Annotated in this window: 59 protein-coding genes and 2 pseudogenes; 45 read left to right on the plus strand and 16 right to left on the minus strand. The window is 68.6% G+C overall.

Features of this window, described 5'->3' with window-relative positions; translation table 11 throughout:
* The first annotated feature begins 104 nt into the window (after window positions 1-104).
* Complete coding sequence (hemL, locus tag AB0K21_RS15620; protein WP_364150398.1) at window positions 105-1,403, plus strand: glutamate-1-semialdehyde 2,1-aminomutase; 1,299 nt, start codon at window positions 105-107, stop codon at window positions 1,401-1,403.
* A 633-nt stretch (window positions 1,404-2,036) separates the two neighbouring features.
* On the opposite strand, the gene AB0K21_RS15625 is transcribed toward hemL, so the two are convergent.
* The gene (locus tag AB0K21_RS15625) at window positions 2,037-2,576 is read right to left on the minus strand and encodes an ATP-binding protein (RefSeq protein WP_364150401.1); all 540 of its coding nucleotides are present in this window, start codon (window positions 2,574-2,576) and stop codon (window positions 2,037-2,039) included.
* Here AB0K21_RS15625 and AB0K21_RS15630 point away from each other — a divergent pair.
* Window positions 2,486-2,707, plus strand: a complete 222-nt coding sequence (locus AB0K21_RS15630) for a DUF397 domain-containing protein (protein ID WP_364150404.1) — start codon at window positions 2,486-2,488, stop codon at window positions 2,705-2,707. The genes AB0K21_RS15625 and AB0K21_RS15630 overlap by 91 nt on opposite strands.
* A gap of 8 nt (window positions 2,708-2,715) precedes the next feature.
* Here the strand turns inward: AB0K21_RS15630 and AB0K21_RS15635 are convergent, their stop codons facing one another.
* Together AB0K21_RS15635 and AB0K21_RS15640 are read right to left on the minus strand one after the other, a co-directional pair.
* Window positions 2,716-3,309 carry a Uma2 family endonuclease gene (locus tag AB0K21_RS15635; protein WP_364150407.1) on the minus strand — a complete coding sequence of 198 codons (594 nt, stop codon included), beginning with the start codon at window positions 3,307-3,309 and terminating at the stop codon, window positions 2,716-2,718.
* A 296-nt stretch (window positions 3,310-3,605) separates the two neighbouring features.
* Window positions 3,606-5,201 (minus strand): tetratricopeptide repeat protein, encoded by a 1,596-nt coding sequence (locus tag AB0K21_RS15640; protein WP_364150410.1) that lies wholly within the window; start codon window positions 5,199-5,201, stop codon window positions 3,606-3,608.
* A gap of 361 nt (window positions 5,202-5,562) precedes the next feature.
* On the opposite strand from AB0K21_RS15640, the gene AB0K21_RS15645 reads away from it, so the two are divergent.
* Both AB0K21_RS15645 and AB0K21_RS15650 read left to right on the plus strand, forming a co-directional pair.
* The gene (locus AB0K21_RS15645; RefSeq protein ID WP_364150413.1) at window positions 5,563-7,632 is read left to right on the plus strand and encodes a sensor histidine kinase; all 2,070 of its coding nucleotides are present in this window, start codon (window positions 5,563-5,565) and stop codon (window positions 7,630-7,632) included.
* A 244-nt stretch (window positions 7,633-7,876) separates the two neighbouring features.
* Window positions 7,877-8,206, plus strand: a pseudogene (locus tag AB0K21_RS15650) (DUF3592 domain-containing protein); the annotation flags it as partial.
* On the opposite strand, the gene AB0K21_RS15655 reads toward AB0K21_RS15650, so the two are convergent.
* Complete coding sequence (locus tag AB0K21_RS15655; RefSeq protein WP_364150416.1) at window positions 8,161-9,174, minus strand: EamA family transporter; 1,014 nt, start codon at window positions 9,172-9,174, stop codon at window positions 8,161-8,163. The pseudogene AB0K21_RS15650 and the gene AB0K21_RS15655 overlap by 46 nt on opposite strands.
* 74 nt (window positions 9,175-9,248) lie before the next feature.
* On the opposite strand from AB0K21_RS15655, the gene AB0K21_RS15660 reads away from it, so the two are divergent.
* Window positions 9,249-10,220 (plus strand): LysR family transcriptional regulator, encoded by a 972-nt coding sequence (locus AB0K21_RS15660; protein ID WP_343981036.1) that lies wholly within the window; start codon window positions 9,249-9,251, stop codon window positions 10,218-10,220.
* A gap of 125 nt (window positions 10,221-10,345) precedes the next feature.
* Here AB0K21_RS15660 and AB0K21_RS15665 read toward each other — a convergent pair whose 3' ends face one another.
* Window positions 10,346-11,212 (minus strand): DMT family transporter, encoded by an 867-nt coding sequence (locus AB0K21_RS15665; RefSeq protein WP_364150420.1) that lies wholly within the window; start codon window positions 11,210-11,212, stop codon window positions 10,346-10,348.
* A 135-nt stretch (window positions 11,213-11,347) separates the two neighbouring features.
* Here AB0K21_RS15665 and AB0K21_RS15670 point away from each other — a divergent pair, with 135 nt between their 5' ends.
* From AB0K21_RS15670 to ccsA, 5 genes are read left to right on the plus strand one after another with little or no spacing between them, the layout of a single operon-like run.
* A complete protein-coding gene (locus AB0K21_RS15670) occupies window positions 11,348-11,986 on the plus strand; it encodes a histidine phosphatase family protein (protein ID WP_343981041.1) in 639 nt (212 codons plus the stop codon).
* Between the two features lie 56 nt (window positions 11,987-12,042).
* On the plus strand, window positions 12,043-12,612 hold the full coding sequence (locus AB0K21_RS15675) for a TlpA disulfide reductase family protein (RefSeq protein ID WP_364150423.1): 570 nt from the start codon (window positions 12,043-12,045) through the stop codon (window positions 12,610-12,612).
* A gap of 12 nt (window positions 12,613-12,624) precedes the next feature.
* Window positions 12,625-13,359 (plus strand): cytochrome c biogenesis protein CcdA, encoded by a 735-nt coding sequence (locus AB0K21_RS15680; RefSeq protein WP_364150426.1) that lies wholly within the window; start codon window positions 12,625-12,627, stop codon window positions 13,357-13,359.
* On the plus strand, window positions 13,359-15,005 hold the full coding sequence (locus AB0K21_RS15685; protein WP_364150429.1) for a cytochrome c biogenesis protein ResB: 1,647 nt from the start codon (window positions 13,359-13,361) through the stop codon (window positions 15,003-15,005). Before AB0K21_RS15680 ends, AB0K21_RS15685 begins: the two co-directional genes overlap by 1 nt.
* Entirely contained in the window at window positions 14,995-15,966 is a 972-nt protein-coding gene (gene ccsA, locus AB0K21_RS15690; protein ID WP_364150432.1) for a cytochrome c biogenesis protein CcsA, read from the plus strand. The genes AB0K21_RS15685 and ccsA overlap by 11 nt, the downstream gene beginning before the upstream one ends.
* A 59-nt stretch (window positions 15,967-16,025) precedes the next feature.
* Here the strand turns inward: ccsA and AB0K21_RS15695 are convergent, their stop codons facing one another.
* Entirely contained in the window at window positions 16,026-16,325 is a 300-nt protein-coding gene (locus tag AB0K21_RS15695) for a PLDc N-terminal domain-containing protein (protein WP_343981059.1), read from the minus strand.
* A 224-nt stretch (window positions 16,326-16,549) separates the two neighbouring features.
* On the opposite strand from AB0K21_RS15695, the gene AB0K21_RS15700 reads away from it, so the two are divergent.
* Complete coding sequence (locus AB0K21_RS15700; RefSeq protein ID WP_343981063.1) at window positions 16,550-17,287, plus strand: hypothetical protein; 738 nt, start codon at window positions 16,550-16,552, stop codon at window positions 17,285-17,287.
* Between the two features lie 10 nt (window positions 17,288-17,297).
* Window positions 17,298-17,537, plus strand: a complete 240-nt coding sequence (locus AB0K21_RS15705) for a hypothetical protein (protein ID WP_343981066.1) — start codon at window positions 17,298-17,300, stop codon at window positions 17,535-17,537.
* A 122-nt stretch (window positions 17,538-17,659) separates the two neighbouring features.
* On the opposite strand, the gene AB0K21_RS15710 is transcribed toward AB0K21_RS15705, so the two are convergent.
* On the minus strand, window positions 17,660-17,899 hold the full coding sequence (locus AB0K21_RS15710) for a BldC family transcriptional regulator (RefSeq protein ID WP_012887349.1): 240 nt from the start codon (window positions 17,897-17,899) through the stop codon (window positions 17,660-17,662).
* Window positions 17,900-18,164: 265 nt separating this feature from the next.
* Between AB0K21_RS15710 and AB0K21_RS15715 the strand changes: the two genes are divergently transcribed.
* Entirely contained in the window at window positions 18,165-18,362 is a 198-nt protein-coding gene (locus AB0K21_RS15715; protein ID WP_343981075.1) for a DUF4229 domain-containing protein, read from the plus strand.
* Here AB0K21_RS15715 and AB0K21_RS15720 read toward each other — a convergent pair.
* Entirely contained in the window at window positions 18,346-19,611 is a 1,266-nt protein-coding gene (locus AB0K21_RS15720; RefSeq protein ID WP_364150437.1) for a delta-60 repeat domain-containing protein, read from the minus strand. The genes AB0K21_RS15715 and AB0K21_RS15720 overlap by 17 nt on opposite strands.
* 78 nt (window positions 19,612-19,689) lie before the next feature.
* On the opposite strand from AB0K21_RS15720, the gene AB0K21_RS15725 reads away from it, so the two are divergent.
* The 19 genes from AB0K21_RS15725 (at window position 19,690) to AB0K21_RS15815 (ending at window position 39,110) form a co-directional block, all read left to right on the plus strand.
* On the plus strand, window positions 19,690-20,415 hold the full coding sequence (locus tag AB0K21_RS15725) for a demethylmenaquinone methyltransferase (RefSeq protein ID WP_364150440.1): 726 nt from the start codon (window positions 19,690-19,692) through the stop codon (window positions 20,413-20,415).
* Between the two features lie 150 nt (window positions 20,416-20,565).
* On the plus strand, window positions 20,566-21,843 hold the full coding sequence (locus AB0K21_RS15730; protein WP_364150443.1) for a geranylgeranyl reductase family protein: 1,278 nt from the start codon (window positions 20,566-20,568) through the stop codon (window positions 21,841-21,843).
* The gene (locus AB0K21_RS15735; RefSeq protein WP_343981087.1) at window positions 21,840-21,962 is read left to right on the plus strand and encodes a hypothetical protein; all 123 of its coding nucleotides are present in this window, start codon (window positions 21,840-21,842) and stop codon (window positions 21,960-21,962) included. The genes AB0K21_RS15730 and AB0K21_RS15735 overlap by 4 nt, the downstream gene beginning before the upstream one ends.
* Before the next feature lie 2 nt (window positions 21,963-21,964).
* Complete coding sequence (locus AB0K21_RS15740) at window positions 21,965-22,324, plus strand: NADH-quinone oxidoreductase subunit A (protein ID WP_343981091.1); 360 nt, start codon at window positions 21,965-21,967, stop codon at window positions 22,322-22,324.
* 2 nt (window positions 22,325-22,326) lie between these two features.
* Window positions 22,327-22,878, plus strand: a complete 552-nt coding sequence (locus AB0K21_RS15745; RefSeq protein ID WP_030916695.1) for an NADH-quinone oxidoreductase subunit B — start codon at window positions 22,327-22,329, stop codon at window positions 22,876-22,878.
* A 62-nt stretch (window positions 22,879-22,940) separates the two neighbouring features.
* Window positions 22,941-23,618, plus strand: a complete 678-nt coding sequence (locus AB0K21_RS15750; protein ID WP_030916692.1) for an NADH-quinone oxidoreductase subunit C — start codon at window positions 22,941-22,943, stop codon at window positions 23,616-23,618.
* A 65-nt stretch (window positions 23,619-23,683) separates the two neighbouring features.
* On the plus strand, window positions 23,684-24,940 hold the full coding sequence (locus AB0K21_RS15755; RefSeq protein ID WP_343981182.1) for an NADH-quinone oxidoreductase subunit D: 1,257 nt from the start codon (window positions 23,684-23,686) through the stop codon (window positions 24,938-24,940).
* A complete protein-coding gene (gene nuoE, locus AB0K21_RS15760) occupies window positions 24,937-25,665 on the plus strand; it encodes an NADH-quinone oxidoreductase subunit NuoE (RefSeq protein WP_343981096.1) in 729 nt (242 codons plus the stop codon). The genes AB0K21_RS15755 and nuoE overlap by 4 nt, the downstream gene beginning before the upstream one ends.
* Before the next feature lie 67 nt (window positions 25,666-25,732).
* On the plus strand, window positions 25,733-27,019 hold the full coding sequence (gene nuoF / locus AB0K21_RS15765; RefSeq protein ID WP_343981099.1) for an NADH-quinone oxidoreductase subunit NuoF: 1,287 nt from the start codon (window positions 25,733-25,735) through the stop codon (window positions 27,017-27,019).
* Window positions 27,020-27,086: 67 nt separating this feature from the next.
* On the plus strand, window positions 27,087-29,570 hold the full coding sequence (locus tag AB0K21_RS15770) for an NADH-quinone oxidoreductase subunit G (protein ID WP_364150450.1): 2,484 nt from the start codon (window positions 27,087-27,089) through the stop codon (window positions 29,568-29,570).
* Window positions 29,570-30,919: an NADH-quinone oxidoreductase subunit NuoH gene (nuoH, locus tag AB0K21_RS15775; protein WP_343981104.1), complete on the plus strand. Its 1,350-nt coding sequence runs from the start codon at window positions 29,570-29,572 to the stop codon at window positions 30,917-30,919. Before AB0K21_RS15770 ends, nuoH begins: the two co-directional genes overlap by 1 nt.
* On the plus strand, window positions 30,906-31,421 hold the full coding sequence (gene nuoI, locus AB0K21_RS15780) for an NADH-quinone oxidoreductase subunit NuoI (protein ID WP_343981107.1): 516 nt from the start codon (window positions 30,906-30,908) through the stop codon (window positions 31,419-31,421). Before nuoH ends, nuoI begins: the two co-directional genes overlap by 14 nt.
* Window positions 31,414-32,250: an NADH-quinone oxidoreductase subunit J gene (locus tag AB0K21_RS15785; RefSeq protein WP_343981110.1), complete on the plus strand. Its 837-nt coding sequence runs from the start codon at window positions 31,414-31,416 to the stop codon at window positions 32,248-32,250. Before nuoI ends, AB0K21_RS15785 begins: the two co-directional genes overlap by 8 nt.
* Entirely contained in the window at window positions 32,247-32,543 is a 297-nt protein-coding gene (gene nuoK, locus AB0K21_RS15790) for an NADH-quinone oxidoreductase subunit NuoK (protein ID WP_030916671.1), read from the plus strand. The genes AB0K21_RS15785 and nuoK overlap by 4 nt, the downstream gene beginning before the upstream one ends.
* Window positions 32,544-32,609: 66 nt before the next feature.
* The gene (nuoL, locus tag AB0K21_RS15795; protein ID WP_364150829.1) at window positions 32,610-34,472 is read left to right on the plus strand and encodes an NADH-quinone oxidoreductase subunit L; all 1,863 of its coding nucleotides are present in this window, start codon (window positions 32,610-32,612) and stop codon (window positions 34,470-34,472) included.
* Complete coding sequence (locus AB0K21_RS15800) at window positions 34,472-36,001, plus strand: NADH-quinone oxidoreductase subunit M (RefSeq protein ID WP_343981116.1); 1,530 nt, start codon at window positions 34,472-34,474, stop codon at window positions 35,999-36,001. Before nuoL ends, AB0K21_RS15800 begins: the two co-directional genes overlap by 1 nt.
* Window positions 35,998-37,548 (plus strand): NADH-quinone oxidoreductase subunit NuoN, encoded by a 1,551-nt coding sequence (gene nuoN / locus AB0K21_RS15805; protein ID WP_343981118.1) that lies wholly within the window; start codon window positions 35,998-36,000, stop codon window positions 37,546-37,548. The genes AB0K21_RS15800 and nuoN overlap by 4 nt, the downstream gene beginning before the upstream one ends.
* 14 nt (window positions 37,549-37,562) lie before the next feature.
* Window positions 37,563-38,558 (plus strand): polyprenyl synthetase family protein, encoded by a 996-nt coding sequence (locus AB0K21_RS15810; RefSeq protein WP_343981122.1) that lies wholly within the window; start codon window positions 37,563-37,565, stop codon window positions 38,556-38,558.
* Window positions 38,559-38,708: 150 nt separating this feature from the next.
* Window positions 38,709-39,110, plus strand: a complete 402-nt coding sequence (locus AB0K21_RS15815; RefSeq protein WP_343981125.1) for a MarR family transcriptional regulator — start codon at window positions 38,709-38,711, stop codon at window positions 39,108-39,110.
* 4 nt (window positions 39,111-39,114) lie between these two features.
* Here the strand turns inward: AB0K21_RS15815 and rarD are convergent, their stop codons facing one another.
* Window positions 39,115-40,035: an EamA family transporter RarD gene (gene rarD, locus AB0K21_RS15820; RefSeq protein ID WP_343981128.1), complete on the minus strand. Its 921-nt coding sequence runs from the start codon at window positions 40,033-40,035 to the stop codon at window positions 39,115-39,117.
* Window positions 40,036-40,171: 136 nt separating this feature from the next.
* Here rarD and msrA point away from each other — a divergent pair, with 136 nt between their 5' ends.
* Together msrA and AB0K21_RS15830 are read left to right on the plus strand one after the other, a co-directional pair.
* A complete protein-coding gene (gene msrA / locus AB0K21_RS15825) occupies window positions 40,172-40,861 on the plus strand; it encodes a peptide-methionine (S)-S-oxide reductase MsrA (RefSeq protein WP_364150460.1) in 690 nt (229 codons plus the stop codon).
* A 361-nt stretch (window positions 40,862-41,222) separates the two neighbouring features.
* A complete protein-coding gene (locus tag AB0K21_RS15830; RefSeq protein WP_364150463.1) occupies window positions 41,223-42,044 on the plus strand; it encodes a Fic family protein in 822 nt (273 codons plus the stop codon).
* 327 nt (window positions 42,045-42,371) lie between these two features.
* On the opposite strand, the gene AB0K21_RS15835 is transcribed toward AB0K21_RS15830, so the two are convergent.
* On the minus strand, window positions 42,372-42,677 hold the full coding sequence (locus AB0K21_RS15835) for a hypothetical protein (RefSeq protein WP_343981137.1): 306 nt from the start codon (window positions 42,675-42,677) through the stop codon (window positions 42,372-42,374).
* Window positions 42,678-43,516: 839 nt separating this feature from the next.
* Between AB0K21_RS15835 and AB0K21_RS15840 the strand changes: the two genes are divergently transcribed.
* Together AB0K21_RS15840 and AB0K21_RS15845 are read left to right on the plus strand one after the other, a co-directional pair.
* Entirely contained in the window at window positions 43,517-43,987 is a 471-nt protein-coding gene (locus AB0K21_RS15840) for a hypothetical protein (protein ID WP_343981140.1), read from the plus strand.
* Window positions 43,984-44,340: a hypothetical protein gene (locus AB0K21_RS15845; RefSeq protein ID WP_343981143.1), complete on the plus strand. Its 357-nt coding sequence runs from the start codon at window positions 43,984-43,986 to the stop codon at window positions 44,338-44,340. The genes AB0K21_RS15840 and AB0K21_RS15845 overlap by 4 nt, the downstream gene beginning before the upstream one ends.
* A 204-nt stretch (window positions 44,341-44,544) precedes the next feature.
* Here the strand turns inward: AB0K21_RS15845 and AB0K21_RS15850 are convergent, their stop codons facing one another.
* Both AB0K21_RS15850 and AB0K21_RS15855 read right to left on the minus strand, forming a co-directional pair.
* Window positions 44,545-46,320, minus strand: coding sequence for an ATP-binding protein (locus tag AB0K21_RS15850; protein WP_343981146.1), 1,776 nt, complete (start codon window positions 46,318-46,320; stop codon window positions 44,545-44,547).
* Window positions 46,317-47,003: a response regulator transcription factor gene (locus AB0K21_RS15855; protein WP_343981149.1), complete on the minus strand. Its 687-nt coding sequence runs from the start codon at window positions 47,001-47,003 to the stop codon at window positions 46,317-46,319. The genes AB0K21_RS15850 and AB0K21_RS15855 overlap by 4 nt, the downstream gene beginning before the upstream one ends.
* A gap of 90 nt (window positions 47,004-47,093) precedes the next feature.
* On the opposite strand from AB0K21_RS15855, the gene AB0K21_RS15860 reads away from it, so the two are divergent.
* A complete protein-coding gene (locus AB0K21_RS15860) occupies window positions 47,094-47,825 on the plus strand; it encodes a L,D-transpeptidase (protein WP_343981152.1) in 732 nt (243 codons plus the stop codon).
* 30 nt (window positions 47,826-47,855) lie between these two features.
* Window positions 47,856-48,062, plus strand: a complete 207-nt coding sequence (locus AB0K21_RS15865; protein ID WP_343981155.1) for a hypothetical protein — start codon at window positions 47,856-47,858, stop codon at window positions 48,060-48,062.
* Window positions 48,063-48,371: 309 nt separating this feature from the next.
* Here AB0K21_RS15865 and AB0K21_RS15870 read toward each other — a convergent pair whose 3' ends face one another.
* On the minus strand, window positions 48,372-48,560 hold the full coding sequence (locus AB0K21_RS15870) for a hypothetical protein (RefSeq protein WP_343981158.1): 189 nt from the start codon (window positions 48,558-48,560) through the stop codon (window positions 48,372-48,374).
* Between the two features lie 25 nt (window positions 48,561-48,585).
* Between AB0K21_RS15870 and AB0K21_RS15875 the strand changes: the two genes are divergently transcribed.
* From AB0K21_RS15875 to AB0K21_RS15895, 5 genes are all read left to right on the plus strand, one after another.
* Window positions 48,586-49,128, plus strand: a complete 543-nt coding sequence (locus AB0K21_RS15875) for a CGNR zinc finger domain-containing protein (RefSeq protein WP_343981160.1) — start codon at window positions 48,586-48,588, stop codon at window positions 49,126-49,128.
* A gap of 482 nt (window positions 49,129-49,610) precedes the next feature.
* Window positions 49,611-50,150 (plus strand): sigma-70 family RNA polymerase sigma factor, encoded by a 540-nt coding sequence (locus tag AB0K21_RS15880; RefSeq protein WP_343981163.1) that lies wholly within the window; start codon window positions 49,611-49,613, stop codon window positions 50,148-50,150.
* Window positions 50,147-51,073, plus strand: a complete 927-nt coding sequence (locus tag AB0K21_RS15885; protein ID WP_343981166.1) for an AzlD domain-containing protein — start codon at window positions 50,147-50,149, stop codon at window positions 51,071-51,073. Before AB0K21_RS15880 ends, AB0K21_RS15885 begins: the two co-directional genes overlap by 4 nt.
* A 488-nt stretch (window positions 51,074-51,561) precedes the next feature.
* Window positions 51,562-51,765, plus strand: coding sequence for a hypothetical protein (locus AB0K21_RS15890; RefSeq protein WP_364150472.1), 204 nt, complete (start codon window positions 51,562-51,564; stop codon window positions 51,763-51,765).
* 56 nt (window positions 51,766-51,821) lie between these two features.
* On the plus strand, window positions 51,822-52,196 hold the full coding sequence (locus tag AB0K21_RS15895) for a YciI family protein (protein ID WP_364150475.1): 375 nt from the start codon (window positions 51,822-51,824) through the stop codon (window positions 52,194-52,196).
* Here the strand turns inward: AB0K21_RS15895 and AB0K21_RS15900 are convergent.
* Complete coding sequence (locus AB0K21_RS15900; RefSeq protein ID WP_364150478.1) at window positions 52,121-52,999, minus strand: MerR family transcriptional regulator; 879 nt, start codon at window positions 52,997-52,999, stop codon at window positions 52,121-52,123. The two genes, AB0K21_RS15895 and AB0K21_RS15900, sit on opposite strands and share 76 nt — an antisense overlap.
* Before the next feature lie 62 nt (window positions 53,000-53,061).
* Between AB0K21_RS15900 and AB0K21_RS15905 the strand changes: the two genes are divergently transcribed.
* Together AB0K21_RS15905 and AB0K21_RS15910 are read left to right on the plus strand one after the other, a co-directional pair.
* Complete coding sequence (locus tag AB0K21_RS15905; RefSeq protein WP_364150481.1) at window positions 53,062-53,724, plus strand: hypothetical protein; 663 nt, start codon at window positions 53,062-53,064, stop codon at window positions 53,722-53,724.
* Window positions 53,725-53,797: 73 nt separating this feature from the next.
* Window positions 53,798-53,896: pseudogene (locus tag AB0K21_RS15910) on the plus strand (transposase); the annotation flags it as partial.
* Between the two features lie 199 nt (window positions 53,897-54,095).
* On the opposite strand, the gene AB0K21_RS15915 reads toward AB0K21_RS15910, so the two are convergent.
* Window positions 54,096-54,593: an SRPBCC family protein gene (locus AB0K21_RS15915; RefSeq protein ID WP_343983796.1), complete on the minus strand. Its 498-nt coding sequence runs from the start codon at window positions 54,591-54,593 to the stop codon at window positions 54,096-54,098.
* The gene (locus AB0K21_RS15920; RefSeq protein WP_364150484.1) at window positions 54,590-54,952 is read right to left on the minus strand and encodes a metalloregulator ArsR/SmtB family transcription factor; all 363 of its coding nucleotides are present in this window, start codon (window positions 54,950-54,952) and stop codon (window positions 54,590-54,592) included. The genes AB0K21_RS15915 and AB0K21_RS15920 overlap by 4 nt, the downstream gene beginning before the upstream one ends.
* Between the last annotated feature and the right edge of the window lie 9 nt (window positions 54,953-54,961).

The raw sequence follows: 54,961 nt of genomic DNA on the forward strand, positions 1-54,961 counted from the left end.
GAATGAATTTTCTGGGTCTCATGGGCCCTGTCTCCAGGGGAGAGGCGGACGTGCGGGCGGCCTTTCTGTGGGGAGCGCCGCGGGCGCTGACTACCCTGGTGGGCGTGAGCCGTACTGAGAACTCCGAGGACCTGTTCGCCCGCGCACGTGAGATCGTCCCGGGAGGTGTCAACTCCCCGGTCCGCGCCTTCGGAGCCGTCGGCGGCACGCCGCGCTTCATGGCTTCGGGTCAGGGGCCCTACATCACCGACGTGGACGGCAACCGTTACGTCGACCTGGTCTGCTCGTGGGGGCCGATGATCCTCGGTCACCGGCATCCCGCCGTGATCGAGGCCCTCCAGGAGGCGCTGCACGACGGCACCTCGTTCGGTACGGCGACGGCCGGCGAGGTCGAGCTCGCCGAGGAGATCGTCGCCCGGGTCGACCCGGTGGAGAAGATCCGCCTGGTCAGCTCCGGCACCGAGGCCACCATGTCCGCGGTACGGCTGGCGCGCGGTTTCACCGGCCGATCCAAGATCATTAAGTTCGCCGGTTGCTACCACGGCCATGTCGACGCCCTGCTCGCCTCGGCCGGTTCCGGCCTGGTGACCTTCGGCCTGCCCGACACCCCCGGCGTGACCGGCGCCTCGGCCGCCGACACCGTGGTGCTGCCCTACAACTCGATCGAGGCGGTCACCGAGGCGTTCCAGGCGTTCGGCGCCGAGATCGCCTGTGTGATCACCGAGGCGTGCCCGGCCAACATGGGCGTCGTCCCGCCGATGGACGGGTTCAACGCCAGGCTGCGGGAGCTGTGCACCGCGCACGGCGCCCTGCTGATCATCGACGAGGTGCTCACCGGCTTCCGGGTCTCGGAGGCGGGCTGGTACGGGCTCGACCCGGTCGACGCCGACCTGATGACCTTCGGCAAGGTCATGGGCGGTGGCCTGCCCGCCGCCGCGTTCGGCGGTCGCGCCGACGTGATGGCCCATCTCGCTCCCGAGGGGCCGGTCTACCAGGCGGGCACCCTGTCCGGAAACCCGCTGGCCTGCGCCGCCGGTCTGGCCACCCTGCGTGCCTGTGACGAGGGCGTCTACGACCGGGTGGACGCCGCGGCCCTGGTCATCGGCCGTGCCGCCGCCGACGCGCTGGCCGCCGCCGGGGTGCCGCACCGCCTGCAGCGTGCCGGGAGCCTGTTCTCCGTCTTCTTCACGGACGAGCGGGTGGTCGACTTCGACACCGCCCAGAGGCAGAACACCGCCGCTTATCGGGCGTTCTTCCATTCGATGCTTGATCAGGGTGTTTACCTGCCGCCGTCGGCGTACGAGGCGTGGTTCCTGTCCGCGGCCCACGACGACGAGGCGCTCTCCCGGATCGCCGAGGCGCTTCCCGCCGCCGCCAAGGCCGCCGCTTCCGCTTCCGTTTAGCGGGGCGGTCTGTTCGGGGTCCGGGCGGTCAGGGTTCTTTTGCGGGGGCGTGTTCTTTTGCGGGGGCGTGTTCGCGCTCCGGTGGGTGGGTGCTCCGGGCGGCCGTCGTTGGTGGCGGGTCTGGGGGGTCAGGCCTCCGGCCTGGCGGGCGCGGTGGTTGCGGATTCTTATAAGCCGCCCGGAGCACCCACCCACCTCCGCGCACCCGCTGTCTCGCCGTACGGCCTGTGGGCCGTAGTCGCTTCCTCGCGGGCAGCCCATCGGGCTCTTGGACGCTGAAGCGATCCGTACGTGGGCGTTCTGGGTCCGTCGCCGTAGCTGAAGCGCCGGTGCGGGAAGGAGCGCAGGGGGCTCGCCGTATTTCGTCGGGCCCGTCGTGACCTGCCGGCCGTTGGTCGGCTTTTCGCGGCTTGCTGCGGCTTGTCGTTGCCGGTCACGACTTGGCTCGGGGGCGAGTGTGATCGCCTGATGGGACACACCGCGACTCGAACCGCGACTGTGACCGGTGGGTGCCTCGCTCCACTCCTCTGCCGTGGTCCAGTCGGACGGGCACACCGCGATCCGGACCGTCACTGTGACCGGAGGGAGGGGTACGCCTCGGGTGAGGGACTTCGGTCAGGTGGTTCAGGTGGGTCAGGTGGAGAGAGGGCCGGGTCCGTCAGGTTCGTCGGTTCTGTTGGCTCCGTTGGCTCGGTCGGTGCTGGTGGTCTCGTTGGTTGGGAGGTGGAACCAGACGGCGGTGCCTGCTTCGGGGTCGTGGTGGGTGCCCCAGGCGGTGGCCATGGTCTCGACCAGGAGCAGGCCGCGTCCGCCGTCGCTGTCGAAGTCGGCCGCGCGGACGAAGGGGAGGCTGGTCGCCGAGCCGTCGTCGATGACCTCGGCGTGGATCATGCCGCCGCCCAGGCCCAGGCAGACCGTGATCGATCCTGCTGTCGTCCGTCCGGAGTCGGAGTGGACGACGGAGTTCGTCACGATCTCGCTGAGCAGCAGCACCACGTCGTCGAGGGCGGAGACGTCGATTCTTCCGGTGAGCAGGTCTCGTGCCCAGGCGCGGACCGTCGCGACCGAGTAGGTGAGAGCCGATGGGGAACCAGCCTGTGGATCTGTCCCATGCGGAGTGGCGCAAGAGTTCGCGCAGTGACGGCAACGGTGGAGCGTGTGTCGAGGTGGCACGCAATCTGACCGGGGTCGTGGCTGTTCGGGACAGCAAAGACACCAACGGGTCGGCGCTTGTCTTCCCCTCTGAGAGGTGGCGGGTCTTTGTCGGTGGGGTCAAGGGTGGGGAGTTCGATGGTCTGGGCTGAGTTGGGTGTCAGCGGGGCAGGTCGTCGAGATCGATGGTGATGGGGAAGGGGACCGGGACGATCAGACGGTCGTGGTGGATACCGGTCAGGCCGTAGGCGCCGGTGGCGGGGTCGAGTTCGTAGACATAGACGACGGGGGAGCCATCGTTGTTCTCCACCCGCCAGAAGTGCGGGATGCCCGCCTCGGCGTAGCGGAACGGTTTGGTCTTGCGGTCACGGTCCTCGGACTCGGGTGAGACCACCTCGACGGCGAGGTGCACCTCGCCGGGGGTGTAGAACGTCCGGTCGTCGTCATCGGCGGCCTCCGCGTCGACGACCACGATGTCGGGGCAGGGACGCATCCGGTGGCCGAGCTTGACGTCCATCCGGTTCACGGCCGCGAGGTGTCCGGGGGTACGGGCTTTCAGGCCGACTGCCAGACCGGCGAGGACGCGCTGGTGGAAGCGTGTCTGGGGAGCGGCGAAGACGAGGGCTCCGTCGATCAGCTCGGCACGCTCGAAGAAACCGGGTTCACCGTTGGGGCCCTCGGACAGACGGTCGAGGTCGTCGGCCTTCCAACCCTCCGGGGGTGGAGCGGGCCAGTGGTCGAGTGCGGCACCCATGCGGGGCACTGTAATTCCGGGCCTGTGGTGACCGGACCGCTTCAGGAAGTTTTCACCTCGGCTCGGATGGTGGAAGGGGGGTGCGGCGGTCGCGCGGGGTGATCCCCTATCGGGAACCTGATCAGTCGACCAGGCAGGCGTACCAGGTCGACTTGCCGTAGATCGAGCAGTTCCAGGCATCTCGGCCCCACCCGGCCGCCGCGAGCCCGGTGACGGTGTCGCCGCCGGAGGCCACAGCGTCGAGCCGGATGACCTGGCCACCGCTCCAAGCAGGCCGGGGTTCACCTCACGTCGTACTACTGCGGATTCCCCAGCAGTTGAGCGGCCTCGTCGTGCCTGCCGACCTTGGCCAGGCAGGCGGCGAGGTGACGGCGCGCATTCAGATAGCCGTCCATGTGATCCGATGGCCGACGGAGGAACAGCTGCTCATGTGCCCAGAGGGCCTCGTTCATCACGAGCACGGCGTCACCGGGCCGGCCCAGCCCGTCGTACGTCAAGCCGAGGTTGGACAGGCAGCGGGCCAGTCCGGGGAGGAAATGCTCTTTGTCTACCTTGATGAGTTCCCGGTGGACGGTGACGGCCTCCTCCTGGACGGACAGGAGATCCGCGGAACGCTCCAGCCGCACGTGGGCCACCTCCAGACGGCCCAGGGCGTTGGCGAGGTCGGGCAGGAAACGCTCCGGAGCGGCCTGGGCCAGTTGCCGGCACAGGTTGACGGCCTCCTGCCCGATGGTCGCGGCGTCGTCGGGCCGCCCCGCGTTCGTGAGCCCCATACCGAAGCCGACCAGGGAGCGGGCGTAGTCCGGCATGAAGCGTCCGGGATCGAGCTCGGCCAGCTCCTGGCGGAGGCGGGCGGCCTCCTGGAGCTGGGGCAGAGCGTCGTCGTGCCGGCCCTGCCCGGAAAACGCGTGGCCGAGGTTGATCAAAGAGCGGGTGTAACCAGGCACGTAGCGTTCGGGGTCGTACCCGACCAGCACCCGGTGGAAGGCGACGGCCAGCTCCAGCGGGGGCACGGCCTCGTCCAGCCGCCCCATGCGGGTCAACGTCAGCCCCAGGTTGGTCAGCGTCGTCGCTTTCCCCTCATGGATGGCGCCGATCTGCGGGCTGTACGGATCGCGCTGGTCGGCCATTACCTTGTCGTAGAAGGCGACGGCCTCCTCGAGCAAAGGCACGGCCTCGTCGAGGCGGCCCACCTCCATGAGCGTCACACCCAGCTCGCCCACGGCGATGGCCAGTTCCAAAGTGGGTCGGCCTGATCCGGCGTCGGCCAGCCGCCGGTGGACGGCGACGAGTTCCTCGATCACGGGCAGTGCCTCGCCGGGCCGGCCCAGGTCCGACAGCACCGTCCTGAGCCCGTCCAGGGCGCGGGCCAGGTCGAGCAGGTGCTCCTCGGGGTCGGTGGCGACCAGTCCGCGCCGGACGTCGGCGGCCTCCCTCAGCGCGGCTACGGCCTCCTCGTACCGGCCCAGACCATTCAGCGCCGACCCCAGCTCGCACAGTGCCGAGCCCAGGGCGTCCGGAATCGGAGACCCGGGATCGTCCCGGTAGTCGGGTACGACAGCCAGTTCCCGGTAGAGATTGACGGCCTCCTCCCACGCCGGTACGGCCTCGTCGGGCCGGCCCAGGGCGGACAGCAACGCGCCCAGGTCGGTCAGGGCGGGGGCGAGCTCAAGGGCGTGCAGGCCGCGGTCCGTGCCGATCAGCCGCCGGAGAGCGGCGACGGCCTCCTCGAAGGAGGGCAGGGCCTCGTCGAACCGCTGCAGCTCTATCAGCGCCCTGCCCAGGTCGGATAGGGAGTGGGCCAGGGGCGGCAGGTGGTTTTCGGGATCGGCCTCGGCCAGCCCCCGGTGGACGGCGACCGCTTCCCGATACCTGCCGAGCTGCTCTTCCAACTTCCGTTCCTCCATAACTCTCCGCGCGGCGGGGGCGGACCGGCCGTCCTCGGGCCACATCGCGTCTTCTCCTCGCGGTCGGGGCTTATTGCACCGGATACGAGGGTTGGTGACGAAGCTAGAGATCGTTACTTGGAAGCGGCTTGTAGATCACTCAAGGAGACTTAGGAGAAGCCGGGCCAAAGGAGTCTTCACAGGTCGGGGGCACCATCGTTGGATTCATGGCCATTACCCGGACGTCCCGCAACCGGGTTCCCGGTTGGTAACCCTTTCGCCACGATGGCGGTGAATCGCATCTTTTGTGCCGTTTCGCAGGCACGCTAAGGTCAAGCAGGAACGGGAGCCGGAAAGCAGGGGCGGGATGGCGTGGGCAGCCCGGGCGGTCGCCGTCGTCCTGGCTGTGCTGTCTCCGGCGCTCGTGGTCGCGGCCATGCTGATCTTCGCGGGACTTCCGGAGGAGTGGCTGCCGCCGGTGACGGTCACGCCGCTGACGGCGGCGGGGGTGACCTTTCCCGTGGTCAGCGCGTTTCTCATCGCGCATCGGCCTCAGCTCAAGCTGGCATGGTTGATGTGCGCGGGCGGGCTCGGCGGTGCCGTCTACGACTTCTGCCAGGCGATGATGCTGGCGTCCGCGGCACGCGGGGATCTCGCGCTGGCGGGGCTCATGAGGTTCCCGGCGCAGGTGGGCTGGGCAGTGTGCGGGCTCGTGCTGGAGATGCTGCTGCCGCTGTACTCCCCGGACGGCAGGTTGCCCTCGCCGCGCTGGCGAGCGGTGGTGCTGCTGGGTGTGGTGTCCATCGGTGCCGAGACCGCGCGCCAGTTCGTGCGGCCGGATCCGCCGCTTGAGGGCTACCTGTTCCCCGCCGTCATCCACAACCCGCTGCAGATCCCCGCTCTGGCGCCGTACCACTCGGCGATAGGGGTGCTGACCTGGACGGGGATCTTGGTGACGCTGCCGTTGGCGGCGCTGTCCCTGCTGCTGCGTCTTCGCCGGGCAGACCCGGTGGGCAGGCGGCAGATCGGCTGGCCGCTGTTGGCGTTCGCCGGGTACATCGTGTTCATGCTCGTGGGCATCGTCGTGCCGGAGCTGTACTGGCTGTCGACCCTGTGGGCGATGCTCGTCCCCGTCGCGATGGTGTTCTCGGTGATGCGCTACCGGCTGTACGGCATCGACACCGTCATCAGCCGGACCTTCGTCGCCGCGGGGCTGCTGGCCGTGGTCGGCGGGGTCTACTTCGGTGTGGCCGCGCTGTCGAGCCTGATGGTGTCCGGGTACGACCAGATCGCCGGGCTCGCCGCCGCCCTGTTCACGGGCGCGTTCTTCCAGCCGTTGCGCCGGATGCTGCAACGTGCCGTCGACCGTCTGCTCTACGGCCCGGTCGGCGATCCACGCGTGCTCGCCGAGCGGCTGGTCCAGGAGATGCGCCGGGGAGATCCGGCGCAAGCGCTGGCGTCGGTGATCGGGGTGCTGCGCGAGGGCCTGGCGGTACAGGGGGTCGCGGTGGAGGTGACCGGCGGCGAGCCGGGGGACCAGGTCAGCGTGGCAAGCATGATGAGCGGGCAGGTCGGCGACTCCCCGCGCGAGGTACCACTGGTCTGGCACGGCGAGCAGGTGGGGCGGCTGCTGGTCGGCCCGCCCACCCCGCGCCGCTTCCCCGCCGCACACGACGAGCGGGTGCTGGAAACGTTGGTCCCGTACGCGGCCGACGTGGCGCACGCGCTGCGGATGGCGGCCGACCTGCAGGGTTCCCGGGAGCGCATCCTGACCGCCCGGGAGGAGGAGCGTCGGCGGCTGCGCCGCGACCTGCACGACGGCCTGGGTCAGACGCTCAGCAGGATGGCCATGACCATCAACATTGCCCGCCTCAGCCTGAAGGCCTCCCCGGAGGCGGCGGACGAACTGCTGCGCGAGTTGCGCTCCGGCATGGACGCGGTCACGGGCGACATCCGGCAGATCGTCTACGGCCTGCGCCCGCCCGTCTTGGACGATCTGGGCCTGGCCGCCGCCGTACAGGCGCTGGCCGGGCCGGCCGACCCCGAAGGCCCCGCCACGGAGGTGAGCGCCGAGGGCGACCTGGCCGGCCTGCCCGCCGCCGTCGAGGTGGCCGTCTACCGGATCGCGCAGGAGGCGCTGACCAACGTCCGGCGGCACGCGCGTGCCACTCGCGTCCGTGTCGAGCTGCGTCGCGAGCCCGAGGCGCTGCGCCTGCTGATCGCCGACGACGGCGTGGGCCTGTCGCCGGAGCGCCGCTCGGGCGTCGGCCTGGCCTCCATGCGCGAGCGCACCGCGGAGCTGGGCGGACTCTGCCTCATCAACGGCGAGCCTGGGGAGGGCACCACGGTGGAGGTGATGTTCCCCGTTCCCGCGACCGACGCGTCGCCGGTACGGCAACACCGGACGGCTTCCGTCGGCAGGCGGTCGGCCCCCTGAGTCCGGAGATCACGAAGATCGCGGGAGTTCCGCACGTGGCGAACCCGAGAACCGCCGTCCTCAAGGACCTGCCCATCTCCTCGTCCGGGCGCGGCGTCCCAATGATCTACAAGTCGCTCTCCACTGCCGGCCTCTAGCCTCATCCGCGGTCCTGCTGAGCCGGAGCGACCCGGCGCGGTGCATGCCCTCGAACGGGACTGCGACAGCGGTCCTTGAACGAGATGAGAAGGAGGCGGTGGTGGCCATGAGCATCGTGCCGTTGTTTGGCATCGTGCCGTTGTTCGGAATCGTGCTCGGAGCGGTGTTCGTCGGGGCCGGCATCCGGGTGATGATTGTCGATCACCGGCTGCGGCGGCACGGGGTGCGGGTGCCGGGCGTCGTCGTGGGACTGCGCAGGTCCAGAGGCGGCAACCGCCTGTACTATCCCACGCTGCGGTTCCAGACGGTGCAGGGCTCCGTGGTGGAGGCCGCGTCGGATCTGGGCTCCAACCCGCCGCAGGCCCGTCCGGGCCAGCAGGTCATGGTGGTCTACGACCCTGAGCGCCCCCAGCGCGCCCGCCTGGACGGGGTGAGCGGCGGCGTGCTCCTCGGCGTGCTGTTCATGACCGTCGGGGCGGTCGTCCTGGTGCTCTCCCTGGTCTTCGCGGTCGGCTTCGGGGTCATCTTCTGGTCGTGAGGGCGGGGGCGGACTCGCGCGGCGGTCGTACGGGCTCGGGTGCTCGCGTAGAGGACGCCGGAGATGATCAGGGCGGCGGCGGCGAGTTTGAGCGGGGAGATGGGCTCGCCGGTGAACAGGGCGGCCGAGGACATGCCGAAGACCGGGACGAGCAGGGCGGAGGGCGCGACCACCGAGGCGTCGTAGCGCTGGAGCAGGAAGCCCCAGATGCCGAAACCGCCGAGGGTGGAGATCAGCGCCACGTAGAGCACGGACAGGCTTCCCTCCACCGAGAACTCCAGCCGGGGAACCCCCTCCACCAGCAGGGACAGGCCCAGCATGGGCAGGGCCGCGACCGCGCTGATCCAGACCATGAAGCGGAACGAGTTGGGCGGCGCGGCGCTCCTGACCGTGATGTTGCCCACGCTCCAGAAGAACGCCGAGCCGACGACCAGCAGGAACGCGCCGAAGGGGCCACCGGTGCCCAGGTCGGCGGCGATCAGCACCAGCCCGGCGAGCGCGACGGCCATGCCGGTGATCCGCCGCGCGGTGAGCCGCTCTCCCAGCAGGGCGACGGCCAGGACGGCGGTGAAGACCGCCTGAACCTGGACGACGAGCGAGGTCAGCCCGGCGGGCATGCCCGCCCGCATGCCGATCAGCAGCAGGGTGTACTGGCCGATGCCGAGGGTGGTGCCGGTGAGGAGCACCTTTCGCCAGGGCACCCCGGGGCCGCCGACGAACAGCAGCGCGGGGAAGGCGGCCAGGATGAAGCGCAGCGCCACGTAGAACAGCGGTGGAAAGTGCCGGAGCCCGACCTCCATGACGACGAAGTTGAAGCCCCAGAGGGCGGCGAGGCCGACGGCGAGGAGGAAGTGCCGGGTATGCATGCATTCATCCTCGTTTTCGACGATATTTCAGCACAAGCGAGAATTTCTGATCCCTGTCGTTTAGTGTTGCTTACATGTTGGATCTCAACCGGCTCAAGGCACTGCACGCGGTCTCCGTCTACGGATCGGTGGGCGCGGCGGCCGAGGCGCTCATGGTCACCCCCTCCGCGGTCTCCCAGCAGCTCGCCAAGCTGGAGCGGGAGACCGGCGCGACCCTGCTGGAGCGCAACGGGCGCGGGGTGCGGCTGACCGACGCGGCAGGGCTGCTCGCCGACCACGCCGGACGCATCCTCGCGCTGGTCGAGACGGCGGAGGCCGACTTCGAGGCACTGCGCGGGCAGGTCGTGGGGCGGCTGGGCATCGGCGCCTTCCCCACGGCGGCCAGGGGACTGATGCCGGCCGCGCTGGCCCTGCTGCGCACCCGCCACCCCGACCTGCGGCTCCAGCTCATGGAACGCGAGCCCTCGCGGCAGATCCGCGAGGTGGCCAGGGGCGAACTCGACCTCGCGGTGATCCAGGACTGGATGAACCGCCCACTGGCCATCTCCGAAGGGCTGTCCCGGGCGACGCTCTTCGACGACATCGCCGACGCGATCCTGCCCGCGGCCCACCCCCTGGCGGGCCGTGCCGAGATCGAGCTGGCCGAGCTGTCCGGGGAGCAGTGGATCAGTTCCTCGCCGGGCACCGTCTGCCACGACTGGCTGGTCTACACGCTGCGCTCGGCCGAGCTGGAGCCGGACATCACCTGCATGGCGGATGAGTACCCCACCCAGATGGCCCTCGTCTCGGCCGGGCAGGGATGCGCGATCATTCCCCGGCTGGGCCGCGACTTCGTCCCCTCCGGGGTGCGGGTCGTCCCGATCAGGTCGCGCCCGACCCGCAGGCTCTACGCGCTCTGGCGCAGTGACGCCGCCCGCCGCCCGGCGATCCGCGCCGCGGTCGAGGCGCTGAAGGCCGTCTCCGCCGATTTCCACATCCCCATCTCCGAGTCCGCCGGATCGGTGCCGTCCACCGTCCTGGCCGGGGGCGTTCGCCCGGTCGAGTGAGGAGGCGCGGCCACCGTGCCAGGTGCGCTCTCCCGTGAGGCCGGGCGCCGCCTCGCGAGGACGGCGACGTGCCGTCCGGGCGACCGCGGCGGGCAGCGGATCGATGGACGTCCGGAGCGCGGGGCTCAGCTGAGAGCGATCGTCACCACACCGCCGACGATGACGCCTGCGGCCAGCAGCCGCCTGGTCAGGTCGCCCTCGGCCAGCAGCCTGCCGCCGAGCAGCACCGCGACGAGCACGCTGACCTCCCGTACCGGGGCCACCGCGCTGATCGGCGAGAAGGCGAACGCGGTCAGCGCCAGCAGGTAGGAGAGCGGCATCAGCACCGCCGCGCCCAGCACCCGCGTCCGGTGCTCGCGCCAGACGGGCAGGACCAGGCCCCGGCGGTGGCCGCCGAGCACCGGTGCGGTCAGTACGAGGGTGCGGCCGAGGTCGCCGAAGTAGTTGAGCAGGATCGGCGCGACCGCGAAGGCGCTCACCACCTGCTTGTCCCAGACGGTGTACGCCGCGATGAACACTCCGGTGGCCAGCCCGAACCCGATGCCGCTCAGATCCTGGCGGCTGGGCCTGCGAGCCATGCTGAGCAGGAAGACGCCCACCCCGATCAGGCCGATCCCCGCGATGCCCGCCAGGCCGGGTCGCTCGCCCAGGAACAGCACGGCGACCAGGCTGGCCAGCAGCGGTCCGGTGCCTCGGGCGATCGGGTAGACCATCGACAGGTCGCCGTGCCGGTAGCCACGCTGGAGGAACATGAAGTAGCCCAGGTGCAGCGTGGTGCTCGCGGTGATCACCCCGAGGTCGGCCCAGGAGAGGCCGGTGCCGCCGAGGAGGAGATAGCCGAGCGCGACCGGGGTCCAGACCGCCGTGGACGCGGCGGCCACCATCCAGACGAAGACGACGCCGTCGGTGTCGGCCGCCTGCTTGCTCAGCAGGTTCCAGCAGGCGTGGGCGACGGCCGAGGTGAGGATGAGGGCGAGGGCGAACAGGCTCACGGGGGACCTTTCCGGACCGCCGGACCGCGGAACCTTGGCCACAAACGCCCCAGACCCTACTCGCCTTCGCCACGCGCTCCCAGTGGTCCACCTGATCGGCTACGGGCCCGTAGCTGTGGGTAGGCTGGCGGAACCATGGCTGAGACCACCGTCGTTCACCTCCTGCGCCACGGTGAGGTGCACAATCCCGCTAACGTCCTGTACGGCAGACTTCCCGACTACCACCTCTCCGAGAACGGCGTCCAGATGGCCGAGACGGTGGCCAAGGCGGTCGCCGGCCGCGACGTCGTCGCGCTGTTCTCCTCCCCGCTGGAGCGCGCCCAGGAGACCGCCGCCCCGCTCGCCGCGACCTTCCACCTGGACGTCACGCTCGACGAGCGGCTGATCGAGGCCGAGAACATCTTCGAGGGCCTCTCCGTCGGCGGAGGCGACGGCGTCTTCCGCAACCCGCGTTTCTACCGCTACCTGTGGAACCCGCTCCGTCCCTCCTGGGGAGAGCGCTACAGCCACCTGGTCAACCGGATGAGCGGCGCGATCAACGCCGCTCGCAGGGCGGCGCGCGGCCATGAGGCGATCATGGTGAGCCACCAGCTCCCGATCTGGATCATCCGGCTCGCCGCCGAGGGCAGGCGCCTGCCGCACGACCCGCGCCGCAGGCAGTGCGCCCTGGCCAGCCTCACCAGCTTCGCCTTCGAGGGGGACCGGCTGATCAGCGTGGGATACAGCGAGCCCGCGGCGGCGCTCGTCAAACGCCCCACTGTGCCGGGCGCCTGACACCGCCGGTACAGTGATTGCTCTACCGGTTGTAGTACAGGGAGCCTCCGTCACCCATGCGCGCACAATCCTTCGCCGCCGTCGCGCTGCTCGTCGTCGTGGCCGGATGCGCCGGAAACCAGGGGGCGCAGCCGCAGACCGGCGACACCCGCTTCATCGCGGGCGATGGCAAGATCACCCTGTTCCAGGCCGCCGACCGCAAGGTCGCGCCGCCGGTCGAGGGGGAGACCCTCGACGGGGGCACCGCGACGCTCGCCGCGCACAAGGGCAAGGTCGTGGTGCTCAACTTCTGGGCCTCCTGGTGCGCGCCCTGCCGGGCCGAGGCGCCGGTGCTCAAGGACATCTCCGCCAAGACGAAAGCGGACGGAGTGGAGTTCCTCGGCATCGACTTCAAGGACCGTAAGGCCGACGCGCTCGCCTTCGAGCGGAGCCACAAGTCCGGCTACCCGAGCATCTTCGACCAGCCGGGCAAGGTCGCGCTCTCCTTCCAGGGCACGGTCCCGCCCGCGGCCATCCCCTCCACGCTGATCATCGACCGCCAGGGCAGGATCGCCGCCAGGGCACTCGGTGCGGTCAAGTACAACGACCTCCTCGACGCCGTGACCAAGGTCGGTAATGAGAGATGAGCTGGGCCCGCGATGAGCGCTGACCTCGCGAGCACCGTCGCGAGCGGTTCGCTGGCGCTGGCGCTGCCGATAGCGGTCGCGGCCGGACTGGTGTCGTTCCTGTCGCCGTGCGTGCTGCCGCTCGTGCCCGGCTACCTGTCGTACGTGACCGGCATGAGCGCCGATCCCAGGCGGGGGCGCATGGTCGCGGGCATCGTGCTGTTCGTCCTCGGGTTCGCCGTCGTGTTCGTGGCCGGAGGGGCGCTCTTCGGCGGGCTCGGCGCGATGCTGTTCGGCAACGCGGGGATCATCACGCGGGTGCTGGGCGCCCTCACGATCGTGCTCGGCCTGGCCTTCATGGGAGTCATCCCCGGCCTGCAGCGTGACTTCCGCATCCACCGGCTTCCGGCCGCGGGCCTGGCGGGGGCGCCCCTGCTCGGCCTGGTGTTCGGCCTGGGCTGGACCCCCTGCATCGGCCCCACCCTCGGGGTCGTGCTCACCCTCGGCCTGAACGAGGGCAGCGCCGGTCGCGGTGCGATACTCGCCTTCGCGTACGCACTCGGCCTCGGCCTGCCGTTCGTGGTGGCCGGGCTGGCGTACAGCAGGGCCCTGAAGACCTTCAAGGCGGTACGCCGCCACTCACAGCTGATCACGCGGGCGGGCGGCGTCATGCTGGTCGTCGTCGGCGTCCTGCTCGTCACCGGGCTCTGGGAGCAGCTCGTCGCGACGATCCAGGGCTGGGTCGGCGGATTCGAGCCGGTGATCTGATGGGGCACATCGACCCTGGGGCGGGAGAGCGAGCGGTGGCCGAGCCGCAGACGAAGACGGTGGCCGCGAGCGGTCCCGAGGCAGGCGGGAAGAACAAGGAACGGCCCGTGGGAATCGGGTTCGTGGGCTGGGCGCGCTGGTTCTGGCGGACGCTCACCTCGATGCGGACCGCGCTGATCCTGTTGTTCCTGTTCGCCCTGGCGTCCATTCCCGGCTCGATCTGGCCGCAGCGCGGCGTCTCGGACGCCAAGGTCTTCCAGTACTTCGAGGACAGCCCCCGGCTCGCCGAGTGGCTGGACAGGTTCTGGCTGTTCGACGTGTTCAGGGCGCCCTGGTTCGCCGCGATCTACCTTCTGCTCTTCCTGTCCCTGATCGGCTGCGTGCTTCCCCGGACCATGACCCACCTGCGCGAGGCGCGCAGGAAGCCGCCCGCGGCGCCGCGCAACCTGGGCAGGCTGCCGCAGCACGCCTCCTTCGAGGCTCCGCTGACCGTCGAGGAGGCCGCCGCCAGGCTGCGCGCCAAGCGGTTCCGGGTGACCACGGGACCCGGCTGGGTCGCCGCGGAGAAGGGCTACCTGCGTGAGACCGGCAACCTGCTGTTCCACGTGGCACTGCTCGGCCTGCTGCTCGCGGTCGGGATCGGCACGCTCTACGGCTACCGGGGAAACGTGCTGGTCGTGGAGGGCGAGGGGTTCGCCAACACGGTCGCGGCCTACGACCGCTACATGCCGGGGCCGCAGGTGAACGCCGAGTCGCTGGAGCCGTTCTCCTTCACGGTCGAGGACTTCCAGGCGAGCTACATCGCGAAGGGCGAGAAGACCGGGCAGCCCCTCGACTTCGAGGCCAGGCTCAAGGTCGAGGACGCCCCCGGCGCCCCCGTGCGCGACTACGTCCTCAAGGTCAACGAGCCGCTGAACGTCAACGGCACGCAGAGCTACCTGATCGACCACGGGTACGCGCCGACCTTCAGGATCGTCGACGGCAAGGGTCAGGTCGCCTTCGACGGGCCGGTGCCCTGCCTGGTCGTCCAGCCCGCCAACTTCACCTCCGAGTGCGTGATCAAGGTCCCGGACGCGCAGCCGGAGCAGCTCGGCATCCTGATCGGTTTCCTGCCGACGACGGTCCCGGTGGGCTCGGAGTGGGTGTCGGTCTTCCCCGGCGCCGCCAACCCCACGGCCCAGGTCTACGGTGCCTTCGCCGGTGACCTGGGCCTGAAGGACGGCCGGCCGCAGTCGGTCTACGAGCTCGACCCCGACAGCCTGAAGAAGATGAAGCCGCTGGTCATGAAGGCGGACCCGCTGGCGGTCAACGAGAAGCTCGCGCTCCCGGACGGTATGGGCTCCATCGAGTTCACCGGCGTCAGGGAGTGGATCGCCCTGCAGATCACCCACGATCCCGGCCGGATGCCGGCGTTCGTCGCCTCGGTCCTCGCCGTGGCTGGCCTGGTGCTGACCCTGACCGTCCGCCGCCGCAGGGTGTGGGTACGGGTCCACGGCGAGGCCGGTCAGCCCGAGGGCGAGAGCCGGCGGGTCGAGGTGGGCGGCCTCACACGTACCGAGGGTGGAGATTTCGGCGAGGAGTTCACCGAGATCGTCTCCGCTTTGAACCCAGGAATCCCCAACCCAGGAGTTAAGGATGCCCGTTGAGGTCGATGCCGGCCTCGCCACCCTGAGCGATCAGCTCATCTTGGCGACGGTGCTGCTCTACGTCTTCGCAATGATCGCCTATGCCTGTGACCTGGCCTTCAGCCGGTCGGCGGGGGGGAAGGCGCGTACCGAGGCACAGCCCGTCCTCGCCACCGTCGGGGCCGGCACCGGCGCGTCACAGGACGCACCGGAATCCGCCCCCGCGAAGGATGAGGCTCCGGCAGAAGCGCCCCCGACCTGGGTGATGTGGGTGGGGCGGGTGGCCGTCGGACTGGGCTGGCTCGGCTGGCTCGCCAACTTCGCCTCCCTGGTCACCCGTGGCCTGGCGGTGAACCGGTGGCCGTGGGGCAACATGTACGAGTTCGTGGTCGCGATGTGCCTGGCGGTGGTGGGCACGTTCCTGTTCATGCAGCTCCGCTACCGGGTCCGTTTCCTGGGCGCGTTCGTCACGCTGGCCGCCGCGCTGGGACTCGGTTTCGCCGTACGGTACCTGCACGTCCAGGCCGGTCCCGTGGTGCCGGCGCTGAACTCGTACTGGCTCGTGATCCACGTGTCGGCGGCGATCGTCGCCAGCGGGCTGTTCTTCGTGGCCGCCGTCTCGGGCATCCTCTACCTGGTCAGGAAGGACACTGCGGTCCGCCTGCCGTCCCGGCAGGACCTGGAGCGGGTCGCGCACCGGGCCATCGTGATCGGCTTCCCGATCTGGACCTTCGCCGTCATCGCCGGGGCGCTCTGGGCGGACAAGGCCTGGGGCCGCTACTGGGGCTGGGACCCCAAGGAGGTCTGGGCGTTCATCACCTGGATCGTCTACGCCGCCTACCTGCACGCCAGGGCCACCGCGGGCTGGAAGGGCAAGGCCGCCATGATCGTGCAGCTCGTCGCCTGCGCCTGCCTGCTGTTCAACCTGGTCGGGGTGAACATCTTCCTCGGGGGCCTGCACTCCTACGCCGAGGTTCCCTGAGTCCGGCGCCGAGCCCACGCTGACCGGCCGCATCGGCCGGTCGGTCGTCGCCCGTCCGGTCAGTCCTCGTCCCGCAGGCGGCGGTCGAGGTCCTTGAGGAAGTCGGGGTCGTCGTCGGGACCCTTCGGGGCCTCGGGGCGCTGTGGCATGTCCTCCGCCAGGAGCGAGCGGGGCGCCCTGGGGCCGTACGGCCGGCCGAGCAGCAGCCAGAAGAGCCCTCCGACGGGCAGCAGCAGCACCACGATGAGCACCCAGAGGAGCTTGGGCAGATTTCTGGACTCCTCGTCCGGCGTGGTGATGACGTCGAACAGGCAGTAGAGCCAGAAGGCGGATATCGCCAGACCGACAAGCAGGGGCATGCCCGAACTGTAAGCCATTGTGAGACCCGTTGCTGTCAGCCCTCCGTTACGGATGACTGGCGAGGGCCCACCCGGTTAACGTGGAACCCGTTGACACTTCCCCAGGGGGTGCGATGGCACAGTCGGGCGACAAGGGCCGTCATCGACGGCGGTGGTGGCAGCGGGGTCCGGCCGCGCGTACGGAGAGTGCTGTCAGAGAAGCTCCGCGTGATGTCTCCCGCGAGGTGTCCCGCGAAGCGGAGCGCCGGGTCGGGGCGGTCACGGCCCCGGTGGTCGACCGCCCGCAGTACACCTGGAAGGACTTCGAGCTCGACGACGAGCGTCCCAGGGCACAGCCCAACTCCCCGGACACCCCGGATCTGGGTGACGGCCTGCGCCACTGCGGGCGCCTGGAGCGCATTCTGCACCGTCAGTGGGATTCGCGGTGGGAGATCCCGCCCCCGGAGGTCGTACGGGCGGTGGAGAGCCTGGCCAGGCTGCCCGACCTGCTGAAGGACAAGCTGGCCGACGGTCTCGACGGCATCTACGTCGGCGCGGGCGGGGTGCCCGACCTGGACGACATGGGGTACCTGCGCGGTGCGCCGCTGCCCTCGGGCCGGGCGACCTGGGACGTCTGCGCGGGAGCGTACGGCGACCGCAAGATCGTGGTGGGAGATCGCCCCTCGCCCACCCCCGACGTGATGATGCACGAGGTCGGGCACGCCCTGGACGATGTGGACGCCCCCAACGGCGACTGGGTCTCCGACTGCCCGGAGTTCGCCGCCCTCTACGCCCAGTGCGTTCCCGTGCTGGCCTCGGGGTTCCATCTCCAGCCGGGCGACCTGGGCCGCAAGGAGTTCTTCGCCGACGCCTTCGCCGCGATCGTCTCCCGGCAGCGCCCCGCGCTGGTCGACATGCTGGGCGGCGACACGCGAATGGCGCTCAACGTCATGTTGTTCTTCAACCGGCGCTACGGAATCTAGGTGATCTGGGATGTACGTCGTCAGGCTCGCTGACGGTACTCTGCGCGTTCCGCAGACCCTGGCCGGCGATGACGGGCGTCTGATCGGCAACGCCTATGTCGAGGTGTCCCCCGGGGATCCCGACTACGACCGCTGGCTGGCCGAGTCGTTGACCGAGGAGGAGTGGGCCGAGCGGCGGCGGCGCTGGTCGGCGGAGAACGACGACCTGGAGCGGGAGTTCCTGGCTTTCAAGGCCGAGCAGGAGACCTAGGCCGATTCGGGTACGGGTGTGGTCACCGTCCGGGTCGTGTGACACTTCACACGACTCCACGGTGACCCTGCGGCTTCCGGGTAAGGCGCGCAGGATCACCGATGGTGTGACGTCCTAAGTCGTCAGACGCGCGGGGACTCGCCTGCAGGCCGTTCGGCCGTCAAGACGTCCTCTCCACGCAGAAGGGCGTGCACTTCCGACTCGCGGAAACGCCGGTGCCCTCCGGGGGTACGGATGCTGCTGATGCGGCCTGCCGCGGCCCAGCGTGTAACCGTCTTTGGGTCGACCCGGAAGAGGGCGGCAACCTCTCCAGGCGTCAGCAGACGCTCGCTGCTACTCTCCACAATCTCTCCCCCTCGCATCCCGCTTCCTGCCAGCGGGCGGACAGGTAACCAGTGTGCCGAGCGAAGCCTGATTTATCCGTGGTTTTCAACAAAGATCACGGGTTGTTATCTACTGCCTGCCCGATTGTTATATGATAGAGCCTCTTTGGGACTCTCGTGGGTGTTTCTTTACGAAACTGGTCTGTTGTGAACACTAGCAGCGCTCGCAGTCAATGCGAAGAGTGCTCCCGTGACCACCACGGTCATGCTTGGACGATGAGCGGAGTGACGTAGCCTCGACGTTGTGCATCCCGTCATCGTTTACACCGCGTCCCGGGTCGGTCTACTCGCCGTGAGCCTGGGAGTGCTCTATATCCTCGGCCTGCGTCAGCCCCTGATCCTGCTCGTCACCGCGTTCCTGGTCAGTGGTGTGGCCAGTTACGTCCTGCTCTCAAAGCAGCGGGACGCGGTAAGCGAGCGAATCACTAAGAATCAGGAGTGATCGGCGAGGGGAACATACCGACTCGGGCATGGTACTCGTGACCAAGCCGGGTTGTGTCACTACCAACGAGTAATCCGCCGGGATGCGCCAGGAATGCCTTGACTCCGATTCCGCGATCCCGGGTGGGGTTCCATGTTAGGGCCTTGCCGGTGCGGGGATGGATCGCTCCGATTCCCGGACGCGCCACCGCTCCGGGTCCCGCCGAGTCGTGGCCGGACGGGTTGTCCAGCCAACGCTGGTGCCCGCCGACGTAGACCGCCGCCCCCGTCGCCGCCACCGCGTACAACGAGTCGCCCCCGGTGTGGTTCACCCAGGTCGGTCGCACCTCGCCGCGGGCGCGGGTCTCGAAGCGCGCGGCGGTGTCGCACATCCTGTCCGGCCCCCCGGGGCCGCCGGTCGTGACGACGGTGAGATAGCTCCCGTCGGGGGCGAAGTCCAGGCCCCGCACGTAGCCGGGAAAATCGGCCATGCACCTGCCCCGGTAGGCGCCGGTCCGCCAGGGTGCGACCTTGGCCGGTGACGTGGCGACGTCGATCAGGCCGAGTTGCGGGCGCGACAGGCCGTCGAGGGTGGCGAAGTCGCCGCCGACCGCCAGCCTGCCGTGGCTCAGGGAGAGCGCGTGGACCCTGGTCCTGCCACCCCTGGGCTCGTCCGGCCTGATCGCGAAGGTCGGGTCGACCGAGCCGGTGACGGCGTCCAGCCTGGCCAGTGCGGTGAGGGCGACGGGACCGATACGGGTGAAGTCGCCGCCGACGTAGAGGTGGCGGCCCAGCCTGGCCAGGCTGGTGACCGTTCCGCCGCGGACCTGGGCGCCGAAGTGGGCGACCGGGGATCCGTCGGACAGCCGGAGCAGGGCCAGGCCCCGCGTCCGCGTCCCGCCGGTCGTGGTGAACCGGCCGCCCGCGTAGACGGTGCCGCGCACCCCCGCCGCCAGGGCCTGGACCGGGCGGTCGAGGCGTGGTGCGAAGCCCGGCAGCACCCGCCCGGTGGCCAGGTCGTAGGCGAAGAGGTTGTCGCGCGACAGCACCCTCGTGCTCCGGGCCTCGCGTACCTCGCTGAACGAGCCTCCGACCACCACCGTGCCGCCCACCAGCGCGATGGCGTTGACGATCCCGTCGAGCACGTGGGGAGTGGTGTTCACCGGATCGGTCAGGACGACCCTGCTGTGCTCCGTGGTGCCGGCGGCGGCGGTCCCGGGGAGCGTCAGGATCAGGGCCGCGGCCAGCGGGTAAGCGGTTCTGGCAAACATTCGACAATTTTTAGCATGCTCTGGGTAGTCGAATAACTACTTTCCGTGGATTGTCAGGCCGGGCCTAGGCTTGATGGCATGACGCGCGCTTCTCTGGACAAGCAGCCGCATGAGGTCGCCGCGATGTTCGATCGCACGGCCCGGCGGTACGACCTTGTCAACGACGTTATCTCTCTGGGCCAGGTCCGGCTGTGGCGTAAGGCGGCCGCCGCGGCCGTCGACGCGGGCCCCGGCGAACTGGTCCTCGACCTCGGCGCGGGCACCGGCACGTCCACCGACACGTTCACCTCGCTGGGTGCCCGCGCGATCGCCTCCGACTTCTCGCTCGGCATGCTGAGCACCGGGGTCAGGCGCAGGGGCGGCTCGGGCGTCTCCGGCGGGGGAGTGCGGGGTGTCAGCTTCATCGCGGGCGACGCGCTGCGGCTGCCCTTCGCCGACGGCGTGTTCGACGCGGTGACGATCTCCACGGCGTTGCGCAACGTGCAGGACACCGGCCAGGCGCTGCGCGAGATGTACCGGGTGGCCAAGCCGGGCGGGCGCCTGGTGATCCTGGAGTTCTCGCACCCGACGCCGAGGTCCTTCGACCTCGTATACTCGCAGTACCTGATGAAGCTGATGCCGCAGGCAGCCAGGCTCTTCGGTTCCAACGACGACTCCTACGAGTACCTGGCGGAGTCGATCAGGGCCTGGCCGGACCAGGCGGGGCTGGCGAGGATCATTCAGGAAGCGGGCTGGGAACGGGTCGCCTGGCGCAATCTCACGCTGGGCATCGTGGCCCTCCACCGCGGATATAAGCCCGCATAGAAGATTGGCAGGCGATAGCAGTACCCACCTGACACTTTCCCCCGCAAAGGCGTTAGACTTCGGGCCGACAAGTTTGTGAAGACCTTCACAAAGGACGAAAGGCCCCTTACCCCGAGGCCCCCTAAGACCTTGTAGGACAGGACAGGTCCCGTGACCGTGCCAGCCGCCATACAGCGGAATGTCGCTGAGGCTGACGCCGACGTCATCGTCGTCGGCGCCGGGCCCGCCGGTTCGACAACCGCTTTTCATCTCGCGCAGGCCGGACTTGACGTCCTGCTGCTTGAGAAGACCACCTTCCCCCGCGAGAAAGTCTGCGGCGACGGGCTGACGCCCCGAGCGGTCAAGCAACTCATCGCCATGGGGATCGACATCGACGCCCCCGGCTGGGTCCGCAACAAGGGCCTGCGCGTGGTCGGCGGCGGAATGCGCTTCGAGCTCGACTGGCCCGAGCTGGCGAGTTACCCCGACTTCGGGCTGGTCCGGACCCGCCAGGACTTCGACGAGATCCTGGCCGGCAACGCGGTCAGGGCGGGCGTCCGCCTGCTGCAGGGGGTCAACGTCACGGCCCCGGTCCTGGACGAGCGCAGCGGGCACATCGTCGGCGTCCTCGCCAGGCAGAACGGCGAGGAGGTCACCTACCGTTCCCGGCTGGTGGTCGCCGCCGACGGCAACTCCACCCGGATCTCCCTGGCCATGGGGCTGCACAAGCGCGAGGACCGCCCGATGGGCGTCGCGGTGCGGACGTACTTCGAGAGCCCCCGCCATGACGACGACTATCTGGAGACCTGGCTGGAGCTGTGGGACGGCGACACCCTGTTGCCCGGCTACGGCTGGATCTTCGGCGTCGGCGACGGCACGTCCAATGTGGGCCTCGGGCTGCTGAACACCAGCGAGTCCTTCAAGGGCATGGACTACCGCGACCTGCTCAAGCGCTGGGTGAAGGGCATGCCCGCCGAGTGGGGCTACGTCGAGGAGAACATGACGGGCCCGATCAGGGGCGCCGCGCTGCCGATGGCCTTCAACCGCCAGCCGCACTACACCCGGGGTCTGGTGCTGGTGGGCGACGCCGGAGGGATGATCAACCCGTTCAACGGCGAGGGCATCGCGTACGCGATGGAGAGCGGCCACGTCGCGGCCGAGATGATCGTCCAGGCACTGGGCAGGGTCACCCCCGCCCAGCGGGAACGTGTGCTGCGGGCCTACCCTCAGACGCTGAAGGACGCCTATGGTGGCTACTTCACCCTTGGCCGGGGCTTCGTCGAGCTCATCGGGCACCGCGGTGTGATGAACTTCGCCACGCGTCACGCGCTGCCGCACCCCCGCCTGATGAGGTTCGCGCTCAAACTCCTTGCTAATCTCACCGACCGGCGGGGTGACGCGTCGGATCGCATCATCAACGCCCTGTCGAAGGTGGCGCCACCGGCATGAGCTCAACGAACGCCGAACAGCTGGAACCCGGGGCGATGATCGCCCTGCCTAGACTTTCGAAATACACCAACATGCAGAGCTACGCGCCGGCGCGCGTGGAGATGGGAGAGGAGGCGTAGCGATGGAGCTGTACGCACCCATCCTGGTGCTCGCCGTTCTCGCGGCGGGATTTGCGGTCTTCTCGGTGACGATCGCCCCCTTCACCGGTCCCAAGCGCTGGAACCGCGCGAAACTCGACGCCTACGAATGCGGTATCGAGCCGACGCCCCAGCCCGTGGGCGGGGGGCGCTTCCCGCTGAAGTACATGGTCACCGCGATGCTGTTCATCGTGTTCGACATCGAGATCATCTTCCTCTATCCGTGGGCTGTCGCGTTCGACCAGCTCGGGATGTTCGGACTGGTCGAGATGGTGCTGTTCATCGTCACCGTGCTCGTGGCCTACACGTACGTGTGGCGCCGCAAGGGTCTGGACTGGGACTAGATATGGGACTTGAAGAGAAACTTCCAAGCGGGTTCATGCTCAGCACGGTCGAGCAGGTCGCCGGCTGGGCGCGTAAGAACTCCGTCTGGCCGGCCACCTTCGGTCTTGCCTGTTGCGCCATCGAGCTGATGTCCACCGGTGGTCCCAAGCACGACCTGGCGCGCTTCGGCATGGAGCGCGCTTCGGCGTCTCCGCGCCAGGCCGACCTGATGATCGTGGCGGGCCGGCTGTCGCAGAAGATGGCCCCGGTGCTGCGCCAGATCTACGACCAGATGGCCGAGCCCAAGTGGGTCATCGCCATGGGCGTCTGCGCCTCCAGCGGCGGCATGTTCAACAACTACGCGATCGTGCAGGGCGTCGACCACGTCGTCCCCGTCGACATCTACCTGCCCGGTTGCCCGCCGAGGCCCGAGATGCTCATCGACGCGATCGTCAAACTACACGACAAGATCCAGAACACGAAGTTCGGCGCGCACCGCGCCAAGCAGATCGACGAGCTCGAACTGCAGGCACTGCGGACGTTGCCGCTGATCGACCAGGGAACCGCCAAATGAGCAGCGGTGAAAGCGGATTCACAGCGGCCCGCGCGGCGAACGAGGAGCGGTAGGCGACCGACATGAGCACTGAAAACCTCCCGGAGGTCCCGGAGGAGCCCATCGCCCGCCTGGGCATGTTCGGCACCTCGGGTACCGGAGACACCTCGGGCTACGGCCGCCTCGTGGTGCGGCGCAAGCCCGAGCTCTCCACCCCCCGCCCGTACGGCGGTTACTTCGACACCGTCGCCGACGAGCTGGAGCGCGCCCTCGGCGGCGACTTCGCCGACGCCGTCGAGCGCGTGGTCGTCGACCGTGGCGAGCTGACCTTCCACGTCAGGCGCGAGCGGCTGCTCGACGTCGTCAGGGCCCTGCGCGACGACGCCGCGCTGCGCTTCGAGCTCTCGCTCGGCGTCTCCGGCGTGCACTACCCACACCTGGCGGGCCAGGAACTGCACGCGGTGATCCACCTGTGCTCGATCACGCACAACCGCCGCCTGCGCGTCGAGGTCTCCTGCCCCGACGACGACCGCCACATTCCCTCCACGGTCTCTGTCTACCCGACGCACGACTGGCACGAGCGCGAGACCTGGGACTTCTTCGGCATCGTCTTCGACGGACACCCGGCGCTGACCCGCATCATGATGCCCGACGACTGGGACGGCCACCCCCAGCGCAAGGACTACCCGCTCGGCGGCATCCCGGTCGAGTACCGCGGCGCCGAGATTCCCGCGCCGGACCAGAGGAGGTCTTACACGTGAGCACCTTTGACGACGAGGCCACCGAGGGCACGGTCTACACCGTCTCCGGCAACGACTGGTCGGAACTGCTCGAGACCCTCACCGGCCAGCAGGACGAGCAGCTCGTCATCAACATGGGTCCCCAGCACCCGTCCACGCACGGCGTGCTCCGCCTGGTGCTGAACCTGGACGGCGAGACGGTCACCGAGGCCCGCACGGTCATCGGCTACCTGCACACCGGCATCGAGAAGAACCTCGAATTCCGGACGTGGACCCAGGGGACGACGTTCGTCACCCGGATGGACTACCTGGCGCCGATCTTCAACGAGACCGCCTACTGCATGGGCGTCGAGAAGCTGCTCGGCATCACCGACCAGATCCCTGAGCGGGCCCAGGCCATCCGCGTGATGATGATGGAGCTCACCCGGATCTCCTCGCACATGGTGGCCATCGGCACCTTCGGCATGGAGCTGGGCGCGACCACGCCGTTCCTCTTCGGGTCCCGCGAGCGCGAGATGGTGCTCGACGTGATGGAGTACATCACCGGCCTGCGGATGAACATGGCCTACGTCCGGCCCGGCGGTGTCTCCGTCGACCTGCCGGCCGGCGCCGTCGACAAGGTCGGCGAGCTGCTCAAGGTCATGCCGGGGCGCATCAAGGACATGCGCAAGATGCTCGACGCGAACCCGGTCTACCTGGCCCGCACCAAGGACATCGCCTACCTCGACCTCACCGGCTGCATGGCGCTGGGCGTCACCGGTCCGATGCTGCGGGCCGCGGGCCTGCCGTGGGACCTGCGCAAGTCGCAGCCCTACTGCGGCTACGAGACCTACGAGTTCGACGTCCCGACCGAGAAGAGCGCCGACGTCTACGGCCGCTACCTGGTACGGGTGGCCGAGATGGAGGAGTCGCTCAAGATCATTGAGCAGGCTCTGGACCGCCTCTCCGGGCCGCTCAAGGGCGGCCGGGTGATGGTCGACGACAAGAAGATCGGCTGGCCCGCGCAGCTCGCGCTCGGCCCCGACGGCCTGGGCAACTCGCCCGACCACATCGCGCACATCATGAGCGGCTCCATGGAGGCGCTGATCCACCACTTCAAGCTGGTGACCGAGGGCTTCAGGGTCCCGGCGGGGCAGGCGTACGCCTCGGTCGAGTCGCCCCGCGGCGAGCTCGGCGCCCACGTGGTCAGCGACGGTGGCACCCGCCCGTACCGCGTACACTTCCGCGATCCGTCCTTCACGAACCTGCAGGCCATGCCCGCGACGTGCGAGGGCGGCATGGTCGCCGACGTCATCTCGGCGGTGGCCTCGATCGACCCGGTGATGGGGGGTGTCGACCGATGAGCGCGCCCGACGAGAGAGCGGTCCCGGTGAACGCGCCGAGCGACGAGGAGGTGAGCGCGACCATGAACAAGGGGTACGCGCCGGAAGTGCGCGAGCGCCTGGAGCGCGACGCCAAGGAGATCATCGGCCGCTACCCCAGGCCGCGGTCGGCGCTGCTTCCCCTGCTGCACCTGGTGCAGTCCGAGGACGGCTACGTCTCCGACGACGGCCACGAGTTCTGCGCCGAGATGCTCGGGCTGAGCAAGGCCGAGGTCGTGGGCGTCTCCACTTTCTACACGATGTACAAGCGCAGGCCGATGGGCCAGTACCACGTGGGCGTGTGCATCAACACGCTCTGCGCGGTCATGGGCGGCGACCAGATCTGGGACGAGCTCTCCGAGCACGTCGGCGTCGGTCACGACGAGGCGACCCCGGACGGGAAGATCTCGCTGGAGCGGCTGGAGTGCAACGCCGCCTGCGACTTCGCCCCGGTGATGATGGTCAACTGGGAGTTCTTCGACAACCAGACCCCGGACTCGGCCAAGCAGCTCGTCGACGACCTCAGAGACGGCAAGGAGCCCTCGCCGACCCGCGGCCCGAAGAAGCTCTGCACGTTCAAGGAGGCCTCGCGGGTGCTCTCGGGCCTGCCCGACGGCCTGGCCGGTGACGGCCCCTCGGCGGCGGGTCCCTCCCTGGAGGGCCTGAAGATCGCTAAGGCCAACGGATGGAAGGCTCCCGAGGCGTGAACGGGCAAGCAGGCAGGTACGAAGCGGCCTCGTCACGGAGCGACGGGCTGCCAGGCGAGGAGACGAAGTGACCACTCTCACCCCGGTTCTCACCGCGAACTGGGACCAGCCGAACTCCTTCACGCTGGAGGGCTACGGCGACTACTCGGCGGCCAAGAAGGCGCTGGGCATGGACCCCGACGCGGTCATCCAGGTCGTCAAGGACTCCGGGCTGCGCGGCCGAGGCGGCGCGGGCTTCCCCACCGGCATGAAGTGGGGCTTCATCCCCCAAGGGGACGGCAAGCCGCACTACCTGGTGGTCAACGCCGACGAGTCCGAGCCCGGCACGTGCAAGGACATTCCGACGATGATGGCCAACCCGCACGCGCTGGTCGAGGGCGTCATCATCACCGCGTACGCGATCCGGGCCAACCACGCCTTCATCTACGTGCGCGGCGAGGTGCTGCACGTCATCCGCCGCCTGCAGGCGGCGGTGGCCGAGGCGTACGCCAAGGGCTACCTCGGCACCGACCTGTTCGGCACCGGCTTCGACCTGGAGCTCGTCGTGCACAGCGGGGCGGGCGCCTACATCTGTGGCGAGGAGACGGCGCTGCTCGACTCGCTGGAGGGTCATCGCGGCCAACCTCGGCTCAAGCCCCCCTTCCCCGCCGTGGCGGGTCTCTACGCCTCGCCCACCGTGGTCAACAACGTCGAGTCGGTCGCGAGTGTTCCCTCGATCATCGCCAACGGCGCCGAGTGGTTCGCCGGGATGGGCACCGAGAAGTCCAAGGGCTTCGGCATCTTCTCGCTGAGCGGCCACGTGACCCGGCCCGGCCAGTACGAGGCCCCGCTCGGCATCACGCTGCGCGAGCTGCTGGAGATGTCCGGCGGCATCAGGGAGGGCCACCGGCTCAAGTTCTGGACCCCGGGCGGGTCGAGCACCCCGATCTTCACGGACGAGCACCTGGACGTCCCGCTGGACTTCGAGTCCGTGGGCGCCAAGGGCTCGATGCTCGGCACCCGGGCCCTGCAGATCTTCGACGAGACCACCTGCGTGGTGCGCGCCGTGCTCCGCTGGACCGAGTTCTACGCGCACGAGTCCTGCGGCAAGTGCACTCCCTGCCGGGAGGGCACCTACTGGCTCAAGCAGGTGCTCAAGCGGCTGGAGAAGGGCCAGGGCACCGAAGAGGACCTGACCACGATCACCGACATCGCCGACAACATCCTGGGCCGCTCCTTCTGCGCCCTGGGTGACGGTGCCACCAGCCCCATCCACTCGTCGGTGAAGCACTTCCGCGACGAATACCTCAAGCACTTCGAGATCGGCGGCTGCCCGTTCGATCACGCCCCGTCCACGGTGTGGGGGGCGAAGTGAGCGCGCGCGGGAAGGCCACCGGCAAGCACAGCACCGTCTCGGTCGCCAGGCCGACGGAGGAGACGCCATGACCGTCGAAGCCACCACCCCGGCGCAGGCGCCGGTGAACCTGGTCACCGTCACCATCGACGGCTTCCAGGTGAGCGTCCCGAAGGGCACGCTGATCATCCGGGCGGCCGAGCTGCTCGGCATCCAGATCCCCCGGTTCTGTGACCACCCGCTGCTGGACCCGGCCGCCAACTGCCGCCAGTGCCTGGTGGACATCCCCGACGCGGGCAACGGCCGGGGGTTCCCCAAGCCGCAGCCCTCCTGCGCGATCGAGGTCGCCGAGGGCATGGTCGTCCAGACCCAGCTCACCTCGCCGGTCGCGGAGAAGGCACAGCGCGGCGTCATGGAGCTGCTGCTCCTGAACCACCCGCTGGACTGCCCGGTCTGCGACAAGGGCGGCGAGTGCCCGCTGCAGAACCAGGCCATGTCCAACGGCCAGGGCGAGAGCCGCTTCGTGGAGAAGAAGCGGACCTTCGAGAAGCCGGTCGCGCTCTCCTCGGAGGTGCTGCTCGACCGCGAGCGCTGCGTCCAGTGCGCGCGCTGCATCCGCTTCTCCGACGAGATCGCCGGCGACCCGCTCATCGACTTCTTCGAGCGCGGGGCCAAGGAGCAGGTCGGAGCCGCGGACGGCCGCCCGTTCGAGTCCTACTTCTCCGGCAACACGGTGCAGATCTGCCCGGTGGGCGCGCTGACCGGTGCCGCCTACCGCTTCCAGGCCCGCCCGTTCGACCTGGTCTCCACGCCCAGCGCCTGTGAGCACTGCGCCAGCGGCTGCTCGCTGCGCGCCGACCACCGGCGCGGAAAGATCACCCGCCGCCTGGCCGGGGACGACCCCGAGGTCAACGAGGAGTGGAACTGCGACAAGGGTCGCTGGGCCTTCACCTACGCGACCCAGCCCGACCGGCTGAAGACCCCCCTCGTCCGTGACGAGGAGGGTCGCCTGGTGCCGGCCTCCTGGCCGGAGGCGCTCGCCGCCGCCGCCAAGGGCCTGTCCGCGGCGCGCGGGCGCGCGGGCGTGCTCGTCGGCGGTCGCGTCACCGTCGAGGAGGCGTACGCCTACTCGAAGTTCGCCCGGATCGCGCTCGGCACGAACGACATCGACTTCCGCGCCAGGCCGCACTCCGAGGAGGAGGCGCGCTTCCTGGCGCACGCCGTCGCGGGCAAGGGCATCGAGGTCCGCTACGCCGATCTGGAGAAGGCTCCGGCGGTGCTGCTGGCGGGCTTCGAGCCCGACGAGGAGTCGCCGATCGTCTTCCTGCGCCTGCGCAAGGCATGGCGCAAGAAGGGGCTGAAGGTCTTCTCCGTCGCGCCGTTCGCCGGCCCCGGGCTGGCCAAGATGGGCGGCACCCTGATCCCGGCGGTGCCGGGCACCGAGACCGACGTCCTGGACGACCTGGCCGCCGTCGACGTGACGGCCGCCGAGGCGATCAGGCAGCCGGGAGCGATCATCCTGGCCGGTGAGCGCCTCGCCACCGTGCCCGGTGCGCTGTCGGCACTGCTGCGGCTCGCCGACGCAAGCGGCGCCCGCCTGGCCTGGATCCCGCGCCGCGCCGGTGAGCGCGGGGCCGTCGAGGCCGGGGCGCTGCCGAACCTGCTGCCCGTCGGCCGCCCGGTCACCGACGAGACCGCCCGCGCCGAGGTGGCCAGGGCCTGGGACGTCACCTCGCTGCCCGAGGGCGAGGGCCGCGACACCACCGCCATGCTGGCGGCGGCGCTCGACGGACAGCTCGACGCCCTCGTCGTCGCGGGTGTCGACCCCTACGACCTGGCCGCGCCGCAGGCGGCCCTGGTGGCCCTGGAGAACACCCCGTTCATCGTGAGCCTGGAGCAGCGCGCCAGCGCGGTCACCGACCGCGCCGACGTGGTGCTCCCCGTCGCCGCGGTGGCCGAGAAGTCGGGCACCTTCGTCGACTGGGAGGGGCGCGGACGCTCCTTCGAGGAGGCGCTCGGGGTTCCGGGGGTCATGAGTGACCTGCGGGTCGTCTCCGCGATCGCCGACGCCATGGACGTGCACCTCGGCCTGCCCGACCCCGCCGCCGCCCGCCGCGAGATCGGCTCGATCGGCGCGTGGCGCGGCCCCAGGGCCGCGGCCCCCCGGGTGAGCGGCTCGCTCGCCGCCAGGCCGCGGGCCGGGGAGGCGGTCCTGGCCAGCTGGCACCTGCTGCTCGACGACGGCCGCCTGCAGGCGGGCGAGCCGTACCTGGCGGGTACCGCCCGCCCCGGGGTGGCGCTGGTGTCCGAGGCCACCGCCGCCGAATGCGGCCTGGTCGACGGCGGCGAGGTGGTCGTCGGCACCGGGCACGGTTCATTGAGCCTGCCGGTGCGGATCGCCGACCTGCCCGACCGGGTGGTGTGGCTGCCGGCCAACTCCGAAGGTCGCTCGGTCACCCGTGACCTGCACGCCGTCGCCGGTGATGTGGTCAGGGTCGGCGCGGTGGACAGCGCCGAGAGCACCACGGCCGGCGAGGTAAGCGCCGCCGGCGAAGCCAACGAGGAGCGGTAATGAATGCCCGGACTCTTCTAGCGGTCGATCCGACCCTTGCCGACTTCGGCAAGGACCCGCTCTGGATCAGCATCATCAAGGCCGTCGTCATCTTCATCGTCCTGATGCTGGGCGTGCTGTTCGGCGTGTGGTTCGAGCGCAAGCTCATCTCCCGCATGCAGAACCGGTACGGCCCCAACCGGGCGGGCAAGTTCGGGCTGCTCCAGTCGGTGGCCGACGGGCTGAAGATGGGGCTCAAGGAAGACCTGATGCCCCGGACCGTCGACAAGGCGATCTACTTCATCGCCCCGGTCGTCCTGGCGGTACCGGCCTTCCTGGCCTTCTCCGTCATCCCGATGGGCCCGATGGTCTCGATGTTCGGCGTCCAGACGCCGCTGCAGCTCACCGACCTCCCGGTCGCGGTGCTGCTGGTGCTGGCGATGGCCTCGATCGGCGTGTACGGCATCGTGCTGGCGGGCTGGGGCTCGCGCTCCCCGTACTCGATCCTCGGCGGCCTGCGGGCCAGCGCCCAGGTGGTCTCGTACGAGATCGCGATGGGCCTGTCGTTCGTGGGCGTGTTCCTGTTCGCGGGGACGCTCTCCACCTCGGAGATCGTCGCGGCGCAGGCCGGCGGCGGGGTGTTCACGCTGGGCGGCCTGGAGATCCCGATGCCGTCCTGGTACATGATCCTGCTGATCCCGTCCTTCCTGATCTACATCGTCACGATGCTGGGCGAGACCAACCGGGTCCCCTTCGACCTGCCCGAGGGCGAGGGCGAGCTGGTCGGCGGCTTCCAGACCGAGTACTCCAACTCGCTGAAGTTCGCGGTCATCATGCTCGCCGAGTACGTCAACGTCTTCGTGGTCTCCGCGGTGTCCATCACCCTGTTCATGGGCGGCTGGCGTGCCCCGTGGCCGATCTCCATGTGGGACGGCGCGAACACCGGCTGGTGGCCGCTGCTCTGGTTCTTCGCCAAGATGGTGCTGGTCTTCGGCTTCTTCGTCTGGTGCCGCGCCTCGCTGCCGCGCGTCAGGTACGACCAGCTCATGGCCCTCGGCTGGAAGATCCTCATCCCGATCAACCTGGCCTGGATCCTGCTCGTGGCCACCGTCAGGGCCCTGCAGATCGACAACGTCAACCGGTCGCTCGTGCTCATCCTGGCCGCGCTCGTGATGATCGGCTGCCTCGGGATCTGGTGGCGCTTCGACAGCGTGCTGCAGAAGCGCAAGGAGGCCAAGGCCGCACTGGTCGAAGCCGAGTTCGAGCAACTCCAAGCCGAGCCGACCGCGGGTGGCTTCCCTGTGCCGCCGCTCGACCTGCCGCACTACCACGGGGTAGAGCGCAAGGAGGTTCCCAGTGGGAGCAACTGATTGGCTGAATCCCATCAAGGGATTCGGCGTGACCTTCCACACGATGTTCAAGAAGGTCGAGACGGTCAACTACCCCGAGGAGAAGCGGCCCACGGCGCCGCGCTTCCACGGCCGGCACCAGCTCAACCGCTGGCCCGACGGCCTGGAGAAGTGCGTCGGCTGTGAGCTGTGCGCCTGGGCCTGTCCGGCCGACGCGATCTTCGTCGAGGGGGCCGACAACACCGACGAGGCGCGGTTCTCACCCGGTGAGCGCTACGGGCGCACCTACCAGATCAACTATCTGCGGTGCATCCTGTGCGGCCTGTGCATCGAAGCCTGCCCGACACGGGCGCTGACGATGACCAACGAGTACGAGCTCGCCGACAGCAGCCGTGAGAGCCTGATCTACACCAAGGAAATGCTGCTCGCGCCGCTCGGCCCCGGCATGGAGGTCCCGCCGCACCCCATGCGTCTCGGCGAGACCGAAGAGGACTACTACCGGCTGGGACGCAACAATGGGTGAGACCATCACGTTCTGGATCCTGGCGGTCGTCTCGGTGTCGGCCGCCCTCGGGCTCGTCTTCAGCCGCAAGGCCGTCTACTCGGCTCTGATGCTGGGCGTCGTCATGCTCTCCCTGGCCGTGCTCTACGCGGTACAGGACGCCCCCTTCCTCGCCGCGGTGCAGATCATCGTCTACACCGGCGCGGTCATGATGCTCTTCCTGTTCGTCCTGATGCTGGTCGGCGTCGACTCCGCCGACTCGCTGGTCGAGACGATCAAGGGGCAGCGCGTCTGGGCGGCGATCGCGGGCCTGGGCTTCGCCTTCCTGCTCGCCCTGGGGGTCGGCAACGCCACCTTCGCCGCGCCCACCGGCCTCACCGAGGCCACCAAGGCCGCGGGCGGCAACGTGCCCTCCCTGGCACAGCTGATCTTCACGCGGTACGTCTTCGCCTTCGAGGTCACCTCGGCGCTGCTGATCACCGCCGCGCTCGGCGCGATGGTGCTGGCGCACCGCGAGCGCATCCGGCCCAAGGCCACCCAGCGTGACCTGGCCCGCGCCCGGTTCAACGGCCCGCAGCCCTCGCCGCTGCCGGGACCCGGCACCTACGCGCTGCACAACGCGATCGACATGCCGGCCCTGCTGCCCGACGGCACGGTCGCCGACAAGTCCATCAACCGGGTGCTCGCCAGGCACGAGATGGAGGGCGGTTTCGCGCCGACCGACCCGGTGAAGGCGGCGCTCATCAAGCAGGTCCTGGAGAGGGACGCGGCACAGGCCCGCGATTCCGACTCAGGCGACGAGCCCGTCCAGGCGGAGGACGCGGCGCCCCGGCAGGAGGACGGCAAGTGACCACTCACTACCTGGTGCTCTCCGCGCTGCTGTTCGCGATCGGCGCCATCGGCGTGCTGGTACGGCGCAACGCGATCGTGGTGTTCATGTGCGTGGAGCTCATGCTCAACGCCTGCAACCTCGCGTTCGTCACCTTCGCCAGGCAGCAGGGCAACCTGGACGGCCAGATCATCGCGTTCTTCGTGATGGTGGTGGCCGCGGCCGAGGTCGTGATCGGCCTCGCCATCATCGTGATGATCTTCCGAACCCGCAGGTCCGCGTCGGTGGACGACGCGAACCTGCTGAAGTACTAAGAGGTGGCCGTGGAACCCGCTGAGATCATCCAGCATTCCGGGGGTGTGATCGGAGTCTCCTGGCTCATGGTCGCGCTCCCGCTGCTCGGTGCCGCGATCCTGCTGCTGTTCGGGCGCCGCACCGACCGCTGGGGTCACCTCCTCGGTGTCGTGATGTCCCTGGGCGCGTTCGCGGTGGCGGTCGCCGCCTTCATCCAGCTGCTCGGTCTGCCCGAGGCTCAGCGTCGCCAGGGGGTCAGGCTCTACGAGTTCATCCCCGGCCTCGCCGACATGGGGCTGCTGATCGACCCGCTGTCGATCAGCTTCGCCCTGCTGATCACCGGTGTGGGATCGCTGATCCACATCTACTCGATCGGCTACATGTCGCACGACCCGGGCCGGCGCAGGTTCTTCGCGTACCTGAACCTGTTCGTCGCCGCGATGCTGCTGCTGGTGCTGGCCGACAACTACGTCGTGCTGTTCGTCGGCTGGGAGGGTGTGGGCCTCGCCTCGTACCTGCTGATCGGCTTCTGGCAGTTCAAGCCCACGGCGGCGGCCGCGGCCAAGAAGGCGTTCATCGTCAACCGCGTCGGCGACTTCGGCCTGCTGATCGCGATCTTCACGATCTGGACGACGTTCGGCTCGGTCGCCTTCAACGAGCTCACCGGGGGCGCCGTCGACGGGGCGATCTCCTCCGGCGCCGCCTCCCAGGGCACGATCACCGCGGTCGGCCTGCTGCTGCTCCTCGGCGCCTGCGGCAAGTCGGCCCAGCTGCCGCTGCAGTCGTGGCTGCTGGACGCGATGGAGGGCCCGACCCCGGTCTCGGCACTCATCCACGCCGCGACCATGGTCACCGCGGGCGTCTACCTGGTCGTCCGCTCCGGCGCGTTCTTCGAGGCCGCCCCGACCGCGCAGCTCGTCGTGACGATCGTCGGTGTGGCCACGCTGCTCGCCGGTGCGATCATCGGTTGCGCCAAGGACGACATCAAGAAGGGCCTGGCCGGCTCGACCATGTCGCAGATCGGCTACATGATGCTCGGTGCGGGCCTCGGCCCGGTGGGCTACGCCTTCGCCATCGCGCACCTGATCGCGCACGGCTTCTTCAAGGCCAACATGTTCCTCGGCGCGGGCTCGGTCATGCACGCCATGAACGACGAGGTCGACATGCGCAAGTACGGTGGCCTGTTCTCGGTGATGAAGGTCACCGCGGCCACCTTCATGATCGGTTATCTCGCGATCATCGGGTTCCCGCTGCTGTCCGGTTACTTCACCAAGGACGGCATCATCGAGACGGCCATGGAGCACAACCAGATCCTCGGCTGGCTCGCGGTCGTCGGCGCCGGCATCACCGGCTTCTACATGTCGCGGATGGTCTTCATGACCTTCTTCGGCAAGCGGCGCTGGGCCGACGACGCACACCCGCACGAGTCGCCCTCCGTGATGACCGTGCCGCTGATCCTGCTGTCGATCGGTTCGGTCTTCCTGGGCGCCTTCCTGATCCTGGACAACCGGCTCATGAGGTTCCTCGCCCCGGCGGTCGGCCTGCCCGAGCACCTGCCCGGATTCCACCCCTTCAGCGTCCCCGGCCTGACCACGCTCGCGCTGGTCGCCGTCGGCGTCGTCTACGCCTGGTTCCGCTACGGTGCCGCCGAGGTGCCCCGGGTCGCCCCGCGCGGCTCGTTCCTCACCACCTTCGCCCGCCGTGACCTGTACGGCGACGCCCTGAACGAGGCGCTGTTCATGCGCCCCGGCCAGTGGCTGGCCCGGTTCGCGGTGTTCTTCGACAACCGCGGCATCGACGGCCTGGTCAACGGCCTGGCGGCGGGGATCGGCGGGACCTCCGGGCGGCTGCGTCGCATCCAGACCGGCTACGTGCGGTCCTACGCGTTGTCCATCCTCTTCGGTGCCGCCGTGGTCGTTGGCGCGCTGCTCTACGTAGGGAACATGTGATGCCCTGGCTCTCGACCCTGATTGCCGTGCCCGTCCTGGGCGCGGTGGGTGTCTCCCTTGTCAAGAGTGACAAGCTCGCGAAGCAGCTGGCGCTGGCGGTCTCACTGGTCGTGCTGGCGCTCACCGGCGCCCTCGCGTACCTGTTCGAACCGGCCTCCGAGGCGCGCTTCCAGTTCGCCGAGGTCTACGAGTGGATCCCGAGGTTCGGCGTCCACTACGGCGTCGGCGTGGACGGCATCGCCCTGGTGCTGATCGCGCTGTCGGCGGTGCTCGTGCCGATCGTGATCCTCGCCTCCTGGCACGACGCCGACGGAACCGGGGCCGCGGCCCCGCCCAAGCGCTCGGTGAAGACCTACTTCGCGCTGCTGCTGGTGCTGGAAGCGATGATGATCGGCGTCTTCGCGGCGACCGACGTCTTCCTCTTCTACGTCTTCTTCGAAGCCATGCTCATCCCGATGTACTTCATGATCGGGTCGTACGGCGGAGCCCAGCGGTCCTACGCGGCCGTGAAGTTCCTGCTCTACTCGCTCTTCGGCGGCCTGCTCATGCTGGTCGCGGTGATCGCGCTCTACGTGATCGCCGACAAGGGCACCTTCATGTTCCCCGAGCTGATCGGCGTCATCCAGGACCCGACCACGCAGAAGTGGCTCTTCGCGGGCTTCTTCATCGCGTTCGCGGTCAAGGCGCCGCTCTGGCCGTTCCACACCTGGCTGCCCGACGCCGCCGCGCAGGCCCCGGCCGGCGCCGCGGTGCTGCTGGTGGGCGTGCTGGACAAGGTCGGCACGTACGGCATGCTCCGTTTCTGCCTGGAGCTCTTCCCGGACGCGTCGAAGTTCTTCACCCCGCTGGTGATCGTGCTGGCGGTGGTGGGCATCGTCTACGGCGCGATCGTGGCCATCGGCCAGACCGACATGAAGCGCCTGATCGCCTACACCTCGATCTCGCACTTCGGCTTCATCGCGCTGGGCGTCTTCGCGATGACCAGGGACGCGGGCGCGGGCGCCACCCTCTACATGGTCAACCACGGCTTCTCGACCGGCGCGCTCTTCCTGGTCGCCGGCTTCCTGATCTACCGCCGGGGTTCCAGCCAGATCGCCGACTACGGAGGCGTGCAGAAGGTCGCCCCGCTGCTGGCCGGCACCTTCCTGATCGCCGGCCTGTCCGGGCTCTCCCTGCCGGGACTGTCCACCTTCGTCAGCGAGTTCATGGTCCTGATCGGCACCTTCGAGCGCTACCCGGTCGCGGCGATCATCGCGACGAGCGGCGTCGTCCTGGCGGCCGTCTACATCCTGTGGATGTACCAGCGCACGATGACCGGCCCCTCGAAGGAGTCGGCCCACGTCATGCCCGACCTCAACTGGCGTGAGATCTGGGTGATGGGCCCGCTGATCGCGGTGATCATCGCCATGGGCTTCTTCCCCAAGCCGGTGCTTGACGTGATCAATCCCGCGGTCGACAAGACGATCTCCAGCGTCCACATCGAACCGTTCACGCCCGCCGTGGCAGAGAAGAAGGGGGCCGGCCAGTGAACGGCACCATCCAAGCCCCGACAATCGAGTACGCGCTACTCTCGCCGATGCTGCTGGTGTTCGGCGCGGCGATCATCGGGGTGCTGGTCGAGGCGTTCGCGCCCCGCTACCTGCGCAAGTCGATCCAGATGCCGCTCACGCTGCTCGCCCTGCTCGGCGGGTTCGTCATGACCGTCCTGTCCGGCGTCAACGGCCTGCCGGACGCCCCGGCGGCCATGGGCGCGGTCGCGGTGGACGGGCCCGCCCTGTTCATCTGGGGCATCATCCTCGTCCTGGCGCTGGTCAGCACGCTTCTGATCAACGACGAGGACCAGTTCGTCGCGCAGGCGGCGGCGGTGCCGGGAAGCCCGGACGAGGAGGAGGCGATCCTCAGCGGATACGCCCAGACCGAGGTGTACCCGCTGCTGCTGTTCTCGGTCGGTGGCATGCTGCTCTTCGCCTCCGCCAATGACCTGCTGGCCATGTTCGTCGGCCTTGAGGTCATGTCCCTGCCGCTGTACCTGCTCTGTGGCCTGGCCCGCCACCGCCGCCTGCTCTCGCAGGAGGCCTCGGTCAAGTACTTCCTGCTCGGCGCGTTCTCCTCGGCCTTCTTCCTGTACGGCACGGCCATGGTCTACGGCTACGCCGGATCGGTGGACCTGAAGGCCATCAGTGCCGCGCTCACCGGGGCAGGCGGCCAGGAGACGCTGCTGCTGCTCGGCTTCGCGCTGCTCGGCGTCGGCCTGCTCTTCAAGGTCGGCGCCGCGCCGTTCCAGGCGTGGAAGCCCGACGTCTACCAGGGCGCGCCCACCGCGGTCACCGCGCTGATGGCCTCCACGGTGCTCGTGGCGGCCTTCGGCGCGGTGCTGAGGGTCTTCTGGGTCGCCCTGGGCGGCCTGGAATGGGACTGGAAGCCGGTCATGTGGGGCATCGCGATCCTGACGATGATCGTCGGTGCGATCCTGGCCATCACCCAGACCGAGATCAAGCGGATGCTCGCCTACTCCTCGATCGCGCACGCGGGCTTCCTGCTCACCGGCGTCGTCGCGATCGGCGCCGCCGAGCAGAACAAGCAGGCCCTGTCGGCCATCCTGTTCTACCTGGCCGCGTACGGCTTCACCACGGTCGGCGCCTTCGCGGTCGTCACCATGGTCCGCGACGCGGGAGGCGAGGCCGGACATCTGTCCCGCTGGGCCGGTCTGGGCAAGCGTTCCCCCGCTCTCGCGGGTATTTTCGCTTTCTTCCTGCTGGCCTTCGCCGGCATCCCGCTCACGAGCGGCTTCTTCGGCAAGTACGCCGTTTTCTCGGCCGCGGTCGCCGGCGACGCTCTGCCGCTGGTCATCGTGGGTGTGGTCAGCTCGGCGATCGCCGCGTTCTTCTACGTCCGGGTGATCGTGCTGATGTTCTTCAACGAGCCCGCCGTCGACGGGCCGTCCATCGCGACGCCCACGGTGGGCACCTCGGCTGTGGTCGCCCTCGCGGCAGCGGCTACGGTAGTGCTGGGGGTTTTCCCGCAGCCGGTGCTCGATCTCGCGGATCAGGCTGCGTCCGCGCTGTTCATTCGCTAGAGGAGTAACGGTTCATGGCTGCGCCACCGGTTGTTGATCTTCCGTTCGTCGACGAACGGTTGGCGCAGGACCTCGCTACCGGCTTGGCCGAGGTCGAGAAACTGCTCCGTTCCTCGGTGGAGAGTGAGGACGCCTTCGTCACGGAGGCGTCCAAGCACCTCATCGAGGCGGGCGGCAAGAGGTTCCGGGCCATGCTGGTCCTGCTCGCCGCCCAGTTCGGCTCACCCGCGGCGGCGGGAGTGGTGCCGGGGGCCGTGGTGATCGAGCTGACCCACCTGGCGACGCTCTACCACGACGACGTGATGGACGAGGCCCCGGTCCGCCGGGGTTCTCCGTCGGCCAACGCCCGCTGGGACAACACCGTGGCCATCCTGACCGGCGACTACCTGTTCGCCCAGGCCTCGGAGATCCTCGCCGACCTCGGCTCCGACGTCATCAGGATCCAGGCGCAGACGTTCTCCCGGCTGGTCCGCGGCCAGATCCGCGAGACCATCGGCCCCCGCTCCGGCGAGGACCCGGTGGCCCACTACATCGGGGTGCTGGCCGACAAGACCGGTTCGCTGATCGCCACCTCCGGCCGGTTCGGCGCCATGCTCAGTGGCGCCACACCCGAGGTGGTCGAGCGGCTGACCCGGGCCTGCGAGGCGATCGGGGTCGCCTGGCAGCTCGGCGACGACCTGCTGGACGTCGCCTCGGAGACGGCCGAGTCGGGCAAGACGCCGGGCACCGACCTGCGCGAGGGCATCCGGACCCTGCCCGTGCTCTACGTCCTGGCGTCGGACAACCCCGAGAGCGCCCGGCTGCGCGAGTTGCTGGCCGGTCCGGTGGCCGAGGAGGACATCGAGGAGGCCCTGCGTCTGCTCCGCGCCGACCCCGCCATGGGACATGCCCGCGCCGAGCTGCTCGACTGGGCCGACCGTGCCCGCGAGGACCTCGCGGGCCTTCCCGACATCCCGGCCCGCGCCGCCTACCTGGCCCTCTGCGACTACGTCGTCGAGCGCTCCGGCTGACCGCCGGTCCAGGATCGGACCCAGCCCGGCTCGGCGACAGCGCCGAGCCGGGTTTTTCGTGTTTCTTCCACGATTTTACTTGCAGGGCAAAGCAAATAATGTATGTGCATGTAGACTCCTGCCGGACAGCACACTCCAGGAGGAATCACCATGTCGTGGGACCATTTCGCCCTCTTGCACGCACGCGTGGAGGCGGAGTTGACCAAGGCACTCCAGCGCGGTCACGGCCTGGGGCTGTCGGAGTACCGCGCACTGATCCAGCTCGCCGCCGTCTCCGGCGGCTGCATGCGTATGCAGGAGCTGGCCGAGGCGGTGGGGCTCAACCAGAGCTCGGTGACCCGCCTCGTCGCCCGCCTCGAAGAGGCCGGGATGACCCGGCGCGACCTCTGCTCGGACGACCGCCGCGGCGTCTACTCGGTGATCACCGAAGAGGGGCGCGTCCGCCTGGCCGATGCCACGCCCACCTACGAGCGCTCCCTGGCCTCCGCGCTGGAGCAGGCGGGCGTCGACCCGCTCTTCACCCCTCTGGTCCTCGCCGTACGCGGCTCCTGAGGCTTTATGAGGCGTTCTGTACGGCTACCCGCTTGGACACCGCACGGCGGGCCTGGGTGGCCGTCCTGAGGCTGTCCCAGGTGAAGACCGACAGCGCCAGCCAGATGATGACGAACCCCACCCAGCGGCTGGGCGGCATGACCTCGTGCACGATGAACACCCCGCACAGGAACTGCAGGATCGGGGCGATGTACTGCAGCAGGCCGATCGTGGTGAGCGGCACCCTGATCGCGGCGGCGGTGAAGCAGAGCATCGGGACGGCGGTGACCACACCCGCTCCGGCCAGCAGGAGCGTGTGGCCCGCGCCCCAGTTGCCGAACGTGCTCGTCCCCTGCTGCCCCAGGTAGGTCAGGTAGCCCAGCGCGGGCAGCAGCAGCACCAGTGTCTCGACCGTCATGCTCTCCGCCGCACCCACCCCGGCGGTCTTCTTGACCAGCCCGTAGGTGCCGAAACTGGCGGCCAGCGCCAGCGCGATCCACGGCGGCCGCCCGTAGTCGATGGCCAGGATGACCACGGCCACCGCCCCCAGCCCCACCGCGGCCCACTGCCACGGCCGCAGCCGCTCCTTCAGCAGCAGGACGCCGAAGAGCACGCTGATCAGGGGGGTGATGAAGTAGCCGAACGAGCTCTCGACCACGTGCCCGGTGTTGACGGCGTAGATGTAGACGCCCCAGTTGAGCGTGACGAGCACCGCGGCCAGGACGAGAAGGCCGATCTTTCTCGGGGTGCGCAGGAGCTCGCGGAACCAGGACCAGTGGCGCCGTACCGCCAGGATGGCGACGACGGCGACCAGGGACCAGGCGATGCGGTGGGCGAGGATCTCCAGGGCGCCGGAGGGCTTCAGGAGCGGCCAGTAGAGCGGGAACAGGCCCCACATGGCGTAGGCGGCGATGCCGTAGAGAACTCCGCGGCGCGTTTCAGGCATGACCCCTATCTTTGCTCCTTACTGGATTTAACACAATTTAGCTGTACTTTTCGATCAGTTAAGAAACTCTTTCGGGAACACGGGGGAGTCGCCCTCGGTTGCTTCCTGGTGAGAACGTGTCAGGAGGAGGTTCGCAATGGGCTGGCTGTTCGGCAAGGACAAGACTTCCATGGTGTCCCCGGAGAACGCGCTCCCGGGCCGCGCTACCGGGATGGCGGTGCCAGGGCGTCATGAGGTTCTCGACGCCCCGCTGGCTCCGCCGTACCCCGAGGGGAGTGAGATCGCGGACTTCGGCCTCGGTTGCTTCTGGGGGGCCGAGCGCATTTTCTGGCAGACCCCGGGTGTGGTCTCCACCTCGGTCGGCTACGGGGGCGGCTACACCCCGAACCCGACCTACGAGGAGGTCTGCACCGGCCAGACCGGTCACACCGAGCTCGTCCGCGTCGTCTTCGACCCGGCCCGGGTGTCCTACGAGGAACTGCTGCGCGTCTTCTGGGAGTCGCACAACCCCACCCAGGGCATGCGGCAGGGCAACGACGTCGGCACACAGTACCGCTCGGCGATCCACTTCCACTCGCCCGAGCAGGAGAAGGCCGCCCTGGCTTCGCGTGACGCCTACCAGAAGGTTCTCACCGACTCCGGCTACGGTGCCATCACCACCGAGATCGCCCCCGCCGGCGACTACTACTTCGCCGAGGGATATCACCAGCAATATCTCTACAAAAACCCCGGCGGCTACTGCGGCATCGGTGGCACCAACGTCAAACTAGGTGATCCATCTCAGTGGGGCGCCTGCCAGACGGGCCTGGTCCCGACCGAGGAGTAGCGCCGACTTCACCGGCACGGCTTGCATCCGGCTTCTGGGGTGAGCCGTGCCCCCTGTGTGTGGGGGGCCTCGGGTCGGCGAGCAAGTTGTTCGGTTCTATTTTTTTGGCCGAAGCGAACAAGTCGACTTGATTTTGTTCGGTGTAGTTACATCGACTCAGCCGAACAAAATCATGGGGGCGTCGGTGTCAGGACCGGGCCGGCCGTCCAGGGCGGCTGTTTATCAGCGCCTTGACGAGGCCGTTCGAGAACTCCGTGACCGTTTGGGTGGACTACCTTCGCCTGACGAGGCGGAGGACATCTGGTCCGACATCTGGCACCAGGAGGCTCACAACAGCACTGCGATCGAGGGCAACACACTCGTGCTGCAGGAGGTGGAGAGGCTCCTTGAGGAGGGGCGCGCGGTAGGCGCGAAGCCGCTCAAGGACTACATGGAGGTGAGGGGATACGGCGACGCTGCGAAGTGGGTGTACGGGCAGGCGCTGGAGCCAGGAGGCTGGCAAAACGGAGATCTCATAACGCTTCAGGAGGTTCGTCAGATACACCACACCGCCATGTCGCTGGTGTGGGCTGTAGATCCCCATCCACATGCCTCCCCAGCTGAAAGCCCGGGGAACTTCAGGCAGCACGAGATCACGAAGTTCCCGGGAGGCATGAAGCCGCCGCCATGGCCGGAAGTCGACCCCCAGATGCGGGACTGGGTAAGGGTTGTCGATGACCTTCGCGGCGAGTCCGAGGAACCCCTCCCCGAACGCTTGGCCCACGTTCATAACCGGTTCGAACAAATACGCCCGTTCCTCGACGGTAACGGACGGACGGGCCGCTTGGTGCTCAACTTGATGCTTTGCAGAATCGGGTACCCGCCGGCGATCATCTACAAGCGCGACCGCGACAAGTACCTTCAGGCAATGCGCCGAGCCGGCAATGACGAGTTCGGCCCGCTGGGTGAACTCATCGCACGCAGCGTGACGACGAATCTGTACCGCTTCGTCATGCCAGCGGTGGCCGGCCCGGTCAAGCTTGTTCCTCTACCTGCCCTCGCGACGCGCGACGTCACCGAAAACGCCCTCCGGGTGGCTGCCGCACGGGGACGACTGCGTGCGGTCAAGGGCGACGACGGTATGTGGCGTAGCAGCAAGAAGTGGGTGAGCGACTACCTCAAGTCGAGGCACCGCAGGTCATGATGTGTCTGCCGTGGATGAAAGGTGTCTGAGCAAGAGCACATCGACAGCCTCGTGTCCACCTCAATGGCTACTGCGGCGTCGGAGGTACCGATGTCAAGCTAGGTGACCCGTCCGAGTGGCCCGCCTGCCAGGCGGGCCTGGTTCCGACCGAGGAGTGGTTTCGGCAGATCTCGGTGTACGGCTCGCGCTCGACTCCTAGGCGTGGGCCGTCCTGCTGTTTGGCCATGATCGGCTGATCGCCTGTCGTGCCGGCTCTGCATGAGCCTGCGGACGCTGGGCTCCCCGATGGCGGGCAACCCCGGCGGGGGCCGATCTGCTGAACCTTGATCAGTCGACGCACATCGCCTCGTGGGTGGCCTGGAAGACCCATGTTCCGCCCCCCGGAGAAGCATAGGTCAGCAAGATGTAATAGACCCCAGGGGTGCAGTCGTGGCCGACCGCGAGGACGGCCTGCCGGGCCCGTTCTTGGGCCGCCGCCACCCCGGCCGCGTAGGTGTTACCCGCCCCCACGGCAACGGCGCTGCGGGGAGTGTCATAGCCGTCGGCGTGCGCGGCCACGGGCGCGGTGGCCAGGCCGACCGCCACCACCGCTGAGACGAGGCCGAGTCGGCGGAGCCAAGTGACTTTTTGCATGCTTCTCCTTGTGGGGGACGGGCATGTGATCGATCAATATCGATTTAACGCAGATCGATATAGCGCGGTATTTACCGATTGGCCACAAGAATCTGGCGGTCTTGTCCTCATGATGGAGGAAATGGCTAATACTGCAGCCGCCATTTGCGGGGTGAGCTGGGACAATGTGCCCCACTCTGATCGATCTCATGACGGGAACGTGGCGCAATGAGGGTGCCGTTTATGATCATGTATGTGTGAAAATTACAAGACCGGGAGCGGCTGCTGCCCTCATCGTGTAGGCAGCGCGGGTGGGCGGTGGCGACGGTGCGGATGACCGCGGCGGCGCGTCATTGGGCTCGAACTGGTGGAGGCGCTCTCCGGCGCCGCGGAACTGGATGTCGATGTCACCACGCAGGAAGTCATCGCGGGCTGGCGGGCGACCGCAAGGCGGGGAGCCGATCAGGTGATCCCTTGTTCCGGGCCGCGGCAGCCTCCCGAACCCTGGTGGTCACCGCGACATCGGGAGCACCAACGTCAAGCTGGGTGACCCGTCCGAGTGGGCCGCCTGCCAGACGGGCCTGGTCCCGACCGAGGAGTAGCGCCGGCTTCACCGGTACGGCTCGCGCCCGGCTTCCGGGGTGAGCCGTAGTCGTGAGCCGTGTCCGTCCGCGGGGCTTCGCCATTGCTCCTTCATCGAGCTGGGAACTGATTCAGGGCTTCTGTGCGATTCATGGCGGCCGTTTTTGTGCTGAGAGTCGTTTGGCCGCTCGATCTGGCCTGCTTACTACCAGGCGATCGTGTGAGGCTCCTTCCCTGGTTCGCCAACTTCAGAATGTGTTCTGACTTACGATGGCAGGGTGAGCACCAGCAACGCCGACGCCGTCACCTTCTCGGACCTGTCGAGAAACCCCCGAGCCGTCGCCGAACGCGCCGCACGCCTCGGTCGGGTACGTGTCACCCACCGCGATGCCCCGGACTTCTACCTGACCGCCGCCGACCGTGAGGATCAGCGCGGGCAGACACTGGCCACGGCATCCCGTCTGTTCCTAGCCCTCATCAAGCACGATCCGACCGCCCGCACGCTGGTCATCGCCATGCCCGAGGTCTTCCCCTGGGTCCGCCACCTCACCTCCGCCGAACTGCGTGCCTTCACGCTCGAACTGGTGGAGGCGCTCTCCGACGCCGCGGAACTTGATGTCGATGTCACCACGCAGGAGGTCATCGCGGGCTGGCGGGCGACCGCTCGGATCAAGGCCGACCCAGCGCACTACGCCCAGGCCCGCAAGGCCACAGGTGGCGACTTCGGACCGGTAGAGGTCTCAGCGTGAGTCCGAAGCGTGGTGACCGGGTCACGGTCCCGCCTTCGGATGACGAATGGGATATCCGGTTCGGTACCGGTGATGCGGTCAAGGGCTGGGAGGAGTTGTGCCGTCACGCCCTGGGCAACACACGCCGATGTTTCGAGGCACTGCGAGCCGATCCACGCTCACGGGCAGATCATGAGCGTCAACATCGCCTACGCGGCGATCTCGCGACTCATCGTCATAACGGCCAGAACCTGGAACAATGGGAATTCGAGGTCACCAGCGGCGGACGCGTCCGCTATGCCATTGATGACGCCACTCGCACTGTCTGGGTCGTCTACGCCTCACCTCGTCACCCGAAAGACACCGACGGCTGAAACCGGAGGCGGGAACCCGACCAGGTGCTCTCTCATCCAGACCACGGCAGCCTCCTGAACCTCGACGGCCACCGCGGTATCGATGGCACCGGGGTCGTGTGCTCGGTGGGTCTGACGTTCGGTGAGGCGTGGACCTGCGCCGATGGTCAGATCCTGACCCTTGATCGCTCAGGTGTTCGCTTCCGGTGTCCTTCTCGGGCCTCGCTACGACGGAAGGCGCAGGGTGAACGTCGTGCGGACGCCTGGCACGCTGGTGGCCGTGGCTGTGCCGCCGTGCGCCTCGGCCAGGTTGCGCACGATGGCGAGCCCGAGCCCGCTGCCCCCGGTCCGCCGGTTGCGGGACTTCTCAGCCCGCCAGAACCTGTCGAAGACGTGGGGGAGGTGCTCGGCCCGGATTCCGACCCCCGTGTCGGTCACCTCGATGACGACCCGCTCGCCATCCTGGCGGGCGTCCAGCGTGATGTGCCCGCCGCGTGGCGTGTAGCGCAGGGAGTTGGTGACCAGGTTGCCGACGGCCTGGCGGAGCCGTACCGGATCCGCGGTCAGCGAGGGGTCGTCGATGATGGCGGTGGTCAGTGTGAGCCCCGCGGCTTCGGCCCGGCCTCGGTGAGCGGTGGCCACCTGGTCGAGAAGGTCGCCGAGGTGAACGGGTTCGACGTGCAGACGGAGTTTGCCCGCGTCGGCGAGGGCGAGCTCCTGAAGGTCGTCGACGATGTGCTGCAACAGCAGGATCTCCTCGACCAGCGAGGCGATCAGCGCCGGGTCCAGCTCGGCGACGCCGTCCTGGGCCGCCTCCAGCCACCCCCTGAGGTTGCTCAACGGGGTCCGCAACTCGTGGGAGACGTCGCTGACCATGGCCTTGCGCTGCTCCTCCATGCGCTGAAGGTGTTCCGACATCTCGTTGAACGCCGTGGCGAGCTCGCTGATCTCGCCGGTCGTCCTGACCGTGACGCGGGCGGAGCCGTCCCCGTCACGCATCCGTCGCGCGGCGTGGGTGAGCGCGTTGACAGGCCTGACCAGGCGCCGGGCCGCCATGACGCTCACGCCCACGGTCAGCACGAGCACGAGGAGGGCTGCGCCGGCGATCGAGGGGAGCGGGATGCGCTGGCCGGTGGCCTCGGCGGGGGAGCCGATGTACAGGTAGGCCGCGGGGGCGACGTAGGGATCGAGTTGCTCCTTGCGGGCGGTGACGACGCAGGACGAGATCGTCTGATCGGGTTCCGCGCCAGGAGGCTGCTTCTTTCTGGAGACCCAGGCGAAGTCGAGGCCGACCGAGCCCCGTTCCGTGCTCTTGCCCTTGAGGCACCTGCCGACCAGGAGGTTGAGCTGTTTCAACGCGGCCTTCTCGGTGCGCGTCGGCGTGCTGAAGGTGGTGGCGTCGCAGACGTCCATCACCATGGGGGCCTCGCGCGGCACCGGGTGCGGCTCCTGGTCGGCTTCCTTGCCGGTCGTCGTCACGACGGGCCGGCCGGTGTTCGAGACGGTCATCTGTACGGCCTGCCCGGTACGGCCGGCGCAGGTGGCATAGGTGCCGGCGGCCTTGACCAGCCGGGCGCGATCGGAGGCGGACAACAGGAAAGGACCCACCGCGCGTGGATCGATCCGGTCCCTGGCCGCCCCGGGCACCAGGGTCACGTCCACGGCCAGCGGGTCGACGACGGCCGACACCCTGGCGGGCAGTGGGGTCCCGGCGGTCGCCGAGTCCGCGATGAGGGTGCCCTTCTCGGTGGTCAGCGCGATGCGACGGCTGTGACGGGCGGCGAGATCGCGCACGGTGACGGCGACGCCCGACCAGTCCGGATGGCGGGAGGCGTAGCCGAGCAGGTTGTTGTTGATCTGAGCGTCGCTGGCCAGCGTCTGACCCTGCTCGCGCTGGATGGCGCCGGAGGTGCTGCTGGCGGCCAGCCACGCCGTCGCGGTGATCGAGCAGACCGCCACGACAGCCGAACTCGTGAGCAGCCTGACGAACAGCGACCTCATGCGTGGGTCAGTTTGTAGCCGACGCCGTACACGGTCAACAGCCGGACCGGGCGGCGCGGATCAAGCTCGATCTTCTTGCGCAGATTCATCACGTGCACGTCGACCGTGCGTTCGGTGATGAACCTGTCGAAGCCGTGGACGCGCTCCAGCAGCTGCTTCCTGGTGAACACCCGCTCCGGCTCGGCGGCCAGCGTCTCGATGATCCGGAACTCCGCGAGCGTACACTCCACCGGCGTGCCCGCCACGGTGACGGTGTGCCTGACCGGGTCCACGACGAGATCGCCCGCCTGGAACAGCCGCCGATCGGCGTCCTGGGACTTGCCGGTACGGCGCAGCAGCGTCCGCACCCGGGCCATCAGCTCACGGGGGCTGTACGGCTTGGCCACGTAGTCGTCGGCGCCGAGGCCGAGCCCCAGCAGCAGGTCATCCTCGGTGGACTTGGCGGTCAGCATCAGGATCGGCAGGTCGGACTCGGCACGCAGCACCCGGCAGACGTCCAGCCCGTCGACCTTCGGCATCATCACGTCGAGCACCACGAGGCCGGGATCCGCCCGTCGGGCCTCGTCGATCGCGGAACGCCCGTCGTGCACGACGAGGACCTCATGGCCCTCCCGCTCCAGATACCGCCTGAGCAGTTCGGCCTGCTTGGGATCGTCCTCGGCGACCAGTACGTACGCGCACATGACCTGAGGCTATGCGCATGCCAGGGGCGCATATGGGATCTGCATGACAACCAAACAGGTTTCACACATTCTGTCGCCAGGCTGCGGCGGGTGAGAACCAACCTGCTCCGTACGGCTGCCGCGGCGACGCTCGTCCTCCTGCTGACCGGCTGTGCGGCCGGCGCGCGCGGTGCCGTACGGCCTGAGCCTCCAAGCAGTGGCGCGCGGTCGGAGCCGGCGAGCAGCGTCGGATCGAAGATCGCGAGCGTCAAGGGGTCCCGGATCACGGTCTACCGGAACAAGGAGGGGGTGGCCCAGCGGACGATCACCAGCCCCAACGACTACGGCGCGACGCGGGTCTTCCTGGTGGACCGTGACGAGGGTGAGTGGCTCCGGGTGCTGCTGCCGATCCGGCCGAACGGCAGCAAGGGCTGGATCAAGGCCACCGACGTGAAACTCGCGGAGACCTCCCACCGGGTGGAGATCGATCGCGGGGCGTTCAGGTTCACGGTCTACGACGGCGACCGGGCCGTCAGGACGGGCAAGGTCGCGACGGGCGAAGCGGGGACGCCGACGCCTCCAGGCCGCTATTTCTTCACCGAGCTGGTGAAACCCGTCGATGACGGTGGGGCCTACGGCGCCTACGCCTTCGGGCTGAGCGGCTTCTCGCCCGTGCTGAAGAGCTTCGCCGGAGGCCCGGGCCAGCTGGCGGTCCACGGGACGGACAAGCCGTCCGCCATCGGCACACGGGCCAGCCACGGCTGCGTCCGGGTCGGCAACGACGACATCAGGTGGATGGCGAAGAACCTGGCGATCGGCACTCCGGTCGTCATCAAGGGCTGAGGCCCGACCCGAATGAACAGGGGAATCCATATGAAGATCAAAGCAACGCTCATCGGCTTCAGCGCGGCGCTGGCTCTGGCCGCGAGCCTCACCGGCTTTTCGGGTACGGCGGCGGCCAATCCCAAGGAGCCGTCCCCTTCGCCCTCCTCGGGGCCGGCCGATCTCCGGCCCACGGTCGAGGAGCCGAGGCCGATCCCGAAGGAGGCCGTCGTCGTCAAGCCGGCCTACACCGGCTGATCATGGAGCGTCGCCGCAGTTTCCGGGGCCTGCGGCGACGCATCTCGGCGCCTGCGGGCTCATGGCGGTCCTCTCCTGCCCACGGTCGCGTCAGCGACCAGGCCATCTCTGCGTACCCGGCCGCGGTTCTCCGGCCGGTCCGAGCACGTACGGCCCACGCGCCCCGTGGGGCCGACAGAAGCCACCAAGGAGACGCCGCGCGGACACATCTGTGAGGAGTCACACCGGCAGCGCTGGAAGTGGCCCGCACCCGCCACGCATCGCTCCTACTGCCGGGGGTCCGCGGCCAGGTCGAAAAGAATGCGCCGGTCAGCGGCGCGCCCGGTCGGACGGTGCGCTCCGCCGGGCGCTCCACGCCACCACCGCCGCGGCGGGCGGGTCAAGGGCCCCGCACAGCACCCGCCAGGTGCCGCAGCGGCAGGTCTGGTAGCGCACCAGCCCTTCGCTGGTGTGGTGGCGGGAGCGGGTGTGCCAGTCATGTCCGTCGTGGTCGTTCATGGGTCCAGCGTGCTGTAATGGTATTGTGCATCTCAACCCTTACGGAGCGGACGCGGTCCTCCTGATGGCGGACCTGACCAACTTCCCGCCCGCGTCCCTCGACGACCTGGTGAAACGGTGCGCGGATGCCGGCCTCGCCATCGACCGCCCCCCGGAGGAGGCGGACCTGGCCGCCGCGCTCGACCTGGCCGAGCAGTGGTGCGAGATCGTCGACACCCGCGACGAGCGCGCACGGGTCGCGCTGCTCAACGACCTGCTGGCCACCTCAGCGGCGTATCCCCGCGTCACCGACCACGCCGGAACCGGCTGGCACCTGCACTATCGCGACGCGGGCATGTCGCTCGGCGGCGTGCTGCGCGCGCTGGTCGCGGTGGGCACCGCCCTGCATCTGACGGGGCGCGGCATGTCGCGGCTGGCGCGCTGCGCGCGCGACGGCTGCGGGCTGGTTTACGCGGATGTCTCGCGAAGCGGCCGGCAACGCTACTGCTCGCCGCGCTGTGCCAACCGGGACGCGGTACGGCGGCACCGGGCCCGGCACGCTCCTCCTTCTCCGGTGAATCGACAGTGAACCTCTGCTGGCGGCCACCGACTACCGGGGCCTCAGTGGCACCGGGGTCTCGTGCCCGGTCGGCCTGACCTCCGGCGAGGCGTAGAACTGCGGATTTAGCCAGATCCTGGCCCCTGATCGCCCGGTGTCGATCTTGGACCAGAGCTGTTTTCGGCGACAAGTATCACTACGGGGTCAAGGACGGTCCGATCCGCGGCCCGCCGCGCGTTGGGCGGTCGCCGGCCGCGCTGCGGCTCTTCGGCCGATCGCGGCCGGCGCCGCCCATGCGCTTGACCATCGTGACGGATAGCCAGACAAGTGAAGCGTGCTCCAAACCGGCTACGAGCTGTACACGCAGACCTCCCCGGAGCCATGCGCGGAGGTGGCTAAGACCTCTCTCACAGTAGGGCGTTTGGTCATCGATGGGTGATACCTGACGGCTGCGCGACATCTACCAGGTAGATGACACAACACGCACCGGAACGGTGGAGGGGAGGCGGCGTGTGAGTGATGAAGAAAGCTTCACCCGCATGTTTCAGGACCATTACGAGTCGGTTCTGAGGTACGCCTGGCGGCGGGTTGGTCCTGTGGACGCTCCAGACATAACCGCCGAGACGTTCAAGATTGCCTGGGAGAAGTACAAGCGACTCCCCCGAGAACAACCGCTGCCCTGGCTGTATGCGACCGCCCGGAATCTCACGCTGAATCTGATCAGACGAGACAACCGGCGAGACGCACTCGCCAGTCCATTGGGTGAGGGCCCGAAATACCACGGTGCCGAAGCAGATCACGCCAGCACGGTCGTCGCCCGCCAAACGGCGCTGGCCGCGCTGAACAGCCTGAGCGAAGACGATCGGGAACTGGTGCTCTTGATGTCTTGGGAAGGACTCGACCTCCGCGGGGCTGCGAAGGTGGTGGGCTGCTCCCGGCCTACAGCCGCTATGCGGCTGCATCGCGTACGCAAACGGCTGCGGCGCTTGCTCGGAGAAGAACCACAATCCGTCGCCACTCGCCAGCCTTCCTGTCAAGGGAATGCCGTATGACCAATACTCTCAAGCAGTTGATGACCACGCTCCAGACGCATGACCCCGCCAGTCATGTCCGAGCGGACCCCCTGGTGCTGTCCGCCACCCTCCAGAGCGTTATCGCTGACACGGCACGGGAACCTCGAAAGACCAAGCCACGCTGGTCCTGGCAGAGGTGGCTCACCCTCATTCCCGTCACGGCCCTCCTGGTGGGAGCAGCGGTCATCATGCCGATCATCATGCATCCCAACGAAATCGGTCCTATGACTCTGGGGCCGGCCAAAGCGTTGGCGTTCACCAGGAACGGTGACTACATCGACGTCAGGATCGTGGACCCGGACGCCGATCCCGAGCGATACCGGCAGGACTTCGCGGCGCATGGCCTGAACGTCGAATTGAAGACGGAACCCGCGTCACCCAGCCTCGTCGGTGCGATGATCTCCGTCTCGTCTCCCCAAAGGACGGTGGTGTTCCACAGCGACGGATTCGAAATCAAGGATGGAAATAGAAGCCCCAGAATCAAGAAAATCGAAGGGACCGACTGCGGCAAGATTTGGTGTCTGGCCGGGGTGAGTATTCCTGTCGGTCTGCGTAGCCCTTTCGAGGTCACCTTCGGGCGGGCCGCTCGGCTTGGTGAACGGTATGAGATCACGGGGGATCCGACCGCTCGTGGCGAGATCTTGGAAGGAATGAAGCTGGCGAACAAGACGGTAGGTGAAGTCAGGATCATGCTTCAGCGGCGGCATGCCACCGTCTCGCACTACTACAAGGCTCCTCCTGAGCCCTCCCCTCGTGACGGTTCAGGCTTGGATGTGACCGAGCACCCCCTCCAGGCGGAAGACGTTCCCGACACCTGGTATGTACACGAGGCATTGGGCGGCCATGAAAAGAACGCGGTAAGGCTCATCGTCGCGCCCCAGCCCACCGCCAATCCGCACTGAGCGGCCTTCACACCTACATGGCTGCGCCCTCAACAGTCCACAGAGGGCACAGCCGCGCTTATAGAAGCGCTCCAGCAGTAAGCCTGAAGTGCGGATGCTCAGCCTGGCTGAATCGGATCGAGGCCCAGTTCACCGCGCTGCGCTGTTTCACCCTGGACGGCACCGACCGTGCCGGTCACAAAGAACAGGGCAGCATGATCCGCCGCTACATCATCTGGTGTAACCACCATGCCGACGACCGGCGCCTACGCGCCGTCGTCGACAGGGCAAACGTTGCCTGATGCGGCACTAGGTGGCCTCTTCCTCAGGTTGGTTAAAGGACACATGTCTTGCAGATCCGGCCATGGCGAAGCGCCGGGCAGCGGCGCTAAAAGATCTTGAAAAAGATTTGGGCGGGCTGTCGAATCGGGGTGGTCTCGTTCGAAGCGTGGTCAGAAGGCCGAGAGGAACACCCGAGAGCCGGCCCTGAACTGGTGAGGAGAACGGTCATGACCCAGCAGACGATGAGGGCCGCACACCCGGTGACCTGTCTCATCGGCGGGTTGTTCCTCGCGGCCTTCGCCGCCGTCGCGACCGGTGCGGGTGCCCCGTGGGCCAACCTGGTCTTCGTCTCCGGGGTCGTGATCATCTGGGCCTGGCTCTCGGCCCTGTCCCTGCACCTGTACCGGCACGCCGCCCCCCGGCACGCCTGAGCACACCCGGCCTCCGCACCACACCGTCAAGAAAACAAGATCGAAGGAGACGTCCGATGCGATACATGATCATTCTCAAGGTCACCAGCCAGCCCGCCACCCCGCCGCCGGCGGAGTTGATGGAGGCCATCGCCAAGCTCGGCGGGGAGGCCACCGCGGCCGGGGCGTTGCTCGACACCGCCGGGCTGGCCCCGAGCGCGCAGGGCGCGCGGGTCGCGATCACCGGGGACAGGCTGAGCGTCACCGACGGCCCGTTCGCCGAGGCGAAGGAGCTGATCAGCTACGCGCTCTACCAGGTCCGCTCGAAGGAGGAGGCCGTCGAGTGGACCTCCCGCTTCTTGAAGATCCACCGGGATCACTGGGCGGGGTGGGAGGGTGAGGCCGACGTGCTGCGCGTCTTCGGTCCCGAGGACTTCGCCGCCCCCGCCTGATCTGATCGCCTCGTGTACGGCTCCCGGCCAGGGTTCCTGGCCGGGAGCGGTATCGGCTGTGGTGGCGACGGCAGCGGACGCCCTGTGACGTGAGCTTCCCCCCGCAGGACGGACACTTCAAGGACGACGGCGTGGGCACCATCGGCGTCGAGGAGGTGTTCTTCCACGGTAGGGCCGGTGATGGCCAGGTGGTGGCGGTGCAACCAGCCGAACAGGTCCTGCCCGGCGCGGACCACGTCTGTGGAAGGCGGAACGACGGCTCGCACGACGGCGCGAGCGGGCAGGGTGAGTCGCTCGCCGTCGCGATCGGTGGTCACCGCCGCCGTGAACCCGCCGGTCGGCTGCCCGCGCAGCCAGGTCAGCAGGGTCGCCGGCGGTGCCGGGCACACGGCGGCGAGCTCGGATGGATGATCGAGACGCAGGCGGCGTACGCGTAGGCGGCGCGATCTCATCGCGGTCTGCTGAGGCAGGATCGACATCGGCGTGGCGAGGTGGTCCTCGGCATGAGCCGCAGTGGCGGCCAAAGCGGCGATGTCACGCTTGATGCCCGCCACGATCTCGGTCAGGGCCTGTCGCAGCTGTGCCTCGGGAGCGTCCAGCAGATCGGCGATCTGGCGCAGCGGCAGGCCGAGGCGTTGCAGGCCGCGGATGCGTTCCAGCCGTGCCAGCTCGGCCACGCCGTACCGGCGATAGCCGGTGGAGCCGTCTACCGCGGCAGGAGGCAGCAGTCCGATCTTGTCGTAATGGCGCAGGGTCCGTTCGGATACGCCGACCATACGCGCCAGTTGCCCGATTCGCCACACCCCGGCTCCTCTCCCCGACATGTTGACTTTGTCCCTGCGGCAAGGTCCTACCGTCACCGTCCATGACCGATTCGAACCCTCGGACCCGGCTTGTCGGTGTCCTGCTGTTGACCTCGTTGGTGGCCATGATCGCCGGTGCGGCCATCGTGGTGCCATCGGGGTTGACCCTGAATTCAGCCGACCCCGATGCTGTGCTGGCCGCGGTGGGTGAGCGGTTCGGGCTGCATCTGACCGAGCTGGCCTTCGACGTGCTGGGCTGGCTGGCGCTGACCGCGGCCGGGCTCGTGATGTCCGCTCGCTCCGCCCAGGCACCCGGACCGCACCTGGTGACGCTGGCCGGCGGACTGCTGGCCGCCGCCGGACTGGCAGGCCTGCTTCATGACGCCGGGAACCTGGCGCTGACCCAGCTGGCCGCCGACCCCGCCGCCCCGGCGGTCGCCACCGTGGCCTGGGCGGTGCTGCTCACCGCCAAGTGGGCGGTCAACCTGGCCGGGCTGCTGTGGGTCGCCGCCACCGCCGCCGCAGCGGTCGGCGTCCCGATGCCGACCGGGCTCCGCATCGCCGGTGCGGTCGCCGCGATCTCGGGTTCGGCCGCGGTCGCGCTTCCGTGGACGACCGGGACCGATGGGCCGACGGTGGCGCTGGAACAGCTCGGGTACGCCCTCCACCTGCCGATCATGATCTGGTACGGGGCGCTGGGCTGGCGGTACCTGCGTAACGGGTGACCGGCGCCCGTGAACCTGTACGTCCTTCGTGCTCGGCACGAACAGTTGATCAGGGGACCGCCACCTGCGGGGCGGTCATGTGTGGTCGCCGTCGTACTTCGCCGTCTCCTGCGGCGGCGCACCCCTGTCGATCATCAAGGAGTACATCGAAGAGCAGAGACGCCCGGGCTGAGCCGCTCGGCGGCCTACCGGTCACCCACACCGTTCGGCCTTGGCGGCCCTGCCGTGCTGTCGTTTCCTCCCGGGCGTGAACGCCCAAGGTTCCACGCCAGATCACGCTGAAAATCGCAGCCTCGCCCGTTCGTATCGCCCCGGTATGGGGAGGCACGCGGGTCCAGGCCCTCGACGGCACGCTCGGGCACCGTCGAGTGTCAGCTTGTGGACAACTCGTCGAAGTAGCCTTTCATCGAAGGGTGGTAGTCGGTGAAGTCGGGCCCGGGGGAGCCTTCGCGTGCAGCCACGAGCATGTCCAGGTAGTACTCCCAGCCGGGACCGATCTCTCCGATGCCCTCTTCGCTGACGAGATGGTGCACGAGCCGTAATTCCGTCGAACCATCCGTTTCCAACAGCGACAGCTCCAACCGCCAGGTCCCGGACTCATCAGTCGTCGACAGGGCCAGTCGTCGCGGTGGGTCGCATGCGTCGATCCGCATTTCGCACCACGGCGTCTGCTCTTCGAACGCCATCTGCACCTTGATTGTCCGGCCGGGGGCCGCCTCGCCCTCCCACGGCCCGAACCAGAGGGCCGTCCGGTCTGATTCGGTGATGCTGGCCCACACATCCTTGGCGGGTGCGCGGAACGTGCGACTGAGGACCAGGTCGCTTCCGGTGCCGGTGCGAAACAGCCGACCGGTAGGTGTGGGACTCATGCGGTGTTCCTCTTTCCCGGGTCTGCCGTGTCGCGCTCCCGGCGCTCACGGCGGGTTCGATAGACCTCTGTCTCGAGTGCGTCGAGGCGACGTTCCCAACCGGAGGGGCGGGTGAACAGGGCGAGCCATTCGGCGAGTTCGCTCAACCGCTCGGCGTCAAGCACGTAGAACCGCCGTCGGCCGACAAGTTCGTCGTGAATCAGCCCGCTCTCTCGGAGGACGCGAAGATGCCGGCTCACCGCAGGTCTGCTGATCGTGAAGCGTCCGGCGATCTCTCCTGCGGTGAGGCGTTCGTTCCGCAGCATCAGCAGGATCTCCCGCCGTACGGGATCCGCGATCGCGCCCGCCACCTCGTCCACCGGTAAAGC

Origin of the sequence: Streptosporangium sp. NPDC049248 (assembly GCF_040678965.1) — a bacterium.
Taxonomy (GTDB): Bacteria; Actinomycetota; Actinomycetes; order Streptosporangiales; family Streptosporangiaceae; genus Streptosporangium; species Streptosporangium fukuiense.

Coding starts and splice junctions, on each gene's coding strand:
- AB0K21_RS15895 (WP_364150475.1), top strand. CDS start 51,822: ATGCGATACATGATCATTCTCAAGGTCACCAGCCAGCCCGCCACCCCG.
- AB0K21_RS15800 (WP_343981116.1), top strand. CDS start 34,472: ATGCCCTGGCTCTCGACCCTGATTGCCGTGCCCGTCCTGGGCGCGGTG.
- AB0K21_RS15745 (WP_030916695.1), top strand. CDS start 22,327: ATGGGACTTGAAGAGAAACTTCCAAGCGGGTTCATGCTCAGCACGGTC.
- AB0K21_RS15850 (WP_343981146.1), bottom strand. CDS start 46,320: ATGAGGTCGCTGTTCGTCAGGCTGCTCACGAGTTCGGCTGTCGTGGCG.
- AB0K21_RS15710 (WP_012887349.1), bottom strand. CDS start 17,899: ATGCGAGGGGGAGAGATTGTGGAGAGTAGCAGCGAGCGTCTGCTGACG.
- AB0K21_RS15725 (WP_364150440.1), top strand. CDS start 19,690: ATGACGCGCGCTTCTCTGGACAAGCAGCCGCATGAGGTCGCCGCGATG.
- AB0K21_RS15810 (WP_343981122.1), top strand. CDS start 37,563: ATGGCTGCGCCACCGGTTGTTGATCTTCCGTTCGTCGACGAACGGTTG.
- msrA (WP_364150460.1), top strand. CDS start 40,172: ATGGGCTGGCTGTTCGGCAAGGACAAGACTTCCATGGTGTCCCCGGAG.
- nuoL (WP_364150829.1), top strand. CDS start 32,610: ATGGTCGCGCTCCCGCTGCTCGGTGCCGCGATCCTGCTGCTGTTCGGG.
- AB0K21_RS15740 (WP_343981091.1), top strand. CDS start 21,965: ATGGAGCTGTACGCACCCATCCTGGTGCTCGCCGTTCTCGCGGCGGGA.
- AB0K21_RS15885 (WP_343981166.1), top strand. CDS start 50,147: ATGACCAATACTCTCAAGCAGTTGATGACCACGCTCCAGACGCATGAC.
- AB0K21_RS15695 (WP_343981059.1), bottom strand. CDS start 16,325: ATGCCCCTGCTTGTCGGTCTGGCGATATCCGCCTTCTGGCTCTACTGC.
- AB0K21_RS15890 (WP_364150472.1), top strand. CDS start 51,562: ATGACCCAGCAGACGATGAGGGCCGCACACCCGGTGACCTGTCTCATC.
- AB0K21_RS15835 (WP_343981137.1), bottom strand. CDS start 42,677: ATGCAAAAAGTCACTTGGCTCCGCCGACTCGGCCTCGTCTCAGCGGTG.
- AB0K21_RS15675 (WP_364150423.1), top strand. CDS start 12,043: ATGCGCGCACAATCCTTCGCCGCCGTCGCGCTGCTCGTCGTCGTGGCC.
- ccsA (WP_364150432.1), top strand. CDS start 14,995: ATGCCCGTTGAGGTCGATGCCGGCCTCGCCACCCTGAGCGATCAGCTC.
- rarD (WP_343981128.1), bottom strand. CDS start 40,035: ATGCCTGAAACGCGCCGCGGAGTTCTCTACGGCATCGCCGCCTACGCC.
- AB0K21_RS15750 (WP_030916692.1), top strand. CDS start 22,941: ATGAGCACTGAAAACCTCCCGGAGGTCCCGGAGGAGCCCATCGCCCGC.
- AB0K21_RS15735 (WP_343981087.1), top strand. CDS start 21,840: ATGAGCTCAACGAACGCCGAACAGCTGGAACCCGGGGCGATGATCGCC.
- nuoE (WP_343981096.1), top strand. CDS start 24,937: ATGAGCGCGCCCGACGAGAGAGCGGTCCCGGTGAACGCGCCGAGCGAC.
- AB0K21_RS15915 (WP_343983796.1), bottom strand. CDS start 54,593: ATGAGTCCCACACCTACCGGTCGGCTGTTTCGCACCGGCACCGGAAGC.
- AB0K21_RS15870 (WP_343981158.1), bottom strand. CDS start 48,560: ATGAACGACCACGACGGACATGACTGGCACACCCGCTCCCGCCACCAC.
- AB0K21_RS15815 (WP_343981125.1), top strand. CDS start 38,709: ATGTCGTGGGACCATTTCGCCCTCTTGCACGCACGCGTGGAGGCGGAG.
- AB0K21_RS15720 (WP_364150437.1), bottom strand. CDS start 19,611: ATGTTTGCCAGAACCGCTTACCCGCTGGCCGCGGCCCTGATCCTGACG.
- AB0K21_RS15680 (WP_364150426.1), top strand. CDS start 12,625: ATGAGCGCTGACCTCGCGAGCACCGTCGCGAGCGGTTCGCTGGCGCTG.
- AB0K21_RS15645 (WP_364150413.1), top strand. CDS start 5,563: ATGGCGTGGGCAGCCCGGGCGGTCGCCGTCGTCCTGGCTGTGCTGTCT.
- nuoH (WP_343981104.1), top strand. CDS start 29,570: ATGAATGCCCGGACTCTTCTAGCGGTCGATCCGACCCTTGCCGACTTC.
- AB0K21_RS15635 (WP_364150407.1), bottom strand. CDS start 3,309: ATGGGTGCCGCACTCGACCACTGGCCCGCTCCACCCCCGGAGGGTTGG.
- AB0K21_RS15630 (WP_364150404.1), top strand. CDS start 2,486: ATGGGGAACCAGCCTGTGGATCTGTCCCATGCGGAGTGGCGCAAGAGT.
- AB0K21_RS15705 (WP_343981066.1), top strand. CDS start 17,298: ATGTACGTCGTCAGGCTCGCTGACGGTACTCTGCGCGTTCCGCAGACC.
- AB0K21_RS15660 (WP_343981036.1), top strand. CDS start 9,249: ATGTTGGATCTCAACCGGCTCAAGGCACTGCACGCGGTCTCCGTCTAC.
- AB0K21_RS15865 (WP_343981155.1), top strand. CDS start 47,856: ATGAAGATCAAAGCAACGCTCATCGGCTTCAGCGCGGCGCTGGCTCTG.
- AB0K21_RS15905 (WP_364150481.1), top strand. CDS start 53,062: ATGACCGATTCGAACCCTCGGACCCGGCTTGTCGGTGTCCTGCTGTTG.
- AB0K21_RS15855 (WP_343981149.1), bottom strand. CDS start 47,003: ATGTGCGCGTACGTACTGGTCGCCGAGGACGATCCCAAGCAGGCCGAA.
- AB0K21_RS15685 (WP_364150429.1), top strand. CDS start 13,359: ATGGGGCACATCGACCCTGGGGCGGGAGAGCGAGCGGTGGCCGAGCCG.
- AB0K21_RS15785 (WP_343981110.1), top strand. CDS start 31,414: ATGGGTGAGACCATCACGTTCTGGATCCTGGCGGTCGTCTCGGTGTCG.
- AB0K21_RS15655 (WP_364150416.1), bottom strand. CDS start 9,174: ATGCATACCCGGCACTTCCTCCTCGCCGTCGGCCTCGCCGCCCTCTGG.
- AB0K21_RS15670 (WP_343981041.1), top strand. CDS start 11,348: ATGGCTGAGACCACCGTCGTTCACCTCCTGCGCCACGGTGAGGTGCAC.
- AB0K21_RS15770 (WP_364150450.1), top strand. CDS start 27,087: ATGACCGTCGAAGCCACCACCCCGGCGCAGGCGCCGGTGAACCTGGTC.